The organism is Chitinophaga sp. sic0106, assembly GCF_019219075.1.
Taxonomy (GTDB): domain Bacteria; phylum Bacteroidota; class Bacteroidia; order Chitinophagales; family Chitinophagaceae; genus Chitinophaga.
This window is the reverse complement of record NZ_JAHUWJ010000019.1, coordinates 1-57,671: the sequence shown is the minus strand read 5'-3', so window position 1 is coordinate 57,671 and position 57,671 is coordinate 1. Positions and strand designations below refer to the sequence as shown.

Genomic DNA, 57,671 nt, shown 5'->3' with positions numbered 1-57,671 from the left:
TCGGCCATAAAAGTAAAACTCATATGTCAGAGCTAATCAACGGTATTAAGCCATTTACACTTCAAGATCTCATCGTGATTAGTATTCTATTTGATATAGATGTGAGTTTCCTAGTGCCAAGATTTCTTTCGGATGAAAAAAGGACTAAGATTAAAACTACAATAACGTTACTCGGTAAGGAAAAACTGAAAGCTAATGAATTAATATTTTAATTCCTGCCTTATAAGACGAATGAAAGATGTTGCCAATCTCATTATCAATTTACCTGACCAAGTTTCAAATTTTCACGCATAGTGAAATCTCCCCCTACAACTTTGAATCACGGGCACAGGAATGGGACTTTCTTATGATTTACTCTTGTAAAAGGGAATTCGAAACCAATTCGCAACCTTAATGCAATGAAGCTTCCCTGGTTATTTTTTCGCAATTAGTTTTAATATCATATAAACAGAAGCAAATCCCACTGCTGTACCTATAAGAAATAGTAATGAAGAAATGAAGAATGAGCCGTTATCTGTTGTACGATAAACTATCATACCGAGTGCAGCTGTGAGCACTGTCATGGCTAATAGATGAAATATTGGTTTTGACTTTATCACTCGCAATATTTTAATAGTGAACTCCATCTACTTATTTGTAAATGCTTTTTTGGTCCTAGCATTCTGTAGTAGGCTATCGATAGTATAGATAATGCAACGCTTATCTTCCTCAGGTAAGGAATTAATTTCGTTTAGGCGTTGCAGCATAGCAGGGTCTTTAAATGTGTCACTGTGAGTTGCTTCTCCCAGAAGGTACCCAACGGTAGTATCCAGTATTTTAGCGAGCTTTTTAGCCACCTCAATTGAGGGTGTCATTTCATCGCGTTCATATCTTCCGATTACAGTGTGCGCAGAGCCTAGCTGCTTAGCCAGCTCCTGTTGTGAAAAGCCTTTGGCTTCCCGACACTCTCTAAGTTTTTTGCCAAAAGTTATCATTTTATAAGATGTTTACGGTTAATAAAACCCTTATAAATAAAGGATTTAACGAAAATATGAAACGTATTCGGTAAAATAAAACCCTAAAAATGTTAATTAATTGTATTAAAAAGGTATATTTGGTACTTATACGGTTAGTAAAATATTTTTGTCATGAATCAAAAACTTATTAGACGTGGAAAGCTGCATGGTAGATACCAGGAGCTCAGAAACTACTGGAAGCGTGGTCGTTATGTCCCATGGTTAAACATTCGCGGATTGTGGTTGGAGAAAGCAGGGTTTCATGTCGGAGATCCCATCGAGATTACAGTAGAAAAAGGAGTATTGATCATTAAAAATGTGGCAACCACGGGAAATCTAAAGTTGCCTTAACATAAGTAGATATGACAATATACTTATAGGTAAAGAAAGGGCCTTATGCGGTGTTGGGAGAAATTGTTCATTTTGTCTTGGACTTTCCTCGGGTTTACTAATACAAGAAAATAATTGAATCGCCCGACAGCGCGGGCGATTCAATTATTTCACCTTCTCCTCCCACTCCTTCCTTATCTTCTCAATCCTTTTATCATACCCCGCTCTGTTCATAAACAACCCCGGGTTATATCCTTCATTCGATTTGCGTAACGACTGTAAATCAAACTGGCTGGCATGTGCGGCCACCCAGATATCAAACTGCACTTTAGGCATGGTGTCGAGGGTGTATTTATAGTCAGCGGCAATTTGAGGGTATTTTGTCACCGCTGAAAACTGTTTGCTGACGATAATGGTAGGGATATTAGCCAGCATTACTTTATACGTTTTACTACCATCTTTTACATCCATGATAAAGCTGCAGGAGCCTTTTGTGTGGCCGGGGTGGTGTAGCATCACGAGTTTAGTATCTCCCAAACTAATCACATCCTTATCATGTAGCTCTCTGGAAATTTTGATGGGTTTAAAGGTGCTGAATTCACCTCCCAATTCATAGTCTGTTTTGCCACCGGTTTTTACTACCGATGCATCGGCTGCATCTACCATGAATTTGGCACCGGTCATTTCCTGGATGGCTGCCATGGCGCCTACGTGGTCGTAGTGTGCCTGGTTGGTGAGCAGGATTTTGATGTCGGAGAACTTAAAGCCGAGCGACTCCACATTTTTCTTAATAGCAGCGGCTGACGAGGCTAGCCCTGTGTTTACCAGGATGTGCCCCGATGGTGTGGTGATCAGGTAACTGGCCAGGTCATAGGTGCCTACATAATACAGGTTGCCCACTATGCGGAAGGGCTGGTATGCTTTTGTCCAGTCGGCGTTTACGTGGGAGGGTTCTACTACTTTTTGCGCATGGGCGTAAAGGCTCATGCTGGTGCACAGCAATGCCGGCACTAATTTCTTCATAAAATGCATATCTGGTTTTTGGGTTGAGAAGTAATAAAGATTATATCGCAAATTAATGATTATACACATCCCGAAAATAAAAAAGGAGCAGCGGTAAAATTCCGCTGCTCCCCGGCAAAAGAAAAACAATTATTATAGCGAGTAACGAATGGTTACACCAAAGGTCCTTGGATCACCCAGTACTGCCGCATATTGACCGGCATTTCCGGCGCCAGGCAGCAACTGCTCGTAGTAATTTTCGTCAAGGAGATTACGAGCCCATACAAATACGGTAAGGCCGCTCGTAGCCCGGAAGCCCAGGCGGGCATTGAGCAGACTGTAATACCCCACTTGCAAGTATTTGGATGGTGAAGGGTTGGAGGAGAAACGGGAACGATAGAACCCTTCCAGCGCCAGGAAGTAATTGCCTTTCAGGCTGATCAAACTTCCTTTTGTTGTTAGCTCTCCTCCCAATGAACCGGCCCATTTGGAAATGCCTGGCAGGTCGCCACCGGAAATATCCTTAAAGGTAGGGCCACCGGTTTCTTCCAATGGAGGGGGCGCATTGGTAAATTTCACGTATTTACCCTCTGTATAAGCAAGGCCGCCATAGAGGGAAAGAAACTCTTTCACCCGCAGGTTCGCATCCAGCTCCAGCCCGCGTACACGTACTTTTTCGGCATTGGCCAGGTAGCCGCGGTTTACGGAAAGATCCGCCGCCTGTACCTGCGTCTGATAGTCAGAAATTTCAGTGTTATACACCGTGAGGTTTACTGTAGAATTGTTGGTAGGTGATGTTTTCAGGCCTACTTCGTAGTGGCGTACCGACTCCGGCTTTACCACGGCCAGCTCGGTCATGATTTTGCCGGAAACGGTTGGTAACCCGCCCAAATTCAGGCCCACAGGCTTAAAGCCGGTGGAGTAGGTAACGAAGGCGTTTATACGATCATTGGCTTTATAAGAAATGGTTAATTGTCCGGAGAAGTTAGTGTCGTCAATTTTTGAGTCGAACGACTGATTAGTATATATCCCGTTTTTGAGTGCCAGCAGTTGCGGGTCCTCTGTTTGCAAGCCGCCATATACCTCTCTCTTAAAATGTACTTCTTTATCGTCATAGTTGAAACGCAGTCCCGGGAGGATGCTCAGGTGCTCCGTGATTTTCCAGTCGATCTGGCCAAAAATTGCACCACTAAACGTTTTCAGGTTAGGATAAGAACGGATACCAAAGCCATCAAACAGTCCCGGAGTTTTCCACAAGGCACTGGTAGAGCTTTGTGAAAAGCGCCAGGTATCTTTTCCGGATTCTTCTACATGCGCGCCGTCTGGGCCCAGCTTTTGGCCAAAGGCGAATACACCGAATACGGCTGATACACTCGGGAGTAGCGTGCCCGCCCAACGTACCTCCTGCGACCACTGCTTATGCTTGGACGGCGCCTGTGATTTTGCCAGTGCCTGTAAGCCGGTGAAGTCGCGGTCGTTGGAAGGGTCCCAGTTCCAGTAGCGATAAGCGGTGGTAGAAGTCAGCTTGCCATTGCCCAGCGCAATGTCTACGTTAAGGGAAACTCCACCGAAATCCTGGTTGGAGCGCCAGGGGGTATCGTGGTCAATCACACGATCAAACGGATTGGTGCTGGGGACTTTATAATTCAGGTCGGCAGTGATGGCGCTGTACTGACGGTAACCCGCGCGGAGCGTAGGTGCTGCGCCGGCATATACCTGTGCATAACCATCCGGGCGCTGACGGGTAGCATCGGCAGCAAAGAGCACATCTACTTTTTCAGATGGTTTGTATAACAGCTGGAGGCGACCACCGAGGTTATTGAGGTCGTTTACTTTTTTATCCGTTTTTACATTATAAAGTATACCGTCGCGCTGGGTACCTACAAAGGATACACGTGCAGCTAAATTTTTACTGAGCGGACCGGTGATGCTGGTTTTAGCCTGCACATAGCCATAGTTGCCATAGCTCAGTTCAAAAGTAGCACCCGGGTCGAAGGTCGGTTTCTTGGTGGTAATGTTGAAAGCACCTGCGGTGGTGTTTTTTCCGAATAATGTTCCCTGAGGTCCACGCAGTACTTCTATCTGTTCCACATCCAGGAAATCGATAGTGGTAGCGGCGGTGCGCGCATAGTACACCCCATCTACATAAAAACCTACACCGGGATCAATACCATCGTTGGTAAGACCGAATGTAGTACCAAGGCCGCGGATGCTCAATCCTGTATTTCTAGGGTTAGATGAATATAGCTGAACAGAAGGAATCAGTTCCTTCAGGCGGTTCACATTAAACGCACCAGCATCTTCTGCCAGAGTACCACTCAATACGCTGATGGGGATAGGTACATTCTGCAGGGTTTCTTTTCTTCTTCTGGCGGTGATTACCACTTCGGAGAGCAGGTCATTTTTGGCGAGGGTGAGGTCCAGGTCGCCGCCAGTATGCTTAGAAACCGGTACCTCCAGTTGCTTGTGGCCAATGAAGCTGACCAGCAGTGTTTGTGGTCTGTCTTTTTTCGTCTGGATGCTGAAATGGCCTAGGGAGTCGGAAATAGCGTAGGTGGCGGTGCCTCGCACTACAATGGTGGCTCCCGGCAAGGGTTCGCCTTCGCTGTTTTTAATTCGTCCTTTCAGCACCTGTTGTGCCGTGGCGAGGTGCGCCAATAGCAGCACAGGGATGAATAGCTGTAAAAACTTGGTCATGGATTTCTTATTATAGGTTATGCGTTGATCTTGATTGCTATCGTTGTTCAGGGTCACGGATGCTTGCACACAGAATTACTAACCGGGATAAAAGTACAATCTAAAAATTATATATCCTATAGAATTAGTAGAGTAATTAAAATATATAATGGGTAAATAAGTGATGATCAGTATTAAAATAGGAAAAATAATTTTAATATTTTTTTGGAGAGATGGAAATGCCGTCGGTTTCGTGGGTGCGTGACTGTTATTTGGCAGCAGTTATATTTATGGAGATGGAAATGCCACCGGTTTCGTGGGTACGTGACTGTTATTTGATGGCATTTGTATTTATGGAGATGGAAATGCTGCCGGTTTCGTGGGTACGTGACTGTTATTTGGTACCATTTGTATTTATGGAGATGGAAATGCTATCAGTTTCGTAGGTACGCAACTGTTATTTGGTACCATTTGTATTTATGGAGATGGTAATGCTTTCAGTGTCGTAGGTACGTAACAGTTATATCTCACCAAAAAAAATCCCGGCAACCTGCGCTGCCGGGATCTCTCATGAAATTTATTGCTATTACTTCAGCTTGGTCGCCAGAGAATCCTGCAACTCAGCAGCCGTTGTTGTTTTAGTCATGGTAAAGTTGTTCTGACTACGGGCAGTAAGCCAGCGGCCCAGATCTGTACTGTACTCACCACCAAGTTTATAGAAATAACCCACATCGGCGGTATTATATACCAGCGCCAGCGTATTCAACCCTTTCCGGTAGTACTGCTGCGGTGTGCGGAAAATAGGATCATTGATATCGTAGAAATCCGTATTGGCAATGGCGTAACCATATTCCGGCGGCCCCGCATCATACAAACTACCACCTGTACTTACAAACAGTACATCGATCGGCACGGAAGTAGCCGTTACCTTTGTACCCTGGAAGATGGCAATACCAAAGGCATTTCCACTGTTGGCCATCAAGCCGCTGGTTTTAACGCCAAAGTCCTGACCGGCTTTGGCAACATAATCATAGTTAGCCACCCACTGACTGGCAGGAATTGCCGTAGATCCGGAACCGTTGATCAGCTGATACAATCCACCAGCATAGCAGTAATCACCTTTTTTAACCACGCCGGAAGTCATGTTGATCTTGTAGGTACGCATACCACCGGTAGCCCAGCCATTGGTAGGGAACCCTGTTGGCGTAGAGGCGTTGGCGTTATTGTTTACTACCATACAGTATGGCGTTTTGGAGAAGTCGATATCTTCCGTTGCCACCATCTGAATGTATTCATAGTTACCATCTCCACCTTTCACATCACTGGCGAAACCGGAAATCAACAACGACGTTTTTACCACGGTATTACTCAATACGTCAACATCACTCTCCATACGCATTTGCATGCGTGGCGTCAAACTATCTTCCCCAACAGGAGTATTAAAAATTACACCATAATAGTTGGCCAGCAATGGAATAGATGCACCGGCAAAGCCTGCACTTTTTTCAGTATGCAGGGTTACATGCCCGAAACCATCAGTTACTGACAGATCGCCGCCAATAGTAGCATTTTCAGCCGGCATTGGAAAAAAGCCTCCCTTGATCATCACCGTCAGCGTACTTTCAAAACTAGCCGGATTGGCCAGTATCTGCGCGGTAGTGCCTCGGTTGATAGGAATCGGCCGGCCGGATGCTACTTTAGTAACCTTGTCATTGGTAACGCCCTTCAGCTGCAACATACCATCCACCTTGGTGACTACTGCACCCTCTACATTAATATGAACAGAATCCCCTGAAATATACCTGGCAGCATCATCTCCCAAAGGAATAGTTATACCCCTTATTTTACCAAGCCTGCGCCCATCTTCCACTACCAGTACACCTGCCGGCATATTTCCTGCTCTGTGATCGGATACAACCAGACCAGCAATTCTTACTGAACCGCCCATGTTACCTTTACTAAGGGTAACGTCCTGACCTTTATACAACCCCCTGATATCGAAAATGCTGATAGAAGGGTTGATTTCACCACCGGGATAGGTTTCGTCTTTATTACAACCCCAGGACATTGCCAGGGCAAGTAAAACGGAACTATATATACTTAACTTCTTCATTAATTACATTTTTAGCACAAACAAAAATTTAAAGAGGCTTAAGGCTTTTGCCACCACACCTGGGTAGAAATCTGATCAGGACCCTGAGCAGCAATAACATCCCTGTAATTGCCAGTGTTTGTGGATTGTATAAATATGGGGTATGTCATGCGGGCAGGCATTACACCTCCGTTTCTCAAACCTTGCCCTTTAGGCAGCTTAGGATGCCCGGTGCGGCGATATTCAAACCATTGCTGAAAATCGGTCAGGAACATGCCATAGTATTTCTGCAAATGAATGCGTTCCATTTTCTGGTCCTGTGATTCTCCCTCGATCCAGCTCATGTCTGATGCAGTGAGATAATTATTCACGCTGTCTTCCGTGAACTTAGGCAGCCACTGGTTAATACCATTGTACACACCATTTCTGTAATAGGTACTGGCCGGAGTTTTTAGCCATCCTTTCAAAGAGGCTTCTGCCAGCGTAAAGCACAACTCTGAATAATTGAGGATCATGCCGGTCATCTGTTCGTTCATCAGGCTAGGGCCGGTAGATGTAGCTGTCCAGGAATTAAAGTAGGTGAGTTTTACTACGCCCTGCCCTGGGGTATAACCACTCTCCACCCCTTTAAACATCCCTCTGTAAGGGATAATGCCCCATCTGTTGTAACCGCCGGAGCCATAGGTAGGAATATCAATACGAGGATCATTCCAGGCTGCCAGGTTATCAATAAAGAAGCTGCAAATAGCCGGTGTCCTGAAATCCTGTTCCCTGATGTTGAGCAGCGGGGATGTCAAAGGACCCACACCGGTCCAGCGGAGGATAGCGGCATCTGCATTGCTCGTCATGATCGGATAATTGGTTGCATTCACATCTACTATATCCTTGATTTTAGCAATCACCTGATCCGCCACTTCTGACTTACCTGAAATGCGTAGCAACAGACGCAGATACAGGGAGTTGCCAAACTTTCTCCATTTGGATACATCCCCGTTGAACACCGGATCACTGCCGGTTGCAATCGCCTCATTTGCTTTCAGCAGGTTATTGGCAGAATCCAGCTGCTTGAATAAATCCAGGTAGATATCTTTCTGCCTGTCAAAAGCCGGGCGGAAATTAGCACTGTCTTTACCTTCCATCGCATGGAAGTAAGGAACATCACCATAAGTATCTGTAAGCAAGGAGTACAGCCATGACTGACAAATAAGGGAAATACCCTGGTATGATTTGTTTACTGTCAGCGGATCTGTAGCTGCTTTGTACATCAATTTAAAATCATTGATCTGCAGGTACCACTGGGTGTAGGTATAGTCCGACCAGGTGCTGCGGTAATCGTAACGGAACACTTTACCCTCTGCATCACTCATATCTACCGTTACCTGCATTAACTCATTGTTGAAATTGCGGTTTCTGGTCAGGTTGGCAGACACCGAATTCACCAGGGCAGGAGCCAGCAGCTGTGCCGGAAGTGTATTCTGGGTAGCATTCGGATCTGTATTAAGCTTTTCAAAATCTTTTGTACAGGAGGTAAGCATGGAAGTAATCGCCAACGCCGTAACACCTATAGCATATATTATCTTCTTCATATTGTTAGCTTTTAAAGACCAATAATTACGTTAAAACCAAAGGAGCGGGTAGATGGGAACTGACCGATTTCAAATCCTCTTACGATGTCTGTACCGCTGAGGGTACCAAATTCAGGATCGAAAATTGGCCATGGTGACCAGATGAACAGGTCGCGGCCATACACGCCCACGGTTAAACGTTGTAAGCCGATTCTCTTGGCAGTGGTTGGCTTCAGGGTATAATCCAGTCGGCACTCACGGAATTTGATGAAATCGGTGCTGAACACACTACCTTCAGCATTATCCTGCCCGTAGTGGGAACGGTAGTATTCATCGATATCGTAGGCAACCACGTCGTTTTTGCGGAACGTACCATCTTCATTTCTTACTACTCCATTACCGGTGATACCACTGTAACGGCCGGGGAGGGTGTTGGTGGTTTTACCCTGTTCTGCCAGTTTATAGTGCGTCAGGGAGTGACCTACTGCGCCAAACTGACCATCAAACAGAGCGCTGAGCATAAACTGTTTGTAATTGAAGGTGTTGGTCCAGCCGGCTTTGAATTTAGGGATGGTATTACCGAGATAGATAATGTTCTCTGTGAGCAGTGCTACGCCGGTGGAGCCGTCATAGATGATCTGACCGTCAGGGCTGCGTTGGTAACCGCGACCGTACAGGTCACCCATGCTGCCACCTACTGTAGCTACAATCTGTCCGCCGCCTACTGGTCCGGTTTGCAGTACGAGTGAGCTGTCTGGCAGGGATTTAATCAGGTTTTTATTGCTGGAGAATACCACATTGGAGCTCCATTTGAAACCGCTTTTTGTTTGAACAGGCGTAGTGTTCAGGGCGATCTCAATACCTTTATTCTGTACCACACCAGCGTTGATGATGGCATAGTTATAACCGGAAGAAGGATCTACAAATGGCTGCAGGATCTGGTCTTTGGTGTTTCCTCTGTACAGGGCGATATCAAAACCGAGACGTTTATTAAAGAACTGCACGTTGGCACCTACTTCATAAGTAGTGGTACGCAGCGGGCGTAGTTCCGGGTTAGCCAGTACATTAGGAACGGTCAGTCCGCCACTGTAAAGGCTACCAGCTGATTCGTAGTAGTATTCGGTTCTGTAGGGAGTAGTAGTACCGCTACCTACGCTGGAAGCGGAAAGTCTTACTTTGGCGAAGCTGATGTAATCAGGCAGCTTAGCAATTTCAGATACCACAAAGCTCATGTTGGCAGAAGGGTAGAAGAAACCGGCGTTGGTAGTACGTTTAGGCGTTGCCAGTACGCTGTTCCAGTCCTGGCGGCCGGTAATGTCCAGAAACAGGAAGTCCTTATAGGAACCGGTCATGAGGCCGTAGAAGCTGTTGATACCGTATTCTTCTGTTCTTGGAATAGTAACGATCGGACCTGCTGCATTCGCCATGGAGTACACGTTTGGATACGTGAGGGAGTCAGCGCGGTTTTCGTCTTTATTATATTTGTTTCTGAGCATGCTTCCGCCGGCAGTAGCGGAGAAGCTGAAGTCCTTGTTGAATTTCTTCTGGTATTTTATGAGGAAGTCGCTGCTGGCTTCCATAGAAAAGATATCCTGTGTGCGGTAGCTACCACGCTGATATTTAGCACCGGCGCCCCAAGGACGTTCCTGTGCTCGCATTTCATAGGAGAGGTCCACACCGGATCTTACCTGTACGCTCAGTTCTTTGGTCAGTTCGTAGTTAGCGGTAAAGCTACCGGTTACGTTATGGCGGTTGGTTTTATTGATATACTCATACGCCACTGCATAAGGGTTGGAAGGGTAGGAACTGAACGGATATTTGATGGTTTTACCTTCGCTACCTTTACCCCAGTAGTCTTTGAGCCAGTTGATATCTGCACTTGGCTGCCAGAAAATGTACCAGTACATGATGGACTGGTTACCGTAGCCGGCGCCTGGCAGGTTATCGCTCCATTTATTATTATAGTTCACTTTCGCAGATACCTGGAGTTTATCGTTAATTTTTGAGTTAACGGACATGGCCAGGGAGTTACGTTTATAACCGGTGTTAGGAACTATCCAGGTGTTATTCACGTTGGTGAAAGAGAAACGTGCAGATGTTTTGTCGGTACCGCCATCGAGTGTTACGCTGTTGGTAAGTGTTCTGGCGGTTTCCCAGAAGTCGTTAATATTATCATATGCTACCCAGGGCGTTTTGGTGGTGCCTACTTTCTGGGTTACCGGATCGTATTGATAGAATTGCTGGCCTTCGAATTTAGGTCCGTAAGCGGAGCTGGTGCCGCTGGTGCTGGCGCCGTCGGTGGAGGTGCCGTAAGAATAGTAGTCGGCGCCATCGAGTCCTTGACCAAATTCATATTGCAGGTCAGGGAAGCGGTTTACTTTTTCCATGTTGGCGTTGGAGTTCAGGGTTACTCCCCAGCCTTTTTTCTTGCTGCTACCGGATTTGGTGGTGATGATGATAGCACCGTTTGCACCACGCTGGCCGTAGAGTGCCGCAGCGCCCGGGCCTTTCAGTACGTTGATGGACTCAATATCTTCCGGGTTGATATCATTCAATCCGCTACCGTAATCGGCAGGCATGTTATCGTTATTGGTACCGTAGGCGGACTCACCACCTACCGCTGTTCTTCTGGCGCTACCGTTGTTGATTACCACACCGTCTACTACGATCAGTGCTTCGTTGTTGTCCGTCAGGTTGTTTTCACCGCGGAGAATAATTTTGTTGGAACCCGCAGGGCCGCTGTTGGAGCGGATCAGGTTTAAGCCTGCTACCTTACCGGAGAGGGCATCTGTCCAGTTACCGGAGAGGGCTTGTGTAAGTTGTTCCCCTTTTACTACTGTGGTGGCGTAGCCCAGGGATTTTTCATCGCGTTTGATGTTCAATGCGGTTACCACCACGTTATCCAGCTGTTTAACATCAGCGGTGAGTTCTACATTGATTACAGTTTGTCCATCTACTTTAATTTCTTTTGGCATCATGCCGATGGAGGAGAAAATGATGGTTTCGTTGCCGTCAGCCATGATGGTAAACATACCGTTGGCGTCGGTATGGGCACCTCTTGTTGTTCCTTTTACACGGATGTTCACACCAGGCAGCGCGGTTTTGTCTGCCTTGTCCTTCACAGTCCCTGTAATCTTCTTTTGCTGGGCAAAAAGCACATTATCCGCCATCAGAAAGATGACGAAGAACAGGAGAAAATTCTTCATACAAAGGTTGATTAATGAAAGTAGTTACCGGCCGATAGTTACTAACGTTGAATGTTGTGTTATGATAATTTGTGTGTGCAATGCGGCCGCCAAGGTAGATCGAAAGGGTGAAATATTACCTCATTGGCATATTAACGTTATGTAAACATTTCTTTAACATATTTAGAAACCTTGCTGGTAGAGCGGTGTATATGTTGGGATAAAAATGTCTGTGTGACAAAAATCAGTAATGCCAAAGGGCCATTCATTAACTTTAGCTGAATGAATGGCCCTTTGTCTGATATTATTTATGGATAGATAAGGCTATTTCTTGATTATCCGGGCACCTTGCCAGGTGCCATTATATTTAGCTGCACCGTAAATGCTCGCACTTTGTAAGCTATATGATTTTGCGTTTCCGCTTACGCTAGAAAGTGTAACCATATCGCCGTTGGGATTAAATGTTGCTTTTACTGATGCATTCCAATCAAAATTTTCAGTAATTTGGCTGGCATTGAGACTGTATGTTTCGAAACGACCTATAACAACCTTTACTTTTGCAGGATAAGAGACTCTTAGTGTTTTAACACTGGTTTGGTAGTTATTATAATCTTCAGCCCCCCAGTATTGATAAGCGTATCCCCATAAACTTGACAACAGGGATTGGAATTGATCATTTGCAAGATCCGCTGCCTGACCCTCCAGAAATTTCTGTAATTTGGTGTCAAACAAACTTGAAATAGGTGCTACCCATTGTTTAACGTCTAGTTTAAGTGTTCCCAGATTGATATGCCCTTTTTCCAAGGCAGGCTTTAGCGATGGATCGTAAGGAGGATTGATAGTCTGATCAATGGGAATATCGAAGATAAGGGCATCCCATCCAAGTACTACTGCATCAGTGTTAAGTTTACGCCAGATATTCGTCCATCCTTTTGTTTGCATTTTTACATTAATTCCAATAGATGCATAAAACATGAGATCAACATTGTAAAAGTTCACTTTTACGCGGTGCGTATCATCAAAATACTGGAACTGTGGGCCGGTACGTCCCATAATTTGTTCAATAAGTTTGCCTATCCAGGTAGTAGCAGAAAAGTCATAACTGGGGAATGTATTTAAAGACGCAAGTGGTATGCCCGTGAAAGGCGGAGTGGGAGAGCCGAGACCTCCTCCATTGTCTGTTATCACTCCTAAATCTGGGTGATCGTCAGTGTCAGGATTGTCATCGAATGAAAGAACGGTACTGCTAATTCTAGATGTGTTAGTGTATGAACCGTCCTCAAGAGGGGCATTACCATCTAATGTTGCTAGTGTGTTTTTGTAACGGAAAATACCATTCTGAATCTTAGTCATGCGTGCATTCACTACTTGTTCACCAGTTATAATGGGTTTAATGCTCTGGGTCAGTGCTTCGTATTCTCCTTGAGGACGCGTATTTGTGGCTTCCAATGAGTCCACAATTGTACGCATTCTAGCTACCATTGTAGGCGTACTTAAAAATACCCCATGCCTTGTTACCTTATATACCGTATTTTCAATTTGAATTTCAAAAAGACTATTCAACATAGCATTAAGGTATTCATCAGGAAGCAGTTCATCCAGGGGTTCTAATGGAGCAGAGGGGCCAGCACCCGGTTCTGGTAGTCCTGGGTCAGGATTATCATTTTCATCATCGCCAGGAATAGGATCGTCTCCGGCTGTTCGCGCTTTGGATGAAAATGCATTTCCTTTGTCCAATCTGGCCTGATATGCAGAGTAGAAAGAGTTTCCGGCGCTGTAACTGTTTAGTATCTTCTGAGTATTATCTGGGGAAGTGTTCCTAATGGCAGTCATTGTTTTCCGAAACTCAGCCATGGACTTAAACTGTAGATAGTTGGGCGTAACTTCAGTTTCAATTTTGGTGGACGGCATGACTAGTTGCTCTGTTTCCTTTTTTTGACAAGACGAAATCAAAATTGTTGAGGCAAACAGGATAGGGCATGCAGCTAATTGATACCGCAACCCTGGTACTTTCATTGATGACATAGAATATTTGAATTTTTATTAGTGGCTCTCATAAAAAGGGTCGTCGCCATTTAAGCGTGTAAAAGGCAGTTATTTCTGTGGGTTAAATTATCTTTTAATAGTAAGCACAATATAAGATGAATTTATAGAAGATATAGGAAAAAAATGGCTTGATAATTTGATAATCAATTGGATATGATTATTTGCATTGATAGGTTAGGGGTTTATTTCTACAAAGGAAAAATCTGATTAGATATATCCTTATGGACAAAAAAGGCTGCCTCCCCTCAGGAGGCAGCCGATTCGAATTAATCAGGGATTAAAACTATTCTAACGCACCATTATAGTCTGATTCTCTCAATGGTATTTTCCAGGTCCATTTGTTTCTTTCTGACGGCTGGATGGTTACCGCAAGCGCAGTGAGGAAGTTGCCACCCTGAGAAGGATCTTTTCTGATAATCGGATCATTCCAGCGTTTCATATCGAACCAGTCAAAGCCTTCACCCCACAATTCAAGTGCACGGTATGTTTTGATTTCGTCAAGAAGGGCAGTTCCTGTTTTGGTACAAGTGTAACTGGCATCCCGACCAGAAGTCTTAGTTAGTGATTCAAGTACTTGCTGCACTTCTGTTGCTGGTTTGTTCTGGAAATATTTTGCTTCAGCTTCAATCAGGTACATTTCAGAGGAACGGAAATGGTTCATATTACCAACACCTGGCTGATCTGCAACACCAATTTTGAATTGCATGTACGCATAAATGGTGGCATTGCTTTGAAGGGCCGGGAATGCTGCAAAGGCTCTGCTTTTCATTGCACTACCTGCGACACCGGTAGCAGTTGTATAGTTATCTGTTTTAGGGTCCAGAAACAGGCCTTTACGGATATCAGTTTCAGGTATCTTATTGTATAGTTCCTTACTGATACATTTAGGATAAGTTCTTACGGCACTTGCACTGGAGTTATAACCAATGTAGGCATGATAAGAGTAATAGTAGAGTGTTTCATCAGAAGCTCCAAAGCTACCCCAAATCCATTCCTGGTTAGAAGTGGCAAAACCGTCTTTGTACTCAGCCACACTCATCAGCGGATAATTAGCTCTTGCTTTAACGGCATATGTTTCGGCAGTTGGATAGTCCTGGCGGTTGAGGGCTGCACGGGCATAGATTGCCTGCGCTACGCTCATATCAACTTCATAGAACTTAGACCTTGTTTTTCCTGATTTTGTGTATAAGTCGATTGCCTGGTCGAGATCGGCATAGATCTGCTTGTAAGTATCTGCGAGGGTAGACAGCGGCATATCACCTGTAGATTGATCAAGGCGCACAACCAGACCATCGGTAGATCCATTATTGGAATCCTGCCATCTGTAACAATATAATTGAGCCAGCATTGTAAAGCTATAAGCACGATAAGTCAATGCCTGCGCTTTGATGAACGCTTTGTCTGCCTCAGTACCCGCAGTGCCATCGATTTTGGCTATAATGGCATTTGCATTTGCAACCAGTTTGTAATAGTAGTACCATGGGTAGTAGTCGTATAATACGTCGGCGCGTTCATTATAAGTGGAGTTGATAACGGATGACCATCCTGGTAAATTAACGTAAAAGTTGTTTCCAGCATAGTTACCATAGTACATTTTAATAGTACCTTCTCCATTAAGGCCCTGGCTCCAATACTGCATGGTCATCATTTTAGCCAGACCATTTACTGCCATTTTAGCGTTGTCAGTATTTTCAAAAACGGTACCGTCACTTACCTGGTCAGTTGGTTGGGTTTCCAGGTAATCTTTGCTGCAGCTACCGGCAAATAATGCCAGCGACAAAAGTCCTATTTTATATATATTCTTCATGATTTATACAATTGATTATAATCCTACGGATAAACCGAATGAAAGTACTCTTGGTGTTACGAATGCATTGAGGCTTCTGCCATTAAATGATTGCTGAGGGTTCATGCCTTGTAATTTGGTGAAGGTTGCCAGGTTCTCAACAGCAACATTGATACGACAGGATTTTACGTCAATTTTTGACAGCAATGATACCGGCATCTGATAACTCAGTGCGATATTTTTGATAACAAAGTAGGAACCATCCTTTATGAATCGGCTCGACATAGCACTATTCGTAGCGTTTCTGGTAAAATCTACTACCGGAATACCATTTGGATCCAGTCGGTCAACTGAAGTTTCGGTCATTCCTTCAGGAGCACCATTCCATGCTTTCAGAAGATCGGTGTGCATCTGGCTGACGGAGCCAGACATGCTCATCAGGCTGAAATAAGAATCGTCATAAACCTTGTTGCCGAGAGAGTAAGTGAAAATGCCTGAAAGGGTAAATGCTTTGTAGGTAAAACTGGTATTAAAACTACCATAGACTTTTGGAACTGGTGTACCTACATAATCACGTTTACCATAAGTGGTGCTCGTGGTATAAGTCTGGCCATTTATATTTACAAGTGTCTTTTTGATAGCATCATCATCAGTTTTGGGATCTACCTTATCGTCCAGTACATAAAGTGCATTACCAGTAAGGCGATCTACCCCTGCGTAGAGGTATGTGTAGAAATCATAGATACCATGACCCGGCAGGATCTTATAGTTACCTGTGATAATACCATCTTTATTTTGTTCTGGAATGGAAAGCAACTTATTTTTCATAAATGTAGCGTTGGCGCCTACATTCCATTTAAAATCTTTAGTTCTCAATACATCCACATCTACGTTAATTTCCCAGCCCTTATTAGATAAGGAGCCGAGGTTTTTCATGATTGTAGATTCAGCAGCATCAGTTGTAGTACCACCGGCAGACAGAGGGTTGAATACATTAAATAATAAGTTCTGAGCGCGTTTATCAAAATATTCAACTGACAGGTTTGCCCTGTTTAAGATACGGGTTTCCAGCGCAAAGTTGTAAGATGCAGAAGTTTCCCATATCAAATCAGTAGCCGGAAGCTGTGATAGGTATAATGCCCCACTATTGCCGTTTTGATCAATATTATATAATGACCAATATGCATAGTAGTCGGCGCTGTTGTTATTGCCTACCTGGCCATACGAAGCACGAACTTTAGCATGGTCTACATATTTGGTGAGATTTTCGAAGAAGTTTTCTTTGGAAAGAATCCAACCTGCCCCGGCAGAAAAGAACTGCCCCCAGCGTTGTTCACTACGGAATCTTGAAGATCCATCTGTTCTGAATGATCCTTCCAGGAAATATTTATCAGCGTAGTTATATCGGGCACGTGATAAATAACTTTCAGATTTATCGTTATACACGTAACCAGTTAAACCATTTAGTTGAGTAAAGTTTATGAGTTCCGGTGCACCTGCAAAAATTTGATTCATTTTACCACCTGACTGATAATTCCTGTTCCAGGAGTAGCTTTCATGGCCAGCCAATACATCAATACTGTGTAATCCTATAGATTTATTATAAGTTAACAATTGTTGTAATGTGGTAACATTATAGCGATAACTGATGCTGTTGGCACGTCCTTTATTACCCATGCCATCTCCTATAATTGCGTTTTCATAAGTGCTTCGGTCAGTGGTTCTGATGTTCATGTCACCTGTAAAGGAAGCGGTAAAGTCTTTCAAGAATTTGATATTCACAAAAGCCCGCCCGTTTAATGTATTAATATTAGTCACATCTTTATTCAGCAGGTTTTCCCATACAGTATGGCGACCAGGGTATTGTCCGCGGCTGCCACCATCTCCTCCATCAAAAACTGTGCTCCCATTTGCGTCCAGAATATATTCACCAGTTGCGGGGTCGTGTTTGTGTACTGGGTAAATCGGAGCAATGTTACGTGCAAACATAAATGGATTAGCATATGAACTTGCATCGTCAGTGGTACCATTAATATTGCTGGATTCCTGATGGGTTGCCGCTAAGTTAACCCCATACTTCATCCATTTCGTAGCCTGCATATCAGCATTAAGGCGGCCGGAATATCTTTTAAATCCGGTACGGGTAACATATCCCTTTTCATCCAGATAACCGGCGGAGTAATAAAGATTGGTTTTGCCATTATTGCTGGATCCATTGAGATTATATTCCTGACGATGTCCTGTTCTCTCAACAGGAGAATACCAGTCCAGATCATTCACGTAACCAGGTAGAACATGGGCATCACTTCTAAGTTTGCCATCAGCATCAAAAAGCTGATCTGCCGATTTATCGTAAATATTCATAATCAGATAATCGGAAATCAGGCTGGAAGTAGCTTTGGCACCGGCAGTAGCCAGATCTGGATACTGAGTAGGTTTAGAAGTCATCAGAGAGTTTCTGTAGCCTTTCCACATGGTTTCCATAAACTCAGTTGTATTCATGGTTTTGTATTCCTTGATACCTCGGTTATAAACCCCCTGATTCATGGTAAAGTTGATATTACTTGACCCAGATTTAGCCTTTTTCGTGGTGATCATAATTACACCTGCTGCGCCTCTGTTACCATATAATGCACTGGAAGCCGCGTCTTTTTGTACTGACACCGACTCAACATCTGAAGGGTTAATGTCGTTAACATTGCCGTTGAAAATAACTCCATCCACCACATATAGAGGTTGGTTATTGCCGTTAACGGAAGTAAAACCACGGATGATTACGCTGGGAGAGGAGCCGGGAGTTCCAACAGTATTATTCACCTGAATACCTGCTGCGCCTTCCAGTACACCGATCGCATTGGTAACAGGACGTTTTTCAATGTCTTTTGCTTTGATAGCAGTTACCGCACCAGTCAATGCTTCTTTTTTGGCGGTACCATATGCTACTACCACAACCTCATTAAGGTCTCCGGTTTCAGCAGCCAGCTTTACGTTAATCTCGTCTGTTTGGTCAACTACAACACTCTTAGCAGTAAAACCAATAGAACGAAAATTTAAAGTTTTACCCACGGGTACCGTGATCGAAAAACGACCATCAGGAGTTGTTTGCGTACCAGTTGAGGTACCTTGAATCACAACAGATACACCAGGTATTGGACTACCGTCGGTTGCGGTAACCTTTCCTGTAACCTTTTTACCCTGAGCAAATGCAGCCAGTTGCACCATGCTCAAAAGAAAAAAAATAAGTAATCTTTTTCTCATGAAGATTTAGATTTAGTTAATAGATATAAAAAATAATCGTATATACGTTACCGTTAGTTAATAGTGCAAACGGGTAAAGATCAGTCAGCGCTTGCATTTCCGAACAAAGAATAAATCTCCCTTCAGAAACAGGACTGCTTCTTAAAAACTAAAGGCATTAGACTAATGCTATGTATCAGGAAAAAAACTTTCCATTAGGCTCCCGCCTTTAATTACTACCCTCGTTGATAAACTTTAATTTTTACACATAAGCAACTACAATACATACTGAGTGCATAATGGACACTCATTCAGATTTACAATCAAAAAAAGTTGGTAAAAACAGCCAGGGATAATGTTTCCGCCCTATTATACCGACAATTCTAACATAAGCAGGGTGCTATATCAAAGCACTCTCTATCATAAGCATTAGTGAATAGTGTAATTAGTTATTGTACCTAATCAAATCGGAAGTTGGCATACTGTAAATTAGATTCGAATTCCGACAGCTTGCAATCAGACCTACATTAATTAATTATTATTCCTGTCGTAAAAATATGTTAAAATTCTCAACTTTCCGAGTGGAAATGTGATGAGCGTTTTCTTGGAGGGACTTCCATCGGAAATAAAATAGCCATGCACGTTAGTCGTGCATGGCTGAAATGCCCAATTGGCAAGGTTTACAAAAGATATTTTTCTCTCAGTATTTTCAATTCTTTCTTCCCAATTCCCAGTTCTTTTTCAAAAAACTGTTCTACTGAGCCATATTTTTTCTGAATACCGCTAAACATCATATGTAAATGCTCAGGCTTTAGCGCCATCGCATTTTTCACCTGTTCTTCGTTCATCCCTGTCAGTTGCTGCATCCCTTTAAACATTTTTGCATTCATTGGAGCCAGGTATACGTTGCTGGCAGTGAAGTCTGCCTCAATGGTTTCCTGCGGTACCTGCAGCGCATAGAGGAACAGCGCTGTAGCCATACCGGTTCAATTGGGGAAACCCCGAGTGCCTACCTGAACCGGCAGAAATCCGCCCTGGGTCAGGAGCTCATAAACATATAAACGATAGCACTGTTGATAAAAATCCACTATTTGTGGATTCCTGTCGCCTATCCTGCCGGCGCCCATGCGCCACAATCCACCACCATCTTGCCCAGCCTGCCACGGCAGAGATTTTGCTGGTATTCCCTGCGCCAGTTCAGCAATTTATCTTGCTGGTTGGTTCAGTCCGTATACAGACGATGATAGTCTGCCACAGCAAATGAATACTGATATATAGTCCCTATAGTAACAACATGACTACGCTTGCCCGCTGAAATTCCTTGCCACATTGAGTTTTGGCGATAATTATTGTGAAAAATGATTATTTAAATTTTATGACAGTACCAGATAGAAAGACGCTGTTCTTGTTGATAGATGACGATGATGACGATGCTTACCTTTTTGAGGAAGTGTTACTGCAAATAAGCCCTCATGTTGCCTTTAAGTGTGTAGCCAATGGCAAAGATGCCCTGGAACTGCTGCAGGCAGGTAATTCAGATCTGCCTCACATCATTTTCCTCGATCTCAACATGCCCCGCATGGATGGCAGGGAATGCCTGATGGAACTCAAAAAGGACCAGCAGCTACAACAGATCCCGGTGATTATCTATACCACCTCTTCCCATCCCAATGATATCCGGCAGACTTTACAAAACGGCGCACTCTCGTTCGTTACCAAGCCTACGAATGTAAAGGACCTGGAAAACATCCTCACCACTGTGGTACAGCACATTGATGGAAATCTGGGAGCCGCCCTCGTAGCACTCAAACAATCCGCCAACATGCTGAATGTTGTCAATTCCTGGAATGAAAACGACCTCATTGGCCGTACACAGCCTTTTACGCATTTATAACGACAGCTAAGCCCGCTATGATCTTAATAGTAGACGATAAACAGGAAAATCTATACTCGTTAAAAACTTTGCTGCAACTCCATCATTACGAGGTGGATACTGCCGACTCTGGAGAAGAAGCACTTAAAAAAATCCTCAGAAGGGAATATGAACTGATCATCCTGGATGTACAAATGCCAGGGATGGACGGCTATGAAGTGGCGGAAACCATTTCCGGATACAGCCGCTCAAAAGATACACCGATCATATTCCTGTCCGCCGTAAATATCGATAAGCGATTTATCACCAAAGGATATGCTTCCGGCGGGGTGGACTATATCGTAAAGCCTTTTGATGCGGACATACTCCTGCTCAAAGTAGGGACCTTCACCCGCCTGTACCGCCAAACCAAAGAACTCAATGATATCCGGGATAACCTGGAATTGAAGGTGAAAGAGCGGACAAAAGCCCTGCTGGATGTGAACAAGGCGCTGGAAATCAGCAATGCAGAGCTGCAACAATATGCCTACATCGCCTCACACGACCTGCAGGAGCCACTCCGCAAAATCATCACTTTCAGCAAACTGGTATCCGACCGCTACCTGGGCGAACAGCCGGAAGCTGGGAAATACATTGAAAAAGTAATACTCGCCTCCGAAAGGATGCGTAACCTGATAAATGACGTCCTCAATTTTTCCCGCTTATCTGCCGTGCCGGTTTATTCAAAAACCAATCTGCAACATATTGTCAGGGAAACACTGAGCGACCTGGAGATATTCATCAAAGAAAAAGATGCCGTGCTGGAAATCAGCCACCTCCCGGAAATAGAAGTGATACCGGACCAGATCCGGCAACTGTTCCAGAACCTGATCAGCAATTCCCTGAAGTTTTCGCGGAAAGAGGTTACCCCGGTAATCCGCATCTGGTCAGAGGAAGTAGAAGTATTGCCGCAACAGCCTGCCAGCACAGAAAAAATGAAATACTGCCGGATATATGTAGCGGATAACGGGATTGGTTTTAATGAGTCTTACAGAGACAAGATTTTCACCATGTTCCAGCGCCTCCATAGTAAATCGGAGTACGAAGGAACAGGTATTGGCCTGGCCATCGTAAAAAAGATTATCCAGAAACATAATGGCCACATCACCGTAGAAAGTACGGAAGGCGAAGGTGCCACCTTTATCATGGTATTGCCCTTACAACAACAAACGCTACAAACAGTCATATAAACAAGGAACGGATGAACGCAACGTTTAAAAAGAATTTAATTATCAGCTACGGCACCTCCCTGTTTTTACTGGTGGTAAGCTCAGTGGCATCCTTTATCAGCATTCAGAACCTGATGGAAAGCCAGCGGATGCTGAACCATACCAACACTATCATTACCAAACTGGAGAATGTGCTTTCTGTATTGAAAGACGGAGAAACCGGCCAGCGCGGTTATTTGCTCAGCGGCAACGACGATTTTCTGGAGCCTTATCTCAACGCTTCCGCAAAATCCAACCGTCTCATGGATGAAGTGAAAAGCCTCACCATCGATAACCCGCTGCAGCAGCGCTCGATAGAGCAACTCCGGGAAATTTCAAATAAACGGCTGGTGCAGCTGCAAAAGCTGATCGACGATAAACGTAAAGGAAATAACCCATCCGTGGAAGACCTGGAAGTAGGCAAAGTGCAAATGGACGAATCCCGCAGAATCGTACAACTCATGCAGGACCGGGAACAGGTGCTATTGCACCAGCGCAGCGGCAGCGTAGCCAAATTTGCCGGCTATACCACTATTCTGCTGATCATAGCCGGCATACTTTCCGTATTGGTAACTGTTGTTTCTTTCCTGCGGGTCAACAGTGATTTTGACCGCCGTGCAGAAATGCAGAAAGAACTGGAAGATAAAGATGTGGATATCACCAAACGTCTCGATCTCATCCAGGGCATAGCCGACAAGGTATCCGCCGGGAATTATAAAATCCGTGTGGATAATATCGGTAAAGATGTGCTGGGCGCTATTTCCAACTCGCTCAACCGCATGGCCGAATCACTGGATAAATCTTTTGAAAACCTTTCCCAGAACGAATGGCTGCAGGCAGGCATTGCTGCACTCAACGAAAAACTGATCGGTGAACGCAATCTGGATAACCTCTCTTTTCAGGCGCTGGACTACGTTACATCTTATTCACAGTCGCAAGTGGGAGCAATTTACCTCCTGCGCGATGAAAATACTTTAGTGCTTACCTCGTCGGTAGGGTTAAATAAAACTCGCTCCCGCCAGGAGCTGCATGTAGGCGAAGGCCTCGCCGGACAGGCAGCCATGGCAGGCAGGGAGGTAGTACTTTCCAATATCGCCAACGCCGAAATGCTGGTGGATTATAGCGCCGGTAGCTTGCGCCCGGAAAGCGTGGTAGCCATCCCGGTGTATTTCGAAAGGAAGATGTTAGGCGTGATTGAGCTGGCTTCCCTCTACGGCTATACGAATTCAGGAATGGAGTTCCTGAAGGCTGCCGCTTTTAATATAGGCATTGCCGTTAATGGCGCCCTGGATCATCAGCGCCTGCAGGACCTCCTCGCTGAAACGCAGGCCCAGTCCGAAGAATTGCAGGTGCAGCACAGTGAGCTGGAAAATATTAATGAAGAACTGGAAGCCCAGTCGCAAAAGTTACAGGCCTCCGAAGAAGAACTGCGTGTGCAGCAGGAAGAGCTGCAACAGGCCAACCAGGAGCTGGAAGAACGTAGCCGCCTGCTGGAAGAGCGTAATGAGCTGATCCTGGAACGCAACCTGGAAATACAATCCAAGGCGGAAGCATTGGCACAAAGCACCCGTTATAAATCTGAGTTTCTGGCGAATATGTCGCATGAGCTGCGTACGCCACTGAATTCCATCCTGCTGCTTTCCCGCCTGTTGTCCGAAAATCATCCGGGCAACCTCTCCAACGAGCAGGTAGAATATGCTGATGTGATACAGTCCTCCGGTAACGGCCTGCTTACGCTGATTGACGAAATCCTGGATCTCTCCAAAATTGAATCCGGCAAAATGCAGCTGGAATACAACTTTGTAGCCCTGGATGATATCAGCAGCGAAATGCGTGCGCTCTTTAATCCGTTGGCAAAAGATAAGAGCATCACTTTCCGTATCACGATGGATGAGGATCTGCCGAATATGATAGAAACAGACCAGCTTCGCTTACAGCAGATCCTGCGTAACCTGATATCCAATGCACTTAAATTTACCGCCCGTGGTGAGGTGGTACTGGAAATTTCCAAGCAGGGAGATGCTATTTCTTTCTCTGTAAAAGATACCGGTATTGGCATAGCCCAGGATAAACAACGTACTATTTTTGAAGCCTTCCAGCAGGCGGATGGGTCTACCCGCCGTAAATATGGTGGCACGGGCCTGGGACTTTCTATCAGCCGGGAGCTGGCCAAGCTGCTGGGCGGTGAAATCTCCCTGCAAAGCCAGGAAGGCCTGGGTAGCACCTTTACCCTCACGGTGCCTGTGCATAAGGTAGCAGGCGAACAGCCGCACAGCGATATTTTCTCCATACCTGAAGCAGCTACTGAAATACTGGCTGCCAGGCAATCGCAGGTAAGTGCTTCTATGGAGCCTAAATACATTGCATCCCACATCCCGCAGCCTGTTCCGGATGACAGGGACAACATCCAGCCGGACGATAAGGTGATACTGGTGATAGAAGATGATACCAACTTTGCCAATGCATTGTTAGCGTATACCCGTCAGAGTGGTTATAAATGTATAGTAGCTGTCAGGGGAGATGAAGGGGTTACACTGGCACAGCAATACTTACCGGCCGGTATCCTGCTGGATATAGAGTTACCCGTAAAGAGCGGCTGGGAAGTGATGGAGGAGTTAAAGACCAACGCTGCTACCAGATCTATTCCGGTGCATGTGATGTCGTCCCATGAGGTGAAGATCCGCAGCATCTCCCGTGGTGCGGTGGACTTCATTAACAAGCCGGTGGCCATGGACCGCCTGGGCGAAGTATTCCATAAGATTGAACAGGCCCTGCGCAACGAGCCTAAGAAAGTATTGATTGTGGAAGAAAACCTGAAGCACGCACGCGGACTTGCTTACTTCCTGGAGAGCTTCGACATTGCCACCGAGATTAAAGACACCGTGGGCGAAGGCCTACAGGCGCTCAACCGCAGCGAGGTGGATTGTGTGATCCTGGATATGGGTATCCCCGCACAAGGCTCCTACGACGTGCTGGAGGAAGTGAAAAAAGCGCCTGGCTTCGAAAATGTGCCTATCATCATTTTCACCGGTAAAAATCTTTCGCATGTGGAAGAGTTCAGGATTAAGCAGTATGCCGACAGTATCGTGCTGAAAACGGCACACTCTTACCAGCGCATCCTGGATGAAGTTTCGCTGTTTCTGCACCTGGTGGAAGAGAAGAAAAAGGAGAGTTCCATCGTTAAAAATCGCCGGCTAGGAGAGCTTACAGAAGTGCTGAAAGGCAAGACTGTACTGATCGCCGATGATGACGTACGCAATATCTTCTCCCTGACAAAATCCCTGGAAGCCTATGGCATGAAAATCGTTTCGGCCATCGACGGGAAAGAAGCCCTGCGCCAGCTGGAAGATAATCCACAGGTCGACCTGATACTCATGGACATGATGATGCCTGAAATGGATGGTTATGAATCCACCCGTCGCATCCGCGAAAAGCCAGGATATAAAAATCTGCCTATCATTGCAGTAACGGCCAAGGCCATGACCGGCGACCGCGAAAAATGTATCAACGCAGGAGCCTCTGACTATATCACCAAACCGGTGGATGTAGACCAGCTGATTTCTTTATTACGTGTGTGGTTATACGAATAATACTATTTTTAGAGAATGAATATACCTGGGGCAAGCGCCAACATGATTAGTGAGTTAGAACTGGATTTGTTGCTGAAAGAGCTGCTCCAGACACATGGATATGACTTTACCAGTTACGCGCGGAACTCCATGCGGCGGCGGGTGAGCAGGCTGATGGTGATTGACCGGTTTGCCAGTTTTCAATCGCTGCTGTACCGCCTCCGTTTAGACAGTAGCTACCTCCAGCGCATGGTGGAAGAGTTGACGGTAAACGTAACGGAAATGTTTCGCGACCCTTCCGTATGGCGAAATATCCGTGAGCAGGTGTTGCCGGTATTGGCTACGCATCCGTTTATCCGTATCTGGCATGCGGGCTGCTCCAGCGGGGAAGAGGTGTATTCCATGGCCATTCTGTTGGAAGAAGCGAACCTGCTGCATAAGTCGCTGTTGTATGCCACCGACCTTAATCCTGCCGTAGTGGAAAATATTAAACGAGGTGTGTTCCCGCTCAGCCAGATGAAGCAATATTCGGAAAACTATATCGCCTCCGGCGGCGTACATGACTTCTCCCGTTATTATACCGCAAAATACAACTGGGCAAAATTTGACGAAAAGTTGAAAGCCAGGATGGTAGCTTCTACCCATAACCTCGTGTCCGACCGCTCCTTCAATGAGTTCAACCTGATTCTTTGCCGCAATGTGCTGATTTATTTCGAGCGCCCGCTACAGGAAAAGGTGCTGCAGCTATTTGACGACAGCCTGGAAAAACTGGGCTTTTTAGTGCTGGGAACCAAGGAGAACATGCGTTTTTCGAGTATGGTGAAGCGTTTTACTCCGGTGGATTATAAGGATAGGATATGGAGAAAGATGGGATAGTAATCATGTTAAAGATTACGGATATTTCCTGGGAGCCATTTTTTAGATTTGTGCTTCAAATAACCGTACTAAAACGTCCCATCTATGAAAAAAGTGATTTTAGTCCTGCTTGGTATTGTTGCCATTAATGCAGGCGCTTCTGCCCAGGCTCCGGTTTTGTTGAATCCAAATGGAGGCAATGTGGGTATTAATACAGATAATCCACAGTCTGCATTACAAATAGGAAATAAATATCCCGATAATACAAGTAAGATCAGTTTTCCTGGTCCATATAATTTTGAAGTAATGCGATTGGGTGCTGAAAGTAATGGTAATGGGATGATTGAGTTTGTTAATCATGCCAGTTTGACGACTTCATATGGTATTAAAATGGGGGCCAGCGTTGATAAATTTGGTGGAGGTTTTTATATCATAGCGGCACCTCAAGCCGAATCCTATGAGGCGCTAACATATGCATCCAGCCCTGCTTTTTTTGTAACGCACATGAATGATGTCGGAATCGGTACAGCTTATACTGCTGGCTATAAACTCGCTGTAGCAGGCAATATGATCGCAGAACGCATCAAAGTTAAAACAGCAGGTAACTGGCCGGATTATGTGTTTACTCCTTCTTACAACCTGCCTTCTTTAAAAGAAGTAGAATCTTATATCAATACACACCAACATCTTCCAGGAATCCCTTCGGCAGCCGAAGTGGCTGAAGAAGGACTGGATGTAAGTGACACGCAGGCTCAACTGCTTAGGAAAATTGAGGAGCTCACTTTATATGTAATTGAGCAACAAAAGCGAATTGAAAAGCAGGAACAGCTGCTGGCGGAGCAGCAGGAGCGGTTAAAGAAACTGGAGCGATAGTCGCCGAATGCATTAAAGCAAACATGATTGCTTTAATTAACTTACATTTAAGTACAAACGAACAGTGAATAATGAAACTTTTAACCACTCTGGCGTTGCTGCTTTTTGCACTAACCACCAGCGCTCAAAACAAGCAGCTTTCCATATTGCAACTCAACATCTGGCAGGAAGGCACCATTGTGCCCGGTGGTTATGACGCCATAGTTGCGGAAATAGACCGCCTGAATCCTGATATCGTTACCCTCAGTGAGGTACGTAATTACAACAACACCCGCTTTTGCGACCGTATAGTGGCCTCTCTTGCAGCCAAAGGAAAGCAGTATTATTCTTTTTTCAGCAATGGCGCCGGTGTAATGAGTCGCACTCCCATCACGGACAGCAGCACTGTATTTGAAGGCCAGGGCGAAATTTATAAACTGATTACCAAAGCCTCAGGCCGCGAAATAGCCGTGTACTCCGCCCACCTGGATTACCTGAATTACGCGGTATACCTGCCTCGTGGCTACGATGGTGTTACCTGGAAAAAGTTACCTGCGCCTGTCACTAATATTGATACAATTATGGCGTCCAATCTGGCTTCTAAGCGGGATGAGGCTATCGCAGCATTCCTCAAAACGGCCGCCGCGGATAAGAAAGCCGGAAGGTTGATTTTCCTGGGCGGCGATTTCAACGAAGCAAGTCACCTCGACTGGACATCAGCTACCAGTCAGCTTTTCGATCACCACGGCGTTACCGCAAACTGGACCTGCTCCGCCATGCTGTACCAGCAAGGCTTTAAGGATAGTTTCCGGGAATTATACCCAAATCCGGTGACCCATCCGGGCTTCACCTTCCCGGCGGATAATACAGCCGTTCCCGTTTGCAAACTCGCCTGGGCACCGGATGCGGATGAAAGGGAACGTATTGACTTCATCTACTTTTATCCTGACAAAAAACTTAAAGTCCTCAAAAGCAATGTAGTAGGCCCGGCCGGATCTATTATACGTAATCAGCGCGGTAAGGAAACAGGAAAAGATGTGTTTATGGAGCCGGTAGGCGTGTGGCCAACGGATCACAAAGGTTTGCTGACGGTGTTTGAGGTGCGGTAATAACACAGGATGTGCTTAGAATGAGGGTCAGGAAGTATAACATTGGTATTGATAAAGCCACCTGCTTAATTGGCATGTCCGCACTATTTAGGAGCCAGGCTTTCCAACAGCAAGTTCCCGTCTATCTGAAATTTATGATGCATATTCACTAATACTTCTGTATTGGGAGATTTAATGCCTTGCCGCAGCTGGCTAAGATAGCCATTGGAAATATTTAATGCTTCCGCCAGCGCGCATTGTGTAAAATCCCTTGTATCAATTAGATGATCAAGGATTTCGGAGAACCGCGGAGAGATAGGCATTGGGTATTCTACACTTTCCCAGGCTTCAATACCTTCCGCGAGTTCCTCTAGCTTATCCTCTTCCTTGTTGCTTAGGTTGGAAAAACCTTTCTGATAAAGGGACTCTACTTCAGCCATTGCTGAACGGTATTCCTGCTTGCTTTTGATTTTCATAACCCCAAATTATTCATGTTATAAATGTAATAAGGTCCCGTTCTTACTATGTTCGTCATAAACAGCGTGAGTAAGTATAGCACGTATATATACCACCTGCCTGTTAAAATGAATAGATGTAAGTATCCTGTACTTATTTCCTCCAATGTTGAAGATATACATACATTGCCCTCCTACATAATCAACAGAACCAGAAACAATTTTTCTTAATTCATGTAGATGTGAACATTTGGTTCGTTTTATCCTTGCGCACCATTCATTCAGTGCCGGTGCGGCAGCAGCGTGTTTGGCCTCGAATGCATAAATTGGAGGCATGGAAATAATTCTCATCTTCTAGCTTTTGTTGCCTGAATTTGATTGTTAGTTCCATGGTCAATACGTTCTCAAACGTATTCCGCAGCGATGTTTAATCAGTAGCTGCGTACCTGCTGCCGTTCATTTTAAACGAACTTATATAAATTTATCCCTTGTTTTTTACTTCAAAAAATGTTTTCATTTGAAAATATTCTTTAAATGATTTCAAATAAAAAAGCCGGCTATTTTCAAAAAAGCCGGCTTTTCTATCATTTTACATTTAATTTATCCACCCGTCATTCTGTTTCAGGTTTTGATTCCTTTCAATCTCCGCCTGCGGAATAGGCCATGCATAAATGTAATCCCCTTTCCAGGAGTAATTCACCACATTAGCACCCCATACCTGCTGAATACCTGCACCCGGAGCAAAGGTTTTCTCCTTCCAGGTTTTCCAGCGTAACTCATCAAAGTAATTAATGCCTTCATTTACAAATTCCACGCGGCGTTCATTGCGTATACGCTCGCGCATAGCCGTTTGATCCGCTACATACGTAGGTTTGCCCGCATCTGTGTTTTGTAATGCCGGCAGGTTTACACGGGCACGCACTTTATTTACCAGGTCCAGGGCCTGCTGATTAAAGCCTTGTTCGTTTATAGCTTCCGCCCACATCAGCAGTACATCTGCATAGCGGATCACCGGAAAATCAATAGGGCCATAGGCTCTGTTAATAGTTTCTGTAGCCCCTTCGTATACAAATTTACGGTGCAGGTAGTAGAAGTATGCTTTGGTGTCGGTTGCTACATCCCATACGGGTGTGGTGTTGGAGCGGAATGGCCACCTGGAAACGTACGACTGATTAGCGCTTCCATTTACACCGAGGTAATCGGCATATGGCGTAATAACGTTAGCGGCTAAACGTGGATCCCGATTGGTGTAAGCTGCCTTGATACGCGCTTCGTTGCCCGCCGGCAGGTATACGCTCATGTCCAGTCCACGGGCAGTGGCGGCGTTGATTTCAGCAGTAGTAAGCCCATCCCGGAAGAAGTATACTTCCCGCTGCTTCACCGGCATAGTACTGTAATTTGGAATAATTTTATTCCAGTCAAACCGGCTGCCATCGGTATTTTCATACATATCCACCACCACCGGCGAAATCAGGTAAGTATTCCAGCAGGAGCCGAAGGAGCTGCGGTTACCGCAGAAAAACTGTGTGGTAGAGCCAAAGTTGCTCACCGCAATGTTTTGCAGGGAGAAAATCATTTCGTCCGACTGCTCATTGGCTTCTTTAAACAGCGCTTTGTAATCACCGTTAAACAGCGTATAGCCGGCAGCTTCTACCTGTGCAAAGTCAGCAGCGGCGGCCGGGTAATTTTTTGTGTAGAGATATGCTTTCCCGCGCAGGGCATAGGCTGCACCCTTGGTAATATGTCCGTAGTTAGCATTGCCTTTGCCATATTTCGCCGGGAGATTAGGCTCGCTGATGCAGTCGGTCAGGTCGTTGATCACTACCCTCCAAACGCTGTCTTCTGTTTCGCGGCCTTTGGTGGCCTCATCGGCAGAAAATGGTTTCAGGTATACCGGCACTCCGTGCCACAGCTGGTTCAAACGCATGTAGAAGTAAGCGCGCAGGAACTTTGCCTCCGCTACATACCGCGCTTTCTTATCATCCGCAGAAGGTGATTTCAACGGAATGTTAACAATAGCGCCGTTTGCACGCTGAATGCCATCATAAAAATATTTCCAGTTGTTGCTGAACATGCTGCTGCTGGGTGTAATGGTACCTACCTGTAATCCATCGGCATCACGGGTCATACCGCCAACGCCATAGCGATCCAGCTGATACAGCTCATTGCCGGAGGCTGCGCTTGGGTCGATACCCAAACGCAACGCAGCATATACGCCCGCTATCCCCTGGTCGGTCAGGTTATCGGTACTCCACATGGTTTCGTCGCTCTGCTGTGTGTACGACAAGGTATCCAGCAGGTCCTGTTTGCAGCTGGCCAGCGATAATACGCCGGCAGTATATAATAGAATTCTGAACTTTTTCATACGCTTACTTTTTACTAGAATGTAACATTAAGACCCACGGCAAACTGCCTCATTGTAGGATAACCAACGCTGGCGCCAATTTCAGGGTCCAGGCCCGGATATTTGGTGATGGTCAGCAGGTTTTCGCCACTAACATAGACGACTGCACGACTAATCGTTGCCTTTTTAGTAATGCTCTCCGGAATCTGGTAACCTATCTGCAGGTTTTTCAGTTTCAGGTAAGAAGCGTTGTACAGGTAGAAGTAGTTGGCCACACTGTTTTGAGGATCGGTGTTGAGTTTTAAGCGGGGGTATTTTCCGTTAATGTTGTTCGCCGGATCATTCGGATTGGCATCGTTGTAATAGTAGTGATCGTCCGCAACATCCAGCCCGATGGCATTACCGGCGGAAGTCACAGAGCTTAAATAGCCGCGGTCGTTGTAATAATACTGGAAGCCGGTGCTGCCTGCCCATACCATAGTCAGGTAAATACCTTTCCAGGAAGCCGCGAAATTAAAGCCATAGTTGATTTTCGGGGTGCCACTGCTACCGGTGAATGTTCTGTCAAAGTTATTACCGTAGATGCCGTCGCCATTGGTGTCTGCATAAATCAGATCCCCGTAATAGATTTTTCCCTTATCCACACCCTGTGCAGGCAGGAAGCTGTAACCTTTAGCCATCATAGCTTTCAGCCAGTCCATATCCTGTGTGGTGCGGATCATTCCATCACGCGGCCCCCCGTTGATGTTCACACTGCCGTCTGTATTAAAGTGGCTGCCATTACCCTGGTATACCGGAAACAGGTAGTATTCATCTATCTGTTTACCTTCTACCCGGTAGCTATTACCATCTGCAGATGCTACCGCACCAATGTTGGATGACCATGTTTTATTACCGCTGGCATCTGTTACCCAGCCTTCTTTCAAAGCGCCGCGGTACGACGTAATGACGTTTTTGTTATACGCGAAGTTACCGCCCACAGTCACATCTACATCTCCCAACTTACGATTATAAGAAGCGATTAACTCGATTCCTTTATTGGAAACGGTAGCCGTATTCACCGTAGGTGCAGCGGCGTTACCCACTGTCAGCGGAATTGGAGGGGTAGTGATAATACCTGAAGTAGTTTTGCTGTAATAGTCCACGGTTACATTCAGTGCACTATTCAGGAAGGTTGCGTCTACACCCACATCCGCGATGGCTGTAGCTTCCCACAGCAGGAAAGGATTGCCGAATTTGGTAACGGCAAGGCCGTTGGCAGCGGTATTATTGAAAGAGTAGTATACCTGGTTGTAAAGTGTTTGCCAGTCGTAGTTACCTTTTGAACGGTCGCCGCCCCCATTGTTGCCCAGCTTGCCCCATGAACCGCGGAGCTTCAGCTGTTGCACATTACGTAACAGATCCTTGAAGATGCCTTCTTCTGTAAGTCGCCATCCTGCAGAGAAAGAAGGATAATAACCCCAGCGGGAAGCCGGTGCAAAACGGGAAGAACCATCATAACGGAGGTTAGCTTCTAACAGATATTTATTTCTGTAGGCATAGTTCACACGTCCAAACCAGGAACGGAGGGCGTTATCGTATTCAGTACCTTCAAAAATATTGTTCGTGTTACCGGCAACGTTAATGTTGGTAATGGATTCAGATATCAGTCCCTTGCGCGTAGCTGCGTCACGGTTATAGTAGTAATAATTCTGGTTATAACCTGCCAGTGCACCGATTTCATGGCCTCCTTTCAGCTGTGTACTGTAGCGGAGTACGTTATCGAAAGTGGTAGTATATTCTTTTATGTGATCAGTGCTCGTGTTTAACTGATCCGGCGTAGCAGCCGGAGAGCGGGCCACATTGGTGGTAAAGTCCCATTTGGCAAAGGGTACATCGTGGGACTGCTTGTCCTGGTAACGTGTTTGGTAGTTGAAACGGGTTTCAAAAGTTAGTCCTTTCAGGATAGAGATTGTAGCGTACACGGTAGAGTTAAACCGGTTGATGACGTTTTTACCAGCTACGTTATTAAGGTACAGTAGAATGTTGTTGGCGGTTTGAGATTCTTCCAGTGCGGATGGAAAACCAAATTTGCCCTGCCATTGTGTAGGAACGCCTGGCGTGGTTTGACGCAGAAAGTTAAAGGCATTTTCGGTGTTACCAAGGCCTAACGATTCCTGTGAAGCAAACGTCTGCGTACCTACGTTGATATATTTATTGATACGGGTATCCAGGTTTAAGCGCAGTTGATATCTCTTAGACCCTGTATTGTCCATGGTTCCCGGGTTATCCTGGTAAGATCCTGAAAACAGGTAGGTAGATTTTTCGCTGCCACCGGATACGGATACGTTGTGCTGTTGAAGGATGTTATTGGTGAAAACAGCGTCTGACCAGTCGGTATTGGCGTATACGACGGAGTTAGGGATGCCGAACGCATTGGTGTCATTGGGATGCTGGTTGGCATTGGTCCAGGTATCAATCGTCGTTTGCTTGAAAAGTTCTGCCTGTCCGAGATTACGCGCGCTCTCGTTGTACAGGTTCATGTAACGTACGTAGTCGTTTACAAATTTAGGGAGATTGCTGGGCCGCACGGTAGAAAGGTTACCGCTGTAGGTTACGGTAGTGCGGTTGCGGTTGCCCTTTTTGGTAGTGATAAGAATAACGCCATTGGCTGCGAGTGTACCGTAGATAGAAGAGGAGGCCGCATCTTTCAGCACGGACATGCTTTCAATATCATTCGGATTCACCGCATCCATAGTGCCAATGATACCATCAATTACCACCAGCGGGTCACTGTTGTTGAGCGTTCCCACGCCACGTACGCGGATGGTGGCACCGTCGGAGCCGGGCTTGCCGGAGTTCTGGCGTACCTGCAGGCCGGGACTCAAACCGGCTAATGCGCTGGATACGTTTGTGACAGGACGGTTTTCCAGACTTTTACTGGTAACAGTAGCTACTGCACCGGTCAGGTTTACACGCTTCTGCGTAGCGTATCCAACTACCACCACATCTGTGAGGTCTGCACTTTTCGGTTTCAGGGTTATTGTGATGGATGATCGGCCCTGGAGCGCTATCTCCTGCTTTTCAAAGCCGATGTAATCTACTACCAGCACACCTTCGCTGGTATTTACATCATGGAGTAAAAACGCTCCCTTCTCATCTGTCATGGCACGTTTGGTGGTGCCTTTTACTACTACGGACGCACCAGGAAGAGATTCCCCCTTATCGTTTACGATCTGTCCGCGTAAATCACCGTTTTGTTCCGCCGCAATATTTTTTTGTGCTTTCTCTTTGCGGGCGTCTACCACAATTACCTTATCCACAATGGAGTAAGCAAGTGGTTGATCCTGGAAGCACAGGTCCAAAGCAGTTTTTAGCGCCACGTTGTTAACGGAAATGGTTACACGCTGTGCACGGCTAAGCAGCTCATCGCGGTACATAAAACTGTAGCCCGTTTGCTTGGTGATACTTCTGAAAATTTCTACTAAGCTGGCATTGCGGGAATGCAAGGTCAGCGTTTGTGCATAACCGAGGGCTGTCACCTGCATACTAAGGATTATCAGCAGGGCAACGGTTAGTTTAAGCACCCGGAGGGTGCTGGCGTAACGGGACTTTAAGGCATACGAGATCCCATTGTACTGAGTTGAACTCATACATCACAGAGGTTTGGTGAAAAAGAATATTGTTACCGGATAGAATAGTTATGGTACATGGAATGCCATAACCGCATAGTGTTTGTTATAGATATCAATTTTTCATTGCGCTGTAGCTTATTTTTTTTAGTACCAGTTTTAAACATTTTCTACATTTGGAATAGTGCTATTTAGCTTTTTCTAACTATCAGTTTTCTGTTGGCAATTTCACAGTGGATGCCGCTCAGCTCCAGCATTTTCATAACATTTTCCAGGCTGGTGCTGCGTGGAAATGTGGCACTGAGATGACCTTCGGGAATGCCATCCGTCAGTTCAAGCTGGAGGTCGTACCACCTGGCTATCTGTCTTAATACTACCGTAATATCTTCCCCACTGAATTCGAATTTCCCTTCTTTCCACGCGATAACAGCGCCTACATCCACGTTGCCGATGGTGAACTGCTCCTGGTTATCGAACGAGGCCTGCTGGCCGGGGAGCAGGTGTTTGGTGGCATTGGCGCTGCTTACATTCACGGCGCCGGTGATCAGTGTGGTTTTAACTGCATTTTCATTGTTGTAGGCCATAATGTTGAACGACGTGCCTAATACCTGCACTTTCATTTGGTTCACTTCCACAACAAAGGGTTTATTTTTATCGGCAGCAATTTCAAAGTAGGCTTCACCATCCAGTATCACCGTCCTGTTATTCCCGGTGAAAGCGGTAGGGTAGCGGAGGGAGCTGGCTGCGTTGAGCCATGCCTTACTGCCATCGGGTAATACTACCGCAAACTGTCCACCAGCTGGTGTTTGCAGGGTGTTGAATTTTGTAGCACCCGCTATGACGTTGCCGGATTGGTCGTACACCAGGGCCTGCCCACGCACCGAAGCGCCGCTGAGTTGCTGGCCTGCACTGTCGTTCAGGGCGAGACTACTACCATCATCGAGAATCAGCACGGCTTTGTTACTGCCCGGCATCACCGGTGCCTTTGCAGCATCAGCAACGGTAACATCGGTACCCATACGAATTTTTACACGGGCAGCTATCAATATACCGGCACTAATGAGCACCAGTATACTTGCAGCTACTGCCGCACGCTTTATCCATAGGCTTCTCATGGAAACAACCGGCGTTGCAGGCGCCACTATAGCCGCCAGCTGCGCTTGCATCTTCCAGTAAATTTCTTCTTTTCTGTATTCCGGTGGTGTTGTAATTGTAACTTCCTCATCGTTGAAGGAGTTATACCACTGATTTACCAACGCAGCTTCTGCCGGAGAGGCTTCTCCCCGCAAGTACTTTTCTATAGCGATGAATAGATCCTGGTTTTCTTTCATAAACGGGCAATTACATAGGAGAGTCGAACAACTCAGGCCGATCCCCTACGCGCAATTAAAAAAAATTATAAAAAGAGGGAGAAATAATGTTTGATATTGCCCTTCAAATGCCGCAAAGCCTTTGTGAGCTGGTTTTCAACAGTTTTATGGGAGATGTTAAGAGCCGCTGCAATTTCTTTCACGGGCATGCCCTGCTCACGGCTATATCGGAAAATCAGCTGACATTTTTCAGGGAGACGGTTAACTTCTTCCTGATATAACTCCATGATATGCTTATACTGTAGCGCTGACTCAGGAGTGGGAGTATTAACAGTAATATCGGCACTATATACCTGCTGGTACTGGCGTAACAATTGTTCGCGACGGAAACGGTCCAGCACTTTATATTTCACGGCGGTGGCGAGGTAGGCGCCGGCATTTTCGATCTGGCTGTTGTGCCGCTGGTGCCATAGGCTGGCAAATACATCCTGCACCACATCCTCGGACGCCTGCAGGTCGCATAGCCTGTTATAGGCTACTGCCAGCAGCTTGTCCCGGTATGCTTCGTAGATTTCGGTAAATGCAGTAGTGTCGTCTTCCCGGAGGCGCTGCATCCACGTTGGCTGACTGTTTGGTTGACCTGCGTCGGACATCAATCGAAAATTAACTCTACTAAGGTAGAAAGAATTTTGAAATGCATGGTGTCAGATTCGTGCAGCAAATTCAGCAATCAGTTTTGGATGTTGGGAGACTTCATAGTCAGCATCGAGCAGTGGCGCGTATTTGGATTGGAAGGTCCGCAAGGTAATAGTGGCGGCTTCCTCACTGTTGCGGGGATGAAAGGTTTGCCCCGGTACGTCCATCAGCCGGTGATCATCCATCGGCTGTTGGCATTGGGTGCAGTGATTATACCAGTACACCTTACCCTCTTCAGGTGGCGCCGGTCTGTAGTGTGGGTAGCTATCTCTCAAAAGCCCCACCAGGTTATCAGAAATATAGGTCAGGCAATGAAATAAGGCGAAAAAATCCTGCTCTACCCATACTTCCTCATCTCTTTCGTTGATATCGCGTTCGAAGAAAAAGTCGCTCCCAATGGCTATCACCAGATTGGTATGCCCACAGTGGCTGCATACCGCGCGACTCTCCGCAATCAATATATTATCAGACAATACAATATATCCTTCCGGGGCAAGCCATTGCTGCACTTCGTGTAGCCGTCCGTAGGCGGCATCCGGCAACAGCCATTTGCTGGTATCTTCATGGTAAACTGCACCCGCACTCTCGGCCTGATTGGTATCAGCCGCTGGAACATTCAGTAGTAATGTCATAACACGATGATCAGGATGAAAAACTTATTACTGAATATAGTAAAAATCCTGCAAAGGGCTGACAATGAATAATCCATTAATACTTATCGTCATTTATTTCGATCCAGTAACCATCAGGGTCCTGCAGCCACACTTGTTTTACTCCGTCTACGCGGTTGGTAACAGCATCCGGTTTGCCGGCCCAGTCCTCATACGAAATGTGCTGTCTGCGGAGGTTAGCCAGGAAATCGTTCATCACTGGTACGGAGAAGCAGATATGCGTGTTTTTATTGTGGGTAGTGGGTGCCTGTGCGCCTGAAATGATATGCACCTGGGAATGCGGGCCTACCTTAAACCAGGAATGGTGGCCGTCTTTAAACGGTTCGTCCATGGTTTCCAGTCCGATAATGTCGCGGTAAAAGGTGGTACTTTTTTCCAGATCTACAACGTAGATGGCTAAATGATTTAAAGATGGTTTCTTCACTGTTTGTGCAGATGTATACGCGGAAATGCAGAGGAGTAAAATAAAAAGGCTCCATCCGGCTTTAATATAGTGTTTCATAACACCAAGATAAAAATCCGGATGGAGCAATGCAAGTGTTGAGTTAGTTTGATTTAAAAGTAATGGACTGAATAACGACGTTGAGTTTTTTCAGGGCGCCGTTATCGGAGCGGATACTTTTATCGCCGGTTACCTGGTCGTAGAGTTTAGGATCGCCGGTATTATTGGCACGCAGCACTATTTCCACGCCTTTACCATTTAGCTGCCCCCCTTCCCAGCTGCTTACCAGGCCGCTGTCGGTCCACTCAAAACCATTGAATTTAAAAGGACGACCGTTTATTTTAAGCAGTTTTTCCAGTGGATCGCCGGGTTTAAGGCCAAAAGGTGTTTTCCATTTGGTATGCTCGAAGCTGAACAGCAGGGTGTTGCCGTCGTCGCCATCCATTTCTATTTGCAGTTCATTGTCGGTATCAGGGTACACCACGAAGGCGTTTTTGCCGGTGGCATTCCCGGAGATATCGCTACCATCGCGGAGGATCACGTTTTCCTTGCCGTACATATTGATCAGCTGCTCGGCATTGCGGGTTTTGAAAACTGGTTTTACTTCCCAGTCGCGTGTATCCGCTGCGGCTGTAGCCGAGGAAGTATCGGCCACACTGCTTTCTGTGGTGGATTCAGTGGTTCCGGTGATGGTCGTACTGCCGTCCGCGTTATGTTGAACAGTAGCAACTGCTGCGGGCGGCGGTGTTTTACCGGTATTAGGGCCCGTATAGGTTACCAGAAAGTCCTTTTTGTCTTCCAATAAATCTTTGGACTGGTCTTTATATTTATTAGCCGTGAAGGTGGCAATGGGGAAAATGCTGTTGTTTTTTAATCCCATGCTTTTCAGGTTCTCGATGAACTTTTGGCGGTTGCAGTCGCTATACTGGTACAGGTATTTCAGGGACGCCTCGAATGCGCCCTGGTCGTCGCCGAGTTTAAACATGGTGGCATCCACATCTATTCCCCCTGCGCCGCTACGGGTAAGCTGTTCAGCGATATAGCCCGTGATGGAATCGTTTTTCAGCGAGTAATGATAAGCTGTCCGGTTAGAGAAATCATCAATAATATTCTGTGCCAGCTTGCTTTGCGCCTGCAAGGCAAGAGGTAATACAAGGGTGAACAGTGCGAGTAACCTTTTCATAGACGCTGTTTGAATAATAGTACGTTTACTAAATTAGTTATATTTTATGATTGCCGGATAAATAACGGCTTAATTGCCCAAAGGTTACTCATATAACGCTTGCTGAGCGGATTAATTTTCCCGTATATCAACTGTTTTATGGGGAGATGTTAATTTCTGCCCTGTAATATTATCTTCGTGCCACAAAAGTTACAGCAATGAGACTGAAGTCATTACTGCTGGTATTCCTGGTAACCCTTTTTTCCTGCCAGGAAAAAAAGCAGCGAATTACTCCCCAGGATATCCCTGACCCAAAACAAACCGATGGCGGTTATGTGAGCGATCCGGCTCATATGTTGTCCGAATCGGCTACAGCTACGATCAACGGTATGCTTACGGACCTCGATAAGGAAGGTACTGCCCAGGTAGCCGTGGTTTTACAGGAAAATATAGGAGACGAAGATCCTACGGATTTTGCACACAAACTGTTTAATACCTGGGGCATCGGCCGAAAAGAAACGAATAACGGCCTGCTGATTTTCCTGGTACGGGACGCCCGTAAACTAGTGTTCGAAACCGGAAAAGGCCTCGAAGGCGACCTGCCGGATATCCTGTGCTTCCGCATTCAGCAGGAATATATGATCCCGCATATAAAGGACAATAACTACGATGATGCCTTTATCAGCGGGGTGAAGTCCGTAGCCTCCCAGCTGCGCACCGGCAAATATGCCTACGATGAGGCAGCGGAGGAGGAATATATAGCCCCTATTACCGACAGCTCCCTGGTATCCGTGGAAGACGGTATGGTGGTGGCTAACCCCCAGGCATTTGCTGGTACTACGGAGGATAATGGCGGCTTTGCCGAAGCCACGGCGCAACTGGAAAATGATTTTATTGACCGCTCGCCGGGACCGGGATTTTTCATTGGCCTGGTGCTGATGTTAATATTTTCTCCTATCCTCATGCATGCCAGCTTTGGCGGCAGAAAAAGAAAGAAGAAGAAAAATCCCGATCCGGATGTAGATAACATTCCGGTAAGTATCAAGGAGATGAGTAATGATTTTCTGCGTCCGGGATGGATTGGGCTGCTGCTGATACATATCACCGCCTGGTGGCTGCTGTGGTTTATGGACGCGCACTATAACGTACGGCTTGGATTCTTTAAAGTGTTGCTGGTATATTATGTCACATGGGTGCTGTTTATGCACCTGGCGGTATTGATAGTGCGCCTGCGTGCCGAAACGGCTTTGCGTGGTGCGGATCGGCATACGCGCTGGCAGCGCCTCTCGGCCGCTCATAGTCAGCTGGAGTTTTCAGGGTATATATTCCCGTTACCTTTTCTGTTGATATATCTGCGCTGGTACCGCCATGAACAGAAAAAACTCCGGGATACTCCTTATGACTGTCCGCATTGCCACCAGCAGCTGCACCGCCTCGATGAAAAAAACGAAGACCCATACCTGGAGAAAGCCCAGGTGATTGAAGAAAAACTCAGCTCTGTGGATTATGATGTATGGCGCTGTGAAAAAGATGATTATCAGCTGGTGCTGGACTACACGGACTTTCATGCGGCGGTGTCGTCCTGTCCTACCTGTGCACATAAAACCTTTCAGTGTAAAACCACCAGGACCCAGAAGCGGGCAACTACCAAATCGGCTGGCTGGGGTATTAAAACCTATTTATGTGCAGCTTGCGGGTTTTCTAAAGATTTTAGGTTTACGATTCCGAAGATCTCAGAATCATCGTCCTCCTCGTCCTCCTCTTCCAGCTCTTCCTCCTCTTCCAGTTCATCCTGGGGTGGGGGCTCTTCTGGCGGGGGTGGAGCGAGCAGCAGCTGGTAAGTATCAGGGTGCTGATTCCATCAGGTACCTAAAAGTAAAGCGGCTGTATCACGCATGTGATGCAGCCGCTTTACTTTTATAGTGTTATTATTCGCCGGCATCTGTTTTACCAACTACTTTGTAGCCGCTGGTGCCATTACTTTCAACATATTGATAGTACATGCCGTCTGGTGATAACCAGTATTCCTGGTTATTGATTTTCACGCTTCTGGTGCCTTCCGGGAGTTCTGCCAGTAGCTCGTCGGGTTGGGCGTCCTGGTCGTCAGGGTAGGTGTTATTGGGTTCGGAATTACTTTTGCCAACCACTTTATATCTTCTGCCGCTATCAGTCATTACTTCCTGGTAGTAGGTGCCGTTTACATCATAGTACACGTTGCCGTCCACTGTAACTTCCTGCGCGCCGTCGGGGAGGTTAGGTACCATGGCGCCTGTTGGTGCATCTACCACGTCATAGCCTTGCTGGTTGTTGGACCGGGAGTAGTAGGTGCCACCGTAGTAGTATACAGGGCCAAAGGCTGTACCCAGGGAGAAGTAGCCATAAGGAAGTGTATTTACGTAGAAACCAACGGGTGGGTAATAATACCGGTAGTAGGGGCGGTAGCCGCGGTAGTGGTAGTAACCCGGATAACCACGGTTAACGGTAATGCCACCGTGAACGACTACACGTGGGCCGGGACCGGGAACAGTTCGAATGTAACGGGGGCCTGGCGCGCTGTATACTCTTGGTGTTGAATAGCGGGGACCTGCGTTTATACGGCCGCCATAGTGGCCACGTTGTGCATAGGCTGAGTGGAGCGTGCAGGTGCTTAAAATCCCGGTCAGCACCAACAGTCCGAATATTCTCTGTTTCATTTGATGAGCGTTTCCTGCATATGCCGGGAGGAATTTCCCGGCACTACAGGTATTTGACACTTATGCAGACTGCAAGTTTAATGCCTCTTTATATCTTTCCGCCAGGGGGAGGATTTTCGAGGTTTTGAGGAGGGTATTTATTCATTTTCCGGCTTGAGAAATACCTCTTTATATCTTTCCGCCAGGAGGTGGTTATCCGCGGTTTTGACGGGCATTTATCCATTTTCCAAGGGCTAGGCCGGCTGCAGGTTTAATGCCTCTTTATATCTTTCCGCCAGGGACTGGATATCTGCGGTTTTGACGGGGGCATTTATCCATTTTCCGGGAGCTAGGCCGGCTGCAGGTTTAATGCCTCCTTATATCTTTCTGCCAGGGACTGGATATCTGCGTTTCTCGCAAGTACGTTTATCCATTTTTCCGGGAGCTGGTCGTAACCGTAATGAAGGCCCGCCAGCGCGCCGGCTACAGCGCCGGTGGTATCGGTGTCTTCCCCCAGGTTTACCGCCTTCAGCACGCATTCTTCGTAGGAGTTGGTGGTCAGGAAGCACCAGATGGCCGCTTCCAGGGTGTTTACTACGTATCCGGATGCGGTGATTTCCTCGTCATGCAGGGCAGGGAGTGTTCCGTCGAGTATTCGTTTGTAGAGCTTCACTTCCGCAGGGCTAAAGTGCCTTACGGCGAGGAAGCTCTGTATAACTTGCTGGAGGCGCTGATAGGCAGCCTGTTTATCTTTTTCAGTGATCAGCAGCCGGAGGAATTCCACCTGGATGAAGCAGGCAAAAACTGATCTGAAATGCTGATGGGTGATACCTGAAACTTCTTTTACTGTCTGGTATCTTTTTTCGATATCCATTTCGTGGGCTACATAAAATGTAACCGGCGCAATCCTCATGAGGGAGCCGTTGCCGTTTTCGAAATCTTCGAATCCGCCAGTGAGCAGGGGGGAAGTGCCGGTGCTAACGCGGTGCAGTGCTCTGCGGGTGGTGTTACCGATATCGAATACTTTGCCGTGTGCGCTCCAGTAGCCATCACTATACCATTTTACAAACAGTTGCGCCATGTCTTGGATGTCGTAGCCGTTAATGAGACTTTCTGCGGTGCAGAAGGTGAGGGAGGCGTCGTCAGAAAATGTGCCTGGTGGCTGATTCCAGCTGCCATAGCCCAGCATGTCTGTCACAGGTTTTTCCCGGAGGTAGGCCTGTGTTTCAAATTCCACTGGTACGCCGAGGGCATCGCCTATAGCCACACCGAATAAGGTACCGCTAATTTGTTGCAGCATATGAAAGTTTTTTAGTGTTGAATAAAAGCCGAAAACCTTGCCAGCAGGTGCTGCGGGAAGTAATTTTTCTGAAACTGGTTACTGTATTGCCGCCTGTGATTAAATCGATGAGAACTGCCCTTTGTTCATTTTGTTCAGAGTGCCTTTGGTCTGTTCATTCTCATTCGGGGATCATAATTGCTATAAACCTGGTTTTCGTGTCGCAGTGCTTCTTATTTTTGCTTCATGATAATCAAATTATCAATCAGATAACAGCAAAAGTCTGATGCATTTAGCTTTAAAATACTTAAAATTTTTTAGAACATAAAGCATTAAAGCCATGATTATTGAAAAAACTAGTGAAAAACCAACCATATGATACTGTCCCTCCAGGTTCAGTGCATTACTTGTTAGTCCCATACTGATGTGTAGCTCTGTGACATCAGTTCAAATAATTCATCAGGTATATTCTCAATTTACGTTTTCCGGTTGTAGTTATCCGGCAGTAGGACTGCCATGTTGTTTGTTGCCCGGAAAATTAAGCTGCTAATAACCCGGTGAGTTACTGGGGATTTACTTGAGTTCAGACGGGGCCGTCTGTCCAGATGGTCCCCCATTCTGAATACTCATTCAACCAGGCCATGATTTCTAATAATAGTGACTACTAATTCTGATTTGGATTTTGTTTTCTCATGCAATCCCATCGTGTGAGTGATCAGGTTATCGTAATGCGACTTGCAGGTTAACGCATTAGGAATGCCATAATAACGTAGAAGGAAATGGGTAAAGAACCGGATTGTTTTTTCAGACAGTCCGTTCATTGAAAATTCCGGCTGGAGCAATACTTCGCCGTCTATATATACTTTTCTGGCACCATAGTTTGAAAACGATTGATTCAGTTTCATGTGTTAACGGGGATATCTTTTCAGATCGTCCCCCTTTCCCTGAAACAGTGCATGCGCAGGCCTATAGCCCGCGATGCGGAGGTTGCCGTGAAACTATCTGTCATGAATAAAGATTGAGCTTTGGTTTCGAGATTCAACAGTCTATCCAACAACTATAGGACATAACTGAAGAACGGCTTGTCCAGGCTGTTCACCAAATTGCAATCCCAGCTGTGGTGCCAGGCACTGCACTGTCGAAATATAGTAGAGGGGTACATTCCGGGGAGAAGGGGGTATAAGTCTGTCAGGGAGTAATATCCGGATGACGGAATACGCCATCCCCAAACTCTCGCGAGCAATATTACGCCTCACCATAAAACTAGTAGGGTACAATTTGCCAGGTGGATGAAGCTAACCAGATACTCGAAGCTCCCAATAAAACTATTAGGGTGGTACAATTGATACGAATATAATGGGCTGTTTGTCTAAGCGGCCCACTATTTCATCCTGCAATTGTGCATACTATACCAATGCTTTTACTAATTTGCTGCTGTCGTAAATCTGAAAAAACAGAAAGATGAAATACAATCAATTAGGCCGGTCCAACCTGCAGATCAGCGAAGTAGGCTTCGGCTGTATGTCGATCGGTGCAGATGATATAGCTAACGCTACGCTCATACAGGACGCGATCAGCAATGGCATCAACTTCTTTGATACCGCTGACCTGTACGATCACGGTAACAACGAAACCTCTCTGGGAAAAGCCATCGCCGCCACTAAAAGAGAAGCGCTGGTGATCGCCACCAAAGTGGGTAACCAATGGAAAGCCGATGGCTCAGGGTGGGACTGGAATCCCTCCAAAGCCTATATACTTGCCTCCGTAGAGGAAAGCCTGCGCCGGCTGAATACCGATTATATCGATCTGTATCAACTCCATGGCGGTACCATACAGGACCCCATTGATGAAACCATCGAGGCCTTTGAGACACTAGTGCAGCAGGGCAAAATCCGCTACTACGGCATCTCGTCTATACGACCGGAAGTTATCAGGGCCTACGTGAGCAAATCAAATATCGTGAGTGTAATGATGCAGTATAGTTTGCTCGACAGGCGCCCGGAGGAAACCTGCTTCCCCTTACTGCTGGATAACAACATCGGTGTGCTGGCACGCGGAACTGTAGCCAAGGGACTGCTGGCAGGCAAAACCGCCACCCCTTATCTGAACTATGCTGCAGAAGCGGTAGCACAAGCCGCTGCCGGTATTGCCGCCCTGTCAGATGATAAGCGTCTGCCCTCGCAAACGGCCCTCCGTTACGTACTGCAGCAACCAGCAGTAACAGCAGCAATACTGGGCATCAGAACAGCAGGGCACCTCAGCGATGCCTTGGCAGCCTCCGCAGCAGCGCCGCTCAGTGCGGCCGACCTGGCACAGCTAAATAATATTCTGCCCATCAACAGATACGAACAATTCAGGTAACCAACATGCAGGCATATACGTTATATTAGGGTTCGTAAACCCTCCCGTTATGCAGAAATTAAAAGTTGGAATGCTGCTGTTTCCAGGTGTAACCATACTGGACTTTACAGGCCCATATGAAGTGTTCGCTAAAGCCTGGTGCTTCGAAGTAATTACCGTCGCAGAAACAGCAGACCCGGTAACTGCCGAAGGAGGATTGCGGCTCATTGCAAACACCACCATCGCAAACGCACCACAGCTGGATGTATTGTTCGTGCCAGGTGGCAGAGGAATAAACGATTTGTTGACAAACAGCAACATCCTCGGGTTTCTCCGGCAACAAGCCCCCGCAGCCCGCTATTTCACCTCTGTGTGTACCGGCGCCCTGGTACTCGCCGCAGCCGGCCTCCTGGATGGCTATAAGGCCACCACACACTGGCGTGCGCTGGACCTGCTACGGATGTTCGATGTAGAAGTAGTACAGGAACGAATCGTAAAGGACAGAAACCGTATCACCGGCGGCGGCGTTACAGCAGGCATTGATTTTGGTCTGTCTTTCACAGCCATGATCGGTGGAGAAGAGCTGGCCAAAGTAATTCAACTGCAACTGGAATATAATCCGCAACCACCTTTTCATGCAGGCTCACCCAAAACAGCGGAACTGCCGGTGTTGCAAAGGGCAAGGGAACTTACCCAGCAAATGTTCGAGGTGAGAAGAGGCATTATCAAAAACCTGCTGGCAACAAAAGTAAATCCCTGAACTTAATCGGATTACTTACACGCCAATAAAGTAGTCAATGCCGGTGATGGAAAATAAACAGCCGTTCCTCCACCATTATAACTGCTATACCATAGCAGTACGCACGGCCAGTACGAAAAATATGTCCTGAAATGGCAATGCTGTGGCTGTTTTCGTAAACCGATGACGGCCATCATCAAACAATTCAGCGATTAATCCTAACTTAAAAAAGTATTTAAATGAAGCGCTACGCCGGAATCCTTATTGCATGTGTGATGGCTATGGTGTTGGCCAATTGTGCCAGAAACCCATACAACGCTGCTAATAAAACGTACAAGCGTCAGGCTAAAAATTATGGTAGTACTATTCGACAGCAACCCGCTACATACCGCGGCGCTGATGGATTAACCCCTCCATACTGGGTAGGCACCACCAATTTTAACCTGCGAAAGCCAAACCTGGTGATCATCCACCATACTGCACAGAATTCCTGCGAACAAACGCTTAAAACATTTACAATGGAAAGAACCCAGGTAAGCGCGCACTATGTGATCTGCCGCGACGGCATGATTCATCATATGCTCAACGATTACCTGCGCGCATGGCATGGAGGCCTCGCCAAATGGGGTAATATCACTGATATCAACTCCTCGTCTATAGGTATAGAATTGGATAATAACGGACAGGAACCTTTTTCTGACACTCAAATAAATAGCCTGTTGGTGCTCCTGGACACCCTGAAAAATCGCTATAACATCCCGGTCAACAACTTCGTTGGCCACGGTGATATAGCCCCCGGAAGAAAAGTTGATCCCAGCGCCTACTTCCCCTGGCAGCAGCTGGCCGAAAAAGGTTTCGGCGGCTGGTTCAGCGACACCACCAATGCAGTGGTACCCGATAATTTCAGCAACATCCAGGCACTCCGTATCATCGGATACGACGTGAAAGATACTACAGCAGCTATCGCCGCCTTTAAAAGACACTTCATCCCGCAGGATTCTACCCCCGGCATGACAGACGCCAGCCGAAAAATCCTCTGGATGCTGCAAAGCAGGTATTAATACCGCACTGCAAACCTTAACTATTTTTGGGGTTTACAATTGAATATTAGTTAAACACAGAATCCCGGCTTCCGCCGGGATTATTTTTTGTAAAGTCCATTAAATATGCTATTTTAATAATAGGTAATAAGAAACGATACATACCAAAATCTGCATATTCCGCCCGGCTCGTAAAACTGTACTTATTCTAACGCTATATCTCCTCATCATTAATTCCACATGCCATGAAAATGAGTATCAAATCCCTTATGTTGCTGGTCATGCCAGCCCTGTTACTTCTATGCCTTGCACCCCGGTCCAAAGCTACCACCCTCATTACAAAACCCTTGTATGATACCTGCCTCACAAAAACAGACGTAGCATACGACATTCCGGACAGCCTCCGCAAAAAAGTCAATGCCCTCATCGAAGATAAAATCGGAGGTGGCATCGATGAAAAAGGTATCGTCACCTGGGAAAACTCCCCCGGCGCACCCGAATACTACCAGGTTATCCTCCGGAAAACAAAACTCACCATCAAATACAAAGGCACCGTTTGCGAGGATAAACTAATCTGGGAAAACGTGCAGGCCTGCGAAGGAGAACTCAAAAAAATGCTGAACAAGTAAAAAATAAAAGGGCGCCCGCAACAGGCGCCCCCTTCGATTGTTTCATACTATAATCACGATCACTTCTTCTTTGGTGGATTAGCTGCATGGTACCGCGCAACCTCAATGCCCGCTTCAATCACAGGACCTATGCCATGAAAATCATTTAACTCAGTCGGGCGGTTGTAATAGAAACTAATGTCCGCAGAGGTGTTCGTACCAATACATACATCCTTCAGCAAACCCTCTTCTGTAATCTTCTCCTTTACAATCCCTTCCCAGGCCCTTTCAGCAATGGTGATATAGCGCTTGTCCAGCCAGCCCTCATTCACCGCACGCGCAATGCAATACGCAAACATCGCAGTAGCAGACGTTTCGGTGTAGGAATCTGTTTTGTCAAGCACCTGGTGGAAAATACCCGATGCCGACTGATATGGTGCCACACCCAGTATCTGTCTGGTCAGATCAGCCACTACCGCCGCTCTGCCCGGATGATCCTTCGGCAGGAAGTTCAGTAACTGTACCTTCGCCATCATTACCCAACCGTTAGCACGGCCCCAATGAGCCACCCCCTGGCGTTTCAGATCCTCGTAGTAATAATGCACATACAAGCCGGCTTTCTCATCCCACAGGTATTTGGAAAACTGTAACACCTGCTTCACGGCATCATCATAATATTTCTTTTCACCGGTGAGCTTGCCCATACGCGCCAGAAACGGTACACTCATGTACAGATCATCGCCCCAGATAGTCCACTGGTAAGGATTAGGCCTGCAGAAAGTACCGTCAGGCAAACGCTCCTGTTTACTGAAAATATGATTGGCTGCATTGTCAATATAAGTCTTGTACTCAGGGCGCTTTACCTGTTGATACACATCTAAAACACTGGCTCCCATCGCACCACAGTCATCCAGTACCCTGAAATTAATCAGCTGGTTGAAAGGGAAAGATGGATACTTTTTATTCTGTTGTTGTAATAATTCAAATGGTTTGCAGTTGTCAAAGGCAAAGTCCAGGTGACGCTTCGCATAGTCACTATACTTGCTGTCTTTCGTGTAAGCCGCCAGATCCATCATGGCAATGTTGGTCACCCCATTCGGATAATGCCAGTTACTGGTAGGGTCGGCGACTTTTACTTTCACCCCGGCAGGTATATCCTTGCTGGAAGTATAGGTCTGGTTGTTGTCTCCAATAAATTTAAAGCCGGCATGCCCAATCAGGTGATCCGCCACCTTCCGTACAATGGCAATGTCGCTCTCCTGCGCCACGGCAAGGCTGCACATGCCCATGCCCAGGCAGAATAATGCTAGTTTTTTCATAACGATTACGTGGATTATTAACCGAAAGTAACCCCACTTTTTCATTTATGCAAACGATTGCATAAAATTATCATTTTCCAATAGTTTTATGCTTTAATTTGGAACCCACGAAAACCAAAGGAAGTTTATAATTTCGTAACGCTTTAGGAAGCCCTTATCCGTATAACCGGGAAACTATGTACAGCGTATTTTGCCTGCTGGCACTCAGCGCCACTATGGCCTCCCAGAATAACCAGAATCAGGAGGATGCTGAACTGTTAGCAATAGCTGTACCGGCCACACCTCCCTGCATAACCGCATCTCCTGGGAAGATGCCCGTAAACTCTTCCCCATGGCGGTACAGCAGGCGGAAAATGAAGGGAAATCCGATGTCATACTCCTGAGAGAATCTCCTAAAGGTGACGCCGGTATCCTGCTCCATTTCCGCGATGGTATGCTGTTCAGTATCAGCTACAATCACCCGTGCTGATGTTACTTATTATATCAGGTAGACACTCAGGCTCCTGGCTCCCTGTGCCCCGTGCACCAGCACTGCTCCTATATCCGCGGTGGCAGAAGGGCCCATCATGAAGCATCCATATGCAGTATCTTCCAGGTGTACCCGCAAATAGGCATCATACATATCAGCTACCAGCGCTGCAGGGTCAAGTAAAATAACAAGGTGCTGCGATAAAAAGCCCAGCGCATTGACCACCAGGTCTTCCTGGGTAAGCCATACCATTCCGTTTTCAGCCACGCCAAAACCGGCACGGATAACGCCTACATCCACATCAGCCAGCTCATGAGGGTTTATCACTTTATGAATATCCCTGTTGCCCTGCAAGTCGGGCGTAGCACTGCAGATTACTTTAGCATCGGCATGCTCCTGCGCCAGTAACGCCTGCGCCGCAGCCAGGTCCGCAGGTTTGTGCACCGTAGCGCCGGCATCTCTCAAACGAGCCTCAAAAGCAGGCAACAGCACCGGAATAGTTTTCTGAAAAACAGGAACTGCCGGATATTCAACTTTCTCGGTCGGCAAATGTTGGCGGACAGCATCCAGAATTTGTTCACGCGGGTTGAGATTCATCTTATCAGTTTTAAAGTGTACAGTTATTGTTGCGGTTCTTCGTTGTCTTGCTGTTTATATTGCAGGTACCACTCCCGGAAAGTTTGCTTCGCGAAGTGTGGTAACTCACGGTGACGCCCCCACGGATTTAATCCCCGGTTGTAGAGCAGGAAGTGCGGGGTGACTTTCATGGCGGCGCTGGCAGCAGTTTCTGCACCATGAAACAAGGTAGGGTGTTCAAATACCTTTCCGGCCGCACCAAAGGCCAGCCGGCGACTAATTGGCAAATATTTTTTAGCAGCCATCACCTTTCTCCATTTCAGAATCTGATCGCTGATGTCAATTTTCACCGGGCATACTTCCGAGCAGGAGCCACAAAGGGTAGAGTGGTAAGGCAGCTCACTGTATTTTGACTCATCAAAAGTAGGGTCCAGGATAATGCCGATAGGCCCTGAATAGGTAGCGCCATAGGCCAGCCCGCCACTGCGGCGGTATACCGGGCAGGTATTCATACAGGCACCGCAACGGATACACTTCAGGCTATGCCAGAAATCATCCAGGCCCAAACGCTTGCTGCGACCATTATCCGTTATGATGATATGCAGCTCACCACCTTTTCGCGGACCACTGAAATGAGAGGTATACTGCGTCGCCAAAGTGCCCAGCGCACTACGGGAAAGCAACCGGATAAAAATTCCCAGATCACTCACCTTTGGTAATAACTTCTCTATACCCATACTGGCAATATGTATGGGTGGTACAGATGCACCAATATCCGCATTTCCTTCATTGGTACATACCACAAAAGACCCGGTTTCAGCGATCGCGAAATTAACGCCCGTCATCCCCGCACCGGCCTTGAGAAAGCGTTTGCGCGCATCTGCCCGCATGGCTTCATTCAAATAATGCGGATCTGTATTGTTAGGATCTGTGCCAATCGCGTTTGCAAAAATTGCTGCAATGTCAGCCGGTGTTTTATGAATAGCCGGCATCACAATGTGGCTCGGCGGCTGGTTATCCAGCTGCTGAATACGTTCACCTAAGTCGGATTCAGTCACCGATATACCCCTGTTTTCGAGAAAAGCCGTCATGCCACACTCTTCCTGCAGCATGGACTTACTTTTAATAATTGCATCGATGTTACGGGCAGATAATATCTCCCATAACTGCTGGTTATGTTCAGCAGCATCTCTGGCCCAGTATACTTTTGCGCCCCGTTTGATGGCATTGGCTTCAAACATTTCCAGGTAATGATCCAGATGGGTGAGCGTGTGCTCTTTGATGAGAGAGGCGATGGTGCGCAGGTCCTCCCACTCAGGAACTGCCCTGGCAGCCGCGTCCCGCTTCATACGTGCGGCCCATAGGTTTTTGTCATGAAACGGTTCATGAATATCATCCTGATCTATGAACGATGCCGCATTACCGGCAACGTCTACACGTTGTTTTGCCATATGCTTCCTTTAAAATGGTCCGCCATTTAATACCTGGGCAATGTGGATAAACTTCATATCAATTCCCGCTTTGCGGGCAATACCCTGCTGATGCATCAGGCAGGACATATCCGGGGAAATCACATACTCTGCTCCCTGACGGCTATAATCATGCACTTTATCAAGGCCCATTCGTGCGCTCACGGCTTCATCTGTTACGCAAAAAGTGCCGCCGAATCCACAGCATTCATCCGGGCGATCCAGCGGTACAAGGTCCAGGCCTTCCACCATTTTCAGCAATTCCTCACTTTTGTTGTAGTAGGGGGCCATATGTTCAGATGGCTGTGCAATGTGTAAGCCACGGATGGAACTGCAGCTGTTATGTAAGCTGGCTTTATATCTGAAATAAGCCCATGGAAAAGCTTCTACTTTAAGTATATCATACAGGAACTCCACCAGCTCATAGGTTCGTGTTCTTACTTCCCTAACAGCAGTTGTTTGCGGAATGGCATCGAGATGATGGCGCACATGTTTCACACAACTGCCTGCCGGCCCGATGATGTATTCATATCCGCTGAAATTTTCCACGAACAATTGTTCTGCCGCTGCGGAATTTTCCTGGTCACCTTCGTTGGCCATTGGCTGCCCGCAGCAGGTTTGATTGAGCGGATATTCCACTTCCAGTCCAAATCGCTCCAGCAGCTCATAGGTGGCAATACCAGCCTCAGGATAAATGGCGTCGATGTAACATGGTATGAATAAAGCGACTTTCATGCGGGATGATTGAGTGATCTGCTTTTGATTAACACCACAATAATCATTTTGTTGAAAATCTTACGGAGCAAGGGCTATAAAGTAAGAGGGACGGTGCTCCAGGCACCGTCCCTCTTACTTAAAATCATAAAACAACAAAACACAATCCGCCGAAGGCGGAAATGAATAATTTATTACATCACCGGTGTTTTCCCGCCATCCACCGCAATACTGGTGCCGGTAATATATGCAGCTGCCGGCGATGCCAGAAAAGCCGCCAGTGCAGCCACTTCCTTAGGTTCACCAAAGCGTTTCATCGGTATTTCATTGAGCCATTCTTTCGAAACCGTTTCCGGAGAAACCTTCCGCTGTTTGGCTGATGTTTCAAATAAAGCGGTGAGTCGCCCGGTAGACGTAGATCCCGGCAATACATTATTCACCGTAACGCCATGCGGTGCTACCTCTGTGGCCAGCGTTTTGGCCCAGGAAGCCACTGCCCAGCGGATGGTATTGGATACCCCCAGGTTTTTCAACGGCGCCTTTACAGAAGTACTGATAATATTGATGATGCGGCCATAACCGGCATCAATCATCCCTGGTACCAGTGCCTGCGCCAATACCTGGTTGCAAAGCAGGTGCTGCTCAAAAGCATTGGCGAAAGCCTTTGTTTCCGCATCCAGGATAGGCCCCGCGGCAGGGCCGCCGGTATTGTTTACCAGAATGTGAACAGGAGTAGTAGCAGCCAGATCATTGGCTACACTGATCACCTCATTGATATCGGAAAAGTCGGCAATTTCATACCTGTGCTTCTGGCCGGTACCGCTGTGAAGCTGTGCCAGTGCGGCCTCCAGTCGCTCCTCATTGCGGGCAAGCAGTATGCAGCTGGCACCCAGCAGCGACAATTCAATAGCAGTAGCCAGGCCTATCCCCTGGGAACTGCCGCATATTAAAGCTGTTTTTCCCTTTAATGAAAGTTCCATATATCCTGATATTTGTCGCTAATGTAACAATATCTGCTTATACTCTGACATATATACGCTTTCTGTCCAGCCAGTAACCTACCAGCCAGCATACCAGCATAAAGGATAAGGAAAAAAGCAGCGAGCCGAATTTGCCCGGCGACAACTGTTGAAAAATGTTTTCATTGATCCACGTATATACGTTGACGTTACCTGCCCTGAAAAAGTAAAATAATATCGCCATTACTTCCGATAGCAGATAGAGGAACAATGGATTCTTCCCGAATACAGTAAAGAAGCCGGTTCCGGCAGTAATGCCCATAATGTCGATGAGCATGATTAATATCGATAGTATGATCAGGTCTATGCCCACCGTGAGCAGCACATAGCTGCTGGTCCATAATTTTTTATTAATGGGAAACAGCGGATTCCATAACCAGGCTGCGCCGATGAGGAGTGCGCCGGCCAGTAATAGTTTGAGTACACCGGCGGTGGACTTGCCTTCTCTCTGTATAAACAAACCTGCGTAATAACCTGCTACCACATTTACGATGGCAGGAAAGGTGCTGAGCAGTCCTTCCGGATCAAAGGGAAATCCTTCCCCGTGGTACAGGTGATTATCTCCCAACAGCCAGTGGTCCAATGCCGAACCTGCATTGCCATGAATACCGTACTGATCGCCGGGTGTACCGCAAAACCACAGGATGGCCCAGTATCCCAGCAGGAGGAGGGCGCTGATACTCCACACCATTTTTTTATTGCAGTAGTAAATGAGGAGAGAAGCAAAGCAGTAGCAGAGTGCGATGCGTTGTAATACACCAAATACGCGGGTGTGAGAAAACGGATTAGCTGCCAGGCCGTTTTCTGTATGATGTACAAACGGGAACCAGTACATCAGAAATCCAAGCAGAAATATGATGGCAGTGCGTTTAAATATTTTACCGAGCACGGCCGATTGTGCAAGCGTGTTGAACTTTTTCATACTAAAGCTCATCGCATTGCCGACTGCAAAAAGGAAGGAAGGGAAAACCAGGTCGGTTGGTGTAAATCCGTGCCAGGCGGCGTGTTCGAGCGGTGCATATACGCCACCCGTACCTCCGGTATTTACAATGATCATAAAACAAACGGTTAATCCACGGAATACATCCAATGGAAGAAATCGTTGGGCGGTCTGTGTCATCTGACGCTAAATTTGGTTGATAAGATGGTAAGGATAAGAAAGGTTCATAAGAGCCACTTACAAGATAGCGTTCCATCTCACAAAAAGCAAATTCTATATACAACCGATATTCAATTTGATTATTTTTAGAGCATACCCATTGTCAAAAGTTTTACCATATGTATAAATCATCAATGTTCCACGTATTATTAGTTTGTGCTGTAATGTTATTTGCCTGTGGGCAGGGGGAGAGAAGTATCTGGTCCAAGGAAAAAGCCAACGAATGGTATGCATCGAAGCCCTGGATGCGGGGTTCGGATTTTATTCCCAGTACAGCCATCAACCAGCTGGAAATGTGGCAGGCAGCCACCTTTGATTCCGCTACAATTGACCGTGAATTGGGATATGCGGAAGGCATAGGTTTGAATACTATGCGCGTATATCTCCACCATTTGCCATGGGTGGAAGATGCTGCAGGTTTTAAAGGCCGCATGACTAAATACCTGGAAATTGCCAAAAAACACGGCATTTCTACCATTTTCGTGTTTTTTGACGACTGCTGGAACGATAATCCGGCCAGTGGTCCTCAGCCGGCTCCAAAGCCAGGTATTCACAATTCAGGTTGGGTGAGAGATCCGGGTTCTGCTATTCATACCAGCCCGAAACTGGCGGATACACTCGAGACCTATGTTAAGGATGTTATGAAAACCTTTGCTAACGACGACCGCATTGTGCTGTGGGACCTGTACAACGAGCCGGGCAACAGTAATTATGGCAATCAGAGCATGGACTTGCTGCAAAAAGTATTTCACTGGGGCCGCGAGGCAAATCCTTCCCAGCCCTTATCAGCAGGTGTGTGGCTGCCGGCGCTGGCTGACCTTAATAAGTTCCAGCTGGAAAATTCCGATGTGATCACCTACCATAATTATAACGATGAGCATGCGCACCAGGAAGCGATAGATACTTTACGGAAGTTTGGTCGTCCGTTGATTTGCACGGAGTATATGGCCCGTACGCGTAACAGTCGCTTTGATAATATTTTGCCGTTGCTGAAAAAAGAAAAGATTGCTGCCATCAACTGGGGACTGGTAGCGGGTAAAACCAATACTAAATATGCCTGGAATGATCCTAAGCCCAATGGGGATGAGCCGGCAGTATGGTTCCACGATATTTTCTGGCCTGATGGTAAGCCTTATGATTCAACGGAGGTGAACCTGATTAAATCATTAACGAAATAATTTTTATCGGGTAGGGCTGGGACCCCAGGTCCCAGCGCCCTACCCGATAAATTCTTTCACCGAAGGTGGAAGAATTTATCGGGTAATTACATAGAAAACCCACGTCCTAATACTTCATGTACCTCATGTATAACCAGGAAAGCTTCCGGATCAGTTTCCTGCACAAGTCCTTTCAACCGCATCAGCTCCTGTTTACCAATCACTACGTATAATACTTCCTTGCTCTCTTTCGTATAGGCGCCATGTCCATGCAGCACGGTACAGCCACGTTTCATGTCTTTTGTTATTTTATCGGCCAGTATTTCTGATTTTTGGGAGATGATGGTGATCGCGCGTTTGGTATTTAACCCGTCCACGATGAAATCTACTGTTCGCGCGCCTATATATACCGCGATGAAGGTATACATCGTATTTTCCAGGCCGATAATGAAGGCGGACAGGCAGATAACGATGATATCAAAGATAAGCATGGCATTTCCCAGGGAGATGCCAAATACTTTGTTGACCAGTCGCGCGATAATAGCTGAGCCTCCCGTGGTGCCACCCGAGAGAAAAACGAGGCCGATGCCGATGCCCACCAGCAAACCTGCGAATACGGCTGCCAGTAGCGTGTTTTGTGTTACCGGTCGCATGGTATTTTCAGTAACGTATAGCCATAGCGAGCAAAAGATGATTCCCAGTATGGTGTACAGCATGGTTCGTTTGTCGAGTACTTTATAACCTACTACAATCAGCAGGGCATTGGCAATAAAGTTCAATATGCCTGGCGACCATCCGAAGTAGTAGTAGGCTGCAATGGTTAAACCGATCACGCCGCCTTCTGAGAGTTTGCTCGGAATGGCCAGGTAGTTGATACCTACTGCAAAAATGAACGCGCCTATAATAATGAGCAGGACGTTCTTAACATGTTCTTTCATGACGCAAAATTATAGGATTTTAACACAATGTGGGCAATGCTATTCTTGTAGCGTTAATATCGGGAGATTGAATAGTAATGCAGATGGTAAAAAGGGATTAGCAGGGCACTACGCTTCCAGTACTCACCTTAATTGTGTAGGAGGAAATCTTCCATTACTCAGCGTAACTGGAGCAAGCAGGGCGGACGTCCTGCGTACCCCAGTTTAAACGGCACCGAAGGTGCCGTTTAAACTGGGGTAAAAAAATATTTTTAACTTTTTTCGTATATCTGTTTGGAAATATTAATTCCCTATGTATATTTGTCTACCGATTTGGTAGACTAATAGTGTCGCTACCGTCGCAGGGGAGTATGGCAATTGCTCCCGGCATCCTTTGATCCACCAGCAAGGTGCTGTGCCAGTATTTTAAAATGTGTAAACAGCACAATATGAAACAGCACAACCTGAAGAGTGGACTGCGAAAACCATCGCTACATTCAGCATTACAATCTACCTGTTCCCGTTATTACAACCCGGCCCGCTATGGTAATAGTTGTTGCTGCCGGTAAATGATCTTGCGTTCTGTAAGCTGTAAATAGAATGCCTGGTGAGGTTCGCGGGAACGGTATGCTGCAAATTTATTGGTGGTAAATTTTTCAGTAACATACCTGACCCGCACCGCCCCGGCATCTCACACGGCCGGCTAAAATATTTCCTGTTCTTTACTAAAGTTATATATCAGACACGGTTCTGCGGGGTGTGCTTTCCGGCAATACTGGTGGGTTTGCCGTCAAATACCCCGTGAACTGACCGTCTGTATTTTTTTATTTTTCAGACGATGAAGGTTACATCACAAATTAATGTACTAACGTATTCGTATATACGTTTTTCGGAAAGCCTAACATATCAATAGGAACCACCTGCTTTCAGGTAAGGTGCCCCAGTGCCAGCAAGTCCCGACCCCATGTCGGGACTTCATTGTGTGCGCCAGGCATGGCGATCTGCTATAGGGTGCAAGTCCCGAACCCACTTTGTAGTAGGAAGGGTTAGCCAATAGCAAGGGTGTCGCGGGCGACTGCGAATCTGAAGGAAGCTGGCGGCAAAT

The 57,671-nt window shown here is 46.4% G+C and carries 44 protein-coding genes (1 of these 44 running past the window's edge); 14 read left to right on the top strand and 30 right to left on the bottom strand.

Going from position 1 to position 57,671, the window contains the following annotated elements; genetic code table 11:
* Positions 1-212 carry the end of a transcriptional regulator gene (locus tag KW844_RS23095; protein WP_218379157.1) on the top strand. Its footprint begins 340 nt before the window's first position, so 212 of the gene's 552 nt are visible here — the last part of the coding sequence; the start codon falls outside the window, past its left edge; the stop codon is at positions 210-212.
* Between the two features lie 414 nt (positions 213-626).
* Here the strand turns inward: KW844_RS23095 and KW844_RS23090 are convergent, their stop codons facing one another.
* The gene (locus KW844_RS23090) at positions 627-974 is read right to left on the bottom strand and encodes a helix-turn-helix domain-containing protein (RefSeq protein WP_218379156.1); all 348 of its coding nucleotides are present in this window, start codon (positions 972-974) and stop codon (positions 627-629) included.
* A gap of 153 nt (positions 975-1,127) precedes the next feature.
* Between KW844_RS23090 and KW844_RS23085 the strand changes: the two genes are divergently transcribed.
* On the top strand, positions 1,128-1,346 hold the full coding sequence (locus KW844_RS23085; RefSeq protein WP_218379155.1) for a SymE family type I addiction module toxin: 219 nt from the start codon (positions 1,128-1,130) through the stop codon (positions 1,344-1,346).
* 144 nt (positions 1,347-1,490) lie between these two features.
* Here the strand turns inward: KW844_RS23085 and bla are convergent, their stop codons facing one another.
* The 9 genes from bla to KW844_RS23040 all read right to left on the bottom strand — a co-directional run bounded on the left by bla (position 1,491) and on the right by KW844_RS23040 (position 19,894).
* Entirely contained in the window at positions 1,491-2,348 is an 858-nt protein-coding gene (gene bla, locus KW844_RS23080) for a subclass B3 metallo-beta-lactamase (RefSeq protein WP_255578596.1), read from the bottom strand.
* Between the two features lie 132 nt (positions 2,349-2,480).
* Positions 2,481-5,024 carry a TonB-dependent receptor gene (locus KW844_RS23075; RefSeq protein WP_218379153.1) on the bottom strand — a complete coding sequence of 848 codons (2,544 nt, stop codon included), beginning with the start codon at positions 5,022-5,024 and terminating at the stop codon, positions 2,481-2,483.
* Between the two features lie 565 nt (positions 5,025-5,589).
* Positions 5,590-7,116, bottom strand: coding sequence for a DUF5689 domain-containing protein (locus KW844_RS23070; RefSeq protein WP_218379152.1), 1,527 nt, complete (start codon positions 7,114-7,116; stop codon positions 5,590-5,592).
* A gap of 38 nt (positions 7,117-7,154) precedes the next feature.
* Positions 7,155-8,681, bottom strand: a complete 1,527-nt coding sequence (locus tag KW844_RS23065; protein ID WP_218379151.1) for a SusD/RagB family nutrient-binding outer membrane lipoprotein — start codon at positions 8,679-8,681, stop codon at positions 7,155-7,157.
* A gap of 11 nt (positions 8,682-8,692) precedes the next feature.
* A complete protein-coding gene (locus tag KW844_RS23060) occupies positions 8,693-11,866 on the bottom strand; it encodes a SusC/RagA family TonB-linked outer membrane protein (protein WP_218379150.1) in 3,174 nt (1,057 codons plus the stop codon).
* 303 nt (positions 11,867-12,169) lie between these two features.
* Positions 12,170-13,870, bottom strand: a complete 1,701-nt coding sequence (locus tag KW844_RS23055) for a hypothetical protein (RefSeq protein WP_218379149.1) — start codon at positions 13,868-13,870, stop codon at positions 12,170-12,172.
* Between the two features lie 304 nt (positions 13,871-14,174).
* On the bottom strand, positions 14,175-15,698 hold the full coding sequence (locus KW844_RS23050) for a RagB/SusD family nutrient uptake outer membrane protein (RefSeq protein WP_218379148.1): 1,524 nt from the start codon (positions 15,696-15,698) through the stop codon (positions 14,175-14,177).
* Between the two features lie 15 nt (positions 15,699-15,713).
* The gene (locus KW844_RS23045; protein ID WP_218379147.1) at positions 15,714-18,935 is read right to left on the bottom strand and encodes a SusC/RagA family TonB-linked outer membrane protein; all 3,222 of its coding nucleotides are present in this window, start codon (positions 18,933-18,935) and stop codon (positions 15,714-15,716) included.
* Between the two features lie 659 nt (positions 18,936-19,594).
* Positions 19,595-19,894 (bottom strand): tyrosine-protein phosphatase, encoded by a 300-nt coding sequence (locus tag KW844_RS23040; RefSeq protein WP_218379146.1) that lies wholly within the window; start codon positions 19,892-19,894, stop codon positions 19,595-19,597.
* Between the two features lie 395 nt (positions 19,895-20,289).
* Here KW844_RS23040 and KW844_RS23035 point away from each other — a divergent pair, with 395 nt between their 5' ends.
* From KW844_RS23035 to KW844_RS23010, 6 genes are all read left to right on the top strand, one after another.
* Positions 20,290-20,808, top strand: a complete 519-nt coding sequence (locus KW844_RS23035) for a response regulator (RefSeq protein WP_218379145.1) — start codon at positions 20,290-20,292, stop codon at positions 20,806-20,808.
* 17 nt (positions 20,809-20,825) lie between these two features.
* The gene (locus KW844_RS23030; protein ID WP_218379144.1) at positions 20,826-22,016 is read left to right on the top strand and encodes a response regulator; all 1,191 of its coding nucleotides are present in this window, start codon (positions 20,826-20,828) and stop codon (positions 22,014-22,016) included.
* An 11-nt stretch (positions 22,017-22,027) separates the two neighbouring features.
* Entirely contained in the window at positions 22,028-25,624 is a 3,597-nt protein-coding gene (locus tag KW844_RS23025; protein ID WP_218379143.1) for a response regulator, read from the top strand.
* Positions 25,625-25,639: 15 nt separating this feature from the next.
* Positions 25,640-26,479 (top strand): protein-glutamate O-methyltransferase CheR, encoded by an 840-nt coding sequence (locus KW844_RS23020; protein ID WP_255578595.1) that lies wholly within the window; start codon positions 25,640-25,642, stop codon positions 26,477-26,479.
* An 84-nt stretch (positions 26,480-26,563) separates the two neighbouring features.
* Positions 26,564-27,331 (top strand): SlyX family protein, encoded by a 768-nt coding sequence (locus tag KW844_RS23015; protein ID WP_218379142.1) that lies wholly within the window; start codon positions 26,564-26,566, stop codon positions 27,329-27,331.
* Between the two features lie 71 nt (positions 27,332-27,402).
* Positions 27,403-28,419 carry an endonuclease/exonuclease/phosphatase family protein gene (locus KW844_RS23010; protein ID WP_218379141.1) on the top strand — a complete coding sequence of 339 codons (1,017 nt, stop codon included), beginning with the start codon at positions 27,403-27,405 and terminating at the stop codon, positions 28,417-28,419.
* A gap of 83 nt (positions 28,420-28,502) precedes the next feature.
* Here the strand turns inward: KW844_RS23010 and KW844_RS23005 are convergent, their stop codons facing one another.
* The 9 genes from KW844_RS23005 to KW844_RS22965 all read right to left on the bottom strand — a co-directional run bounded on the left by KW844_RS23005 (position 28,503) and on the right by KW844_RS22965 (position 39,110).
* The gene (locus KW844_RS23005; RefSeq protein WP_218379140.1) at positions 28,503-28,874 is read right to left on the bottom strand and encodes a hypothetical protein; all 372 of its coding nucleotides are present in this window, start codon (positions 28,872-28,874) and stop codon (positions 28,503-28,505) included.
* 18 nt (positions 28,875-28,892) lie between these two features.
* Positions 28,893-29,189, bottom strand: a complete 297-nt coding sequence (locus KW844_RS29480; protein WP_370626514.1) for a type II toxin-antitoxin system HigB family toxin — start codon at positions 29,187-29,189, stop codon at positions 28,893-28,895.
* Between the two features lie 259 nt (positions 29,190-29,448).
* Positions 29,449-31,218 (bottom strand): RagB/SusD family nutrient uptake outer membrane protein, encoded by a 1,770-nt coding sequence (locus KW844_RS22995; RefSeq protein ID WP_218379138.1) that lies wholly within the window; start codon positions 31,216-31,218, stop codon positions 29,449-29,451.
* A gap of 14 nt (positions 31,219-31,232) precedes the next feature.
* Complete coding sequence (locus KW844_RS22990) at positions 31,233-34,829, bottom strand: TonB-dependent receptor (RefSeq protein WP_218379137.1); 3,597 nt, start codon at positions 34,827-34,829, stop codon at positions 31,233-31,235.
* A gap of 170 nt (positions 34,830-34,999) precedes the next feature.
* On the bottom strand, positions 35,000-36,139 hold the full coding sequence (locus KW844_RS22985) for a FecR domain-containing protein (RefSeq protein WP_218379136.1): 1,140 nt from the start codon (positions 36,137-36,139) through the stop codon (positions 35,000-35,002).
* Positions 36,140-36,204: 65 nt separating this feature from the next.
* Positions 36,205-36,771, bottom strand: coding sequence for an RNA polymerase sigma-70 factor (locus KW844_RS22980; protein ID WP_218379135.1), 567 nt, complete (start codon positions 36,769-36,771; stop codon positions 36,205-36,207).
* Between the two features lie 51 nt (positions 36,772-36,822).
* Positions 36,823-37,446: a hypothetical protein gene (locus tag KW844_RS22975; protein WP_218379134.1), complete on the bottom strand. Its 624-nt coding sequence runs from the start codon at positions 37,444-37,446 to the stop codon at positions 36,823-36,825.
* Between the two features lie 76 nt (positions 37,447-37,522).
* Positions 37,523-37,987 (bottom strand): VOC family protein, encoded by a 465-nt coding sequence (locus tag KW844_RS22970; protein WP_218379133.1) that lies wholly within the window; start codon positions 37,985-37,987, stop codon positions 37,523-37,525.
* Positions 37,988-38,030: 43 nt separating this feature from the next.
* On the bottom strand, positions 38,031-39,110 hold the full coding sequence (locus KW844_RS22965) for a hypothetical protein (protein WP_218379132.1): 1,080 nt from the start codon (positions 39,108-39,110) through the stop codon (positions 38,031-38,033).
* A 197-nt stretch (positions 39,111-39,307) separates the two neighbouring features.
* On the opposite strand from KW844_RS22965, the gene KW844_RS22960 reads away from it, so the two are divergent.
* Positions 39,308-40,930, top strand: coding sequence for a YgcG family protein (locus tag KW844_RS22960; protein ID WP_218379131.1), 1,623 nt, complete (start codon positions 39,308-39,310; stop codon positions 40,928-40,930).
* Between the two features lie 87 nt (positions 40,931-41,017).
* Here the strand turns inward: KW844_RS22960 and KW844_RS22955 are convergent, their stop codons facing one another.
* The 3 genes from KW844_RS22955 to KW844_RS22945 all read right to left on the bottom strand — a co-directional run bounded on the left by KW844_RS22955 (position 41,018) and on the right by KW844_RS22945 (position 43,945).
* On the bottom strand, positions 41,018-41,782 hold the full coding sequence (locus KW844_RS22955; RefSeq protein WP_218379130.1) for a DUF6515 family protein: 765 nt from the start codon (positions 41,780-41,782) through the stop codon (positions 41,018-41,020).
* A 328-nt stretch (positions 41,783-42,110) separates the two neighbouring features.
* Positions 42,111-43,061 carry an ADP-ribosylglycohydrolase family protein gene (locus KW844_RS22950; protein ID WP_218379129.1) on the bottom strand — a complete coding sequence of 317 codons (951 nt, stop codon included), beginning with the start codon at positions 43,059-43,061 and terminating at the stop codon, positions 42,111-42,113.
* Between the two features lie 605 nt (positions 43,062-43,666).
* A complete protein-coding gene (locus KW844_RS22945) occupies positions 43,667-43,945 on the bottom strand; it encodes a hypothetical protein (protein ID WP_218379128.1) in 279 nt (92 codons plus the stop codon).
* Between the two features lie 556 nt (positions 43,946-44,501).
* Between KW844_RS22945 and KW844_RS22940 the strand changes: the two genes are divergently transcribed.
* The 4 genes from KW844_RS22940 (at position 44,502) to KW844_RS22925 (ending at position 47,788) form a co-directional block, all read left to right on the top strand.
* Positions 44,502-45,401, top strand: coding sequence for an aldo/keto reductase (locus KW844_RS22940; RefSeq protein ID WP_218379127.1), 900 nt, complete (start codon positions 44,502-44,504; stop codon positions 45,399-45,401).
* Positions 45,402-45,450: 49 nt separating this feature from the next.
* Positions 45,451-46,140: a DJ-1/PfpI family protein gene (locus KW844_RS22935; RefSeq protein WP_218379126.1), complete on the top strand. Its 690-nt coding sequence runs from the start codon at positions 45,451-45,453 to the stop codon at positions 46,138-46,140.
* Between the two features lie 218 nt (positions 46,141-46,358).
* The gene (locus KW844_RS22930; protein WP_218379125.1) at positions 46,359-47,180 is read left to right on the top strand and encodes an N-acetylmuramoyl-L-alanine amidase; all 822 of its coding nucleotides are present in this window, start codon (positions 46,359-46,361) and stop codon (positions 47,178-47,180) included.
* A 224-nt stretch (positions 47,181-47,404) separates the two neighbouring features.
* Positions 47,405-47,788, top strand: coding sequence for a hypothetical protein (locus KW844_RS22925; protein ID WP_218379124.1), 384 nt, complete (start codon positions 47,405-47,407; stop codon positions 47,786-47,788).
* A 59-nt stretch (positions 47,789-47,847) separates the two neighbouring features.
* On the opposite strand, the gene KW844_RS22920 is transcribed toward KW844_RS22925, so the two are convergent.
* The 7 genes from KW844_RS22920 to KW844_RS22890 form a co-directional block, all read right to left on the bottom strand.
* Positions 47,848-49,086 (bottom strand): glycoside hydrolase family 105 protein, encoded by a 1,239-nt coding sequence (locus tag KW844_RS22920; protein WP_218379123.1) that lies wholly within the window; start codon positions 49,084-49,086, stop codon positions 47,848-47,850.
* A gap of 238 nt (positions 49,087-49,324) precedes the next feature.
* A complete protein-coding gene (locus KW844_RS22915; protein ID WP_218379122.1) occupies positions 49,325-49,546 on the bottom strand; it encodes a hypothetical protein in 222 nt (73 codons plus the stop codon).
* Positions 49,547-49,564: 18 nt separating this feature from the next.
* The gene (locus KW844_RS22910) at positions 49,565-50,152 is read right to left on the bottom strand and encodes an LUD domain-containing protein (protein WP_218379121.1); all 588 of its coding nucleotides are present in this window, start codon (positions 50,150-50,152) and stop codon (positions 49,565-49,567) included.
* 23 nt (positions 50,153-50,175) lie between these two features.
* Entirely contained in the window at positions 50,176-51,582 is a 1,407-nt protein-coding gene (locus tag KW844_RS22905) for a lactate utilization protein B (RefSeq protein ID WP_218379120.1), read from the bottom strand.
* Positions 51,583-51,591: 9 nt separating this feature from the next.
* On the bottom strand, positions 51,592-52,335 hold the full coding sequence (locus KW844_RS22900) for a (Fe-S)-binding protein (RefSeq protein ID WP_218379119.1): 744 nt from the start codon (positions 52,333-52,335) through the stop codon (positions 51,592-51,594).
* Positions 52,336-52,508: 173 nt separating this feature from the next.
* Positions 52,509-53,294 (bottom strand): SDR family oxidoreductase, encoded by a 786-nt coding sequence (locus tag KW844_RS22895; RefSeq protein WP_218379118.1) that lies wholly within the window; start codon positions 53,292-53,294, stop codon positions 52,509-52,511.
* 37 nt (positions 53,295-53,331) lie between these two features.
* Positions 53,332-54,453 (bottom strand): acyltransferase family protein, encoded by a 1,122-nt coding sequence (locus tag KW844_RS22890; RefSeq protein ID WP_218379117.1) that lies wholly within the window; start codon positions 54,451-54,453, stop codon positions 53,332-53,334.
* Between the two features lie 158 nt (positions 54,454-54,611).
* Here KW844_RS22890 and KW844_RS22885 point away from each other — a divergent pair, with 158 nt between their 5' ends.
* On the top strand, positions 54,612-55,670 hold the full coding sequence (locus KW844_RS22885; RefSeq protein WP_255578594.1) for a cellulase family glycosylhydrolase: 1,059 nt from the start codon (positions 54,612-54,614) through the stop codon (positions 55,668-55,670).
* Between the two features lie 86 nt (positions 55,671-55,756).
* Here KW844_RS22885 and KW844_RS22880 read toward each other — a convergent pair whose 3' ends face one another.
* Positions 55,757-56,587 (bottom strand): YitT family protein, encoded by an 831-nt coding sequence (locus tag KW844_RS22880; RefSeq protein ID WP_218379116.1) that lies wholly within the window; start codon positions 56,585-56,587, stop codon positions 55,757-55,759.
* Positions 56,588-57,671: the final 1,084 nt, after the last annotated feature.

Coding starts and splice junctions, on each gene's coding strand:
- KW844_RS23090 (WP_218379156.1), bottom strand. CDS start 974: ATGATAACTTTTGGCAAAAAACTTAGAGAGTGTCGGGAAGCCAAAGGC.
- KW844_RS23085 (WP_218379155.1), top strand. CDS start 1,128: ATGAATCAAAAACTTATTAGACGTGGAAAGCTGCATGGTAGATACCAG.
- bla (WP_255578596.1), bottom strand. CDS start 2,348: ATGAAGAAATTAGTGCCGGCATTGCTGTGCACCAGCATGAGCCTTTAC.
- KW844_RS23075 (WP_218379153.1), bottom strand. CDS start 5,024: ATGACCAAGTTTTTACAGCTATTCATCCCTGTGCTGCTATTGGCGCAC.
- KW844_RS23070 (WP_218379152.1), bottom strand. CDS start 7,116: ATGAAGAAGTTAAGTATATATAGTTCCGTTTTACTTGCCCTGGCAATG.
- KW844_RS23065 (WP_218379151.1), bottom strand. CDS start 8,681: ATGAAGAAGATAATATATGCTATAGGTGTTACGGCGTTGGCGATTACT.
- KW844_RS23060 (WP_218379150.1), bottom strand. CDS start 11,866: ATGAAGAATTTTCTCCTGTTCTTCGTCATCTTTCTGATGGCGGATAAT.
- KW844_RS23055 (WP_218379149.1), bottom strand. CDS start 13,870: ATGTCATCAATGAAAGTACCAGGGTTGCGGTATCAATTAGCTGCATGC.
- KW844_RS23050 (WP_218379148.1), bottom strand. CDS start 15,698: ATGAAGAATATATATAAAATAGGACTTTTGTCGCTGGCATTATTTGCC.
- KW844_RS23045 (WP_218379147.1), bottom strand. CDS start 18,935: ATGAGAAAAAGATTACTTATTTTTTTTCTTTTGAGCATGGTGCAACTG.
- KW844_RS23040 (WP_218379146.1), bottom strand. CDS start 19,894: ATGGCTACAGCGCTGTTCCTCTATGCGCTGCAGGTACCGCAGGAAACC.
- KW844_RS23035 (WP_218379145.1), top strand. CDS start 20,290: ATGACAGTACCAGATAGAAAGACGCTGTTCTTGTTGATAGATGACGAT.
- KW844_RS23030 (WP_218379144.1), top strand. CDS start 20,826: ATGATCTTAATAGTAGACGATAAACAGGAAAATCTATACTCGTTAAAA.
- KW844_RS23025 (WP_218379143.1), top strand. CDS start 22,028: ATGAACGCAACGTTTAAAAAGAATTTAATTATCAGCTACGGCACCTCC.
- KW844_RS23020 (WP_255578595.1), top strand. CDS start 25,640: ATGAATATACCTGGGGCAAGCGCCAACATGATTAGTGAGTTAGAACTG.
- KW844_RS23015 (WP_218379142.1), top strand. CDS start 26,564: ATGAAAAAAGTGATTTTAGTCCTGCTTGGTATTGTTGCCATTAATGCA.
- KW844_RS23010 (WP_218379141.1), top strand. CDS start 27,403: ATGAAACTTTTAACCACTCTGGCGTTGCTGCTTTTTGCACTAACCACC.
- KW844_RS23005 (WP_218379140.1), bottom strand. CDS start 28,874: ATGAAAATCAAAAGCAAGCAGGAATACCGTTCAGCAATGGCTGAAGTA.
- KW844_RS29480 (WP_370626514.1), bottom strand. CDS start 29,189: ATGCCTCCAATTTATGCATTCGAGGCCAAACACGCTGCTGCCGCACCG.
- KW844_RS22995 (WP_218379138.1), bottom strand. CDS start 31,218: ATGAAAAAGTTCAGAATTCTATTATATACTGCCGGCGTATTATCGCTG.
- KW844_RS22990 (WP_218379137.1), bottom strand. CDS start 34,829: ATGAGTTCAACTCAGTACAATGGGATCTCGTATGCCTTAAAGTCCCGT.
- KW844_RS22985 (WP_218379136.1), bottom strand. CDS start 36,139: ATGAAAGAAAACCAGGATCTATTCATCGCTATAGAAAAGTACTTGCGG.
- KW844_RS22980 (WP_218379135.1), bottom strand. CDS start 36,771: ATGTCCGACGCAGGTCAACCAAACAGTCAGCCAACGTGGATGCAGCGC.
- KW844_RS22975 (WP_218379134.1), bottom strand. CDS start 37,446: ATGACATTACTACTGAATGTTCCAGCGGCTGATACCAATCAGGCCGAG.
- KW844_RS22970 (WP_218379133.1), bottom strand. CDS start 37,987: ATGAAACACTATATTAAAGCCGGATGGAGCCTTTTTATTTTACTCCTC.
- KW844_RS22965 (WP_218379132.1), bottom strand. CDS start 39,110: ATGAAAAGGTTACTCGCACTGTTCACCCTTGTATTACCTCTTGCCTTG.
- KW844_RS22960 (WP_218379131.1), top strand. CDS start 39,308: ATGAGACTGAAGTCATTACTGCTGGTATTCCTGGTAACCCTTTTTTCC.
- KW844_RS22955 (WP_218379130.1), bottom strand. CDS start 41,782: ATGAAACAGAGAATATTCGGACTGTTGGTGCTGACCGGGATTTTAAGC.
- KW844_RS22950 (WP_218379129.1), bottom strand. CDS start 43,061: ATGCTGCAACAAATTAGCGGTACCTTATTCGGTGTGGCTATAGGCGAT.
- KW844_RS22945 (WP_218379128.1), bottom strand. CDS start 43,945: ATGAAACTGAATCAATCGTTTTCAAACTATGGTGCCAGAAAAGTATAT.
- KW844_RS22940 (WP_218379127.1), top strand. CDS start 44,502: ATGAAATACAATCAATTAGGCCGGTCCAACCTGCAGATCAGCGAAGTA.
- KW844_RS22935 (WP_218379126.1), top strand. CDS start 45,451: ATGCAGAAATTAAAAGTTGGAATGCTGCTGTTTCCAGGTGTAACCATA.
- KW844_RS22930 (WP_218379125.1), top strand. CDS start 46,359: ATGAAGCGCTACGCCGGAATCCTTATTGCATGTGTGATGGCTATGGTG.
- KW844_RS22925 (WP_218379124.1), top strand. CDS start 47,405: ATGAAAATGAGTATCAAATCCCTTATGTTGCTGGTCATGCCAGCCCTG.
- KW844_RS22920 (WP_218379123.1), bottom strand. CDS start 49,086: ATGAAAAAACTAGCATTATTCTGCCTGGGCATGGGCATGTGCAGCCTT.
- KW844_RS22910 (WP_218379121.1), bottom strand. CDS start 50,152: ATGAATCTCAACCCGCGTGAACAAATTCTGGATGCTGTCCGCCAACAT.
- KW844_RS22905 (WP_218379120.1), bottom strand. CDS start 51,582: ATGGCAAAACAACGTGTAGACGTTGCCGGTAATGCGGCATCGTTCATA.
- KW844_RS22900 (WP_218379119.1), bottom strand. CDS start 52,335: ATGAAAGTCGCTTTATTCATACCATGTTACATCGACGCCATTTATCCT.
- KW844_RS22895 (WP_218379118.1), bottom strand. CDS start 53,294: ATGGAACTTTCATTAAAGGGAAAAACAGCTTTAATATGCGGCAGTTCC.
- KW844_RS22890 (WP_218379117.1), bottom strand. CDS start 54,453: ATGACACAGACCGCCCAACGATTTCTTCCATTGGATGTATTCCGTGGA.
- KW844_RS22885 (WP_255578594.1), top strand. CDS start 54,612: ATGTATAAATCATCAATGTTCCACGTATTATTAGTTTGTGCTGTAATG.
- KW844_RS22880 (WP_218379116.1), bottom strand. CDS start 56,587: ATGAAAGAACATGTTAAGAACGTCCTGCTCATTATTATAGGCGCGTTC.